Source organism: Streptomyces sp. DvalAA-14 (genome assembly GCF_900091855.1).
Classification (GTDB): domain Bacteria; phylum Actinomycetota; class Actinomycetes; order Streptomycetales; family Streptomycetaceae; genus Actinacidiphila.
In genome coordinates, this window is record NZ_FMCH01000221.1 from 1 (window position 1) to 55,412 (window position 55,412).

Annotated in this window: 53 protein-coding genes, 1 tRNA gene and 5 pseudogenes (1 of these 59 running past the window's edge); 30 read left to right on the forward strand and 29 right to left on the reverse strand. The window is 69.6% G+C overall.

Translation table 11 applies throughout. The features are described from left to right. The first annotated feature begins 260 nt into the window (after positions 1-260). A complete protein-coding gene (locus tag GA0115240_RS11140; protein ID WP_093736514.1) occupies positions 261-968 on the forward strand; it encodes a response regulator in 708 nt (235 codons plus the stop codon). Here the strand turns inward: GA0115240_RS11140 and GA0115240_RS11145 are convergent. Then, a complete protein-coding gene (locus tag GA0115240_RS11145; protein ID WP_237554785.1) occupies positions 862-1,674 on the reverse strand; it encodes a dihydrofolate reductase family protein in 813 nt (270 codons plus the stop codon). The genes GA0115240_RS11140 and GA0115240_RS11145 overlap by 107 nt on opposite strands. A 563-nt stretch (positions 1,675-2,237) precedes the next feature. Here GA0115240_RS11145 and GA0115240_RS11150 point away from each other — a divergent pair. Next, complete coding sequence (locus GA0115240_RS11150) at positions 2,238-4,724, forward strand: DUF7617 domain-containing protein (RefSeq protein ID WP_093736515.1); 2,487 nt, start codon at positions 2,238-2,240, stop codon at positions 4,722-4,724. A gap of 205 nt (positions 4,725-4,929) precedes the next feature. On the opposite strand, the gene GA0115240_RS11155 is transcribed toward GA0115240_RS11150, so the two are convergent. Together GA0115240_RS11155 and GA0115240_RS11160 are read right to left on the reverse strand one after the other, a co-directional pair. Then, complete coding sequence (locus tag GA0115240_RS11155; RefSeq protein ID WP_093736516.1) at positions 4,930-5,319, reverse strand: PPOX class F420-dependent oxidoreductase; 390 nt, start codon at positions 5,317-5,319, stop codon at positions 4,930-4,932. 65 nt (positions 5,320-5,384) lie between these two features. Then, positions 5,385-6,569: a trans-sulfuration enzyme family protein gene (locus GA0115240_RS11160; RefSeq protein ID WP_093736517.1), complete on the reverse strand. Its 1,185-nt coding sequence runs from the start codon at positions 6,567-6,569 to the stop codon at positions 5,385-5,387. 155 nt (positions 6,570-6,724) lie between these two features. On the opposite strand from GA0115240_RS11160, the gene GA0115240_RS11165 reads away from it, so the two are divergent. Continuing rightward, on the forward strand, positions 6,725-7,168 hold the full coding sequence (locus GA0115240_RS11165; RefSeq protein WP_093736518.1) for an Lrp/AsnC family transcriptional regulator: 444 nt from the start codon (positions 6,725-6,727) through the stop codon (positions 7,166-7,168). Positions 7,169-7,201: 33 nt separating this feature from the next. Here GA0115240_RS11165 and GA0115240_RS11170 read toward each other — a convergent pair whose 3' ends face one another. From GA0115240_RS11170 to GA0115240_RS11185, 4 genes are all read right to left on the reverse strand, one after another. After that, positions 7,202-8,047: a PhzF family phenazine biosynthesis protein gene (locus tag GA0115240_RS11170; protein ID WP_093736519.1), complete on the reverse strand. Its 846-nt coding sequence runs from the start codon at positions 8,045-8,047 to the stop codon at positions 7,202-7,204. A 200-nt stretch (positions 8,048-8,247) separates the two neighbouring features. Continuing rightward, positions 8,248-9,183 (reverse strand): aldo/keto reductase, encoded by a 936-nt coding sequence (locus tag GA0115240_RS11175; protein WP_093736520.1) that lies wholly within the window; start codon positions 9,181-9,183, stop codon positions 8,248-8,250. Positions 9,184-9,386: 203 nt separating this feature from the next. After that, on the reverse strand, positions 9,387-9,767 hold the full coding sequence (locus GA0115240_RS11180) for a hypothetical protein (RefSeq protein ID WP_093736521.1): 381 nt from the start codon (positions 9,765-9,767) through the stop codon (positions 9,387-9,389). Between the two features lie 35 nt (positions 9,768-9,802). Continuing rightward, positions 9,803-10,330, reverse strand: coding sequence for a GNAT family N-acetyltransferase (locus tag GA0115240_RS11185; protein ID WP_093736522.1), 528 nt, complete (start codon positions 10,328-10,330; stop codon positions 9,803-9,805). 168 nt (positions 10,331-10,498) lie between these two features. Between GA0115240_RS11185 and GA0115240_RS11190 the strand changes: the two genes are divergently transcribed. Continuing rightward, positions 10,499-10,978: a DinB family protein gene (locus tag GA0115240_RS11190; RefSeq protein ID WP_093736523.1), complete on the forward strand. Its 480-nt coding sequence runs from the start codon at positions 10,499-10,501 to the stop codon at positions 10,976-10,978. Positions 10,979-11,736: 758 nt separating this feature from the next. Then, entirely contained in the window at positions 11,737-13,419 is a 1,683-nt protein-coding gene (locus GA0115240_RS11195) for an amidase family protein (RefSeq protein WP_093736524.1), read from the forward strand. Positions 13,420-13,930: 511 nt separating this feature from the next. On the opposite strand, the gene GA0115240_RS36120 is transcribed toward GA0115240_RS11195, so the two are convergent. Continuing rightward, positions 13,931-14,152, reverse strand: coding sequence for an Imm32 family immunity protein (locus GA0115240_RS36120; RefSeq protein WP_141708801.1), 222 nt, complete (start codon positions 14,150-14,152; stop codon positions 13,931-13,933). A 419-nt stretch (positions 14,153-14,571) separates the two neighbouring features. Here GA0115240_RS36120 and GA0115240_RS11205 point away from each other — a divergent pair, with 419 nt between their 5' ends. After that, positions 14,572-15,039 (forward strand): DIP1984 family protein, encoded by a 468-nt coding sequence (locus tag GA0115240_RS11205; protein ID WP_093736596.1) that lies wholly within the window; start codon positions 14,572-14,574, stop codon positions 15,037-15,039. Positions 15,040-15,426: 387 nt separating this feature from the next. After that, the gene (locus tag GA0115240_RS11210) at positions 15,427-16,230 is read left to right on the forward strand and encodes a hypothetical protein (protein ID WP_093736526.1); all 804 of its coding nucleotides are present in this window, start codon (positions 15,427-15,429) and stop codon (positions 16,228-16,230) included. A 103-nt stretch (positions 16,231-16,333) separates the two neighbouring features. Here GA0115240_RS11210 and GA0115240_RS11215 read toward each other — a convergent pair whose 3' ends face one another. Together GA0115240_RS11215 and GA0115240_RS11220 are read right to left on the reverse strand one after the other, a co-directional pair. Continuing rightward, on the reverse strand, positions 16,334-16,792 hold the full coding sequence (locus tag GA0115240_RS11215) for a type II toxin-antitoxin system VapC family toxin (RefSeq protein WP_093736527.1): 459 nt from the start codon (positions 16,790-16,792) through the stop codon (positions 16,334-16,336). Continuing rightward, complete coding sequence (locus GA0115240_RS11220) at positions 16,782-17,051, reverse strand: type II toxin-antitoxin system Phd/YefM family antitoxin (RefSeq protein WP_093736528.1); 270 nt, start codon at positions 17,049-17,051, stop codon at positions 16,782-16,784. Before GA0115240_RS11220 ends, GA0115240_RS11215 begins: the two co-directional genes overlap by 11 nt. 617 nt (positions 17,052-17,668) lie before the next feature. On the opposite strand from GA0115240_RS11220, the gene GA0115240_RS11225 reads away from it, so the two are divergent. The 3 genes and pseudogenes from GA0115240_RS11225 to GA0115240_RS37995 all read left to right on the forward strand — a co-directional run bounded on the left by GA0115240_RS11225 (position 17,669) and on the right by GA0115240_RS37995 (position 18,922). Then, complete coding sequence (locus GA0115240_RS11225) at positions 17,669-18,178, forward strand: DUF2199 domain-containing protein (protein ID WP_093736529.1); 510 nt, start codon at positions 17,669-17,671, stop codon at positions 18,176-18,178. Positions 18,179-18,230: 52 nt separating this feature from the next. Continuing rightward, positions 18,231-18,350, forward strand: a pseudogene (locus GA0115240_RS35545) (IS5/IS1182 family transposase); the annotation flags it as partial. A 65-nt stretch (positions 18,351-18,415) separates the two neighbouring features. After that, complete coding sequence (locus tag GA0115240_RS37995) at positions 18,416-18,922, forward strand: DUF2283 domain-containing protein (RefSeq protein WP_256069711.1); 507 nt, start codon at positions 18,416-18,418, stop codon at positions 18,920-18,922. Here the strand turns inward: GA0115240_RS37995 and GA0115240_RS11240 are convergent. Beyond that, positions 18,862-19,428: a hypothetical protein gene (locus GA0115240_RS11240; RefSeq protein ID WP_093736531.1), complete on the reverse strand. Its 567-nt coding sequence runs from the start codon at positions 19,426-19,428 to the stop codon at positions 18,862-18,864. The genes GA0115240_RS37995 and GA0115240_RS11240 overlap by 61 nt on opposite strands. Before the next feature lie 978 nt (positions 19,429-20,406). On the opposite strand from GA0115240_RS11240, the gene GA0115240_RS11245 reads away from it, so the two are divergent. From GA0115240_RS11245 to GA0115240_RS11250, 3 genes are read left to right on the forward strand one after another with little or no spacing between them, the layout of a single operon-like run. Then, the gene (locus GA0115240_RS11245) at positions 20,407-21,108 is read left to right on the forward strand and encodes a Crp/Fnr family transcriptional regulator (protein ID WP_093736532.1); all 702 of its coding nucleotides are present in this window, start codon (positions 20,407-20,409) and stop codon (positions 21,106-21,108) included. Positions 21,109-21,166: 58 nt separating this feature from the next. After that, positions 21,167-21,439, forward strand: coding sequence for a hypothetical protein (locus tag GA0115240_RS36125; protein ID WP_141708802.1), 273 nt, complete (start codon positions 21,167-21,169; stop codon positions 21,437-21,439). Beyond that, positions 21,405-21,893: a hypothetical protein gene (locus tag GA0115240_RS11250; RefSeq protein WP_093736533.1), complete on the forward strand. Its 489-nt coding sequence runs from the start codon at positions 21,405-21,407 to the stop codon at positions 21,891-21,893. Before GA0115240_RS36125 ends, GA0115240_RS11250 begins: the two co-directional genes overlap by 35 nt. Positions 21,894-22,049: 156 nt before the next feature. On the opposite strand, the gene GA0115240_RS11255 is transcribed toward GA0115240_RS11250, so the two are convergent. The 3 genes and pseudogenes from GA0115240_RS11255 to GA0115240_RS11265 all read right to left on the reverse strand — a co-directional run. Next, positions 22,050-22,454, reverse strand: a complete 405-nt coding sequence (locus GA0115240_RS11255; protein WP_093736534.1) for a PIN domain-containing protein — start codon at positions 22,452-22,454, stop codon at positions 22,050-22,052. After that, positions 22,447-22,725 (reverse strand): type II toxin-antitoxin system Phd/YefM family antitoxin, encoded by a 279-nt coding sequence (locus GA0115240_RS11260; RefSeq protein ID WP_093736535.1) that lies wholly within the window; start codon positions 22,723-22,725, stop codon positions 22,447-22,449. The genes GA0115240_RS11255 and GA0115240_RS11260 overlap by 8 nt, the downstream gene beginning before the upstream one ends. A 259-nt stretch (positions 22,726-22,984) precedes the next feature. Then, a pseudogene (locus tag GA0115240_RS11265) lies at positions 22,985-24,175 on the reverse strand (MFS transporter); the annotation flags it as partial. A gap of 100 nt (positions 24,176-24,275) precedes the next feature. Here GA0115240_RS11265 and GA0115240_RS11270 point away from each other — a divergent pair. After that, complete coding sequence (locus GA0115240_RS11270; protein ID WP_093736536.1) at positions 24,276-25,361, forward strand: helix-turn-helix domain-containing protein; 1,086 nt, start codon at positions 24,276-24,278, stop codon at positions 25,359-25,361. 278 nt (positions 25,362-25,639) lie between these two features. On the opposite strand, the gene GA0115240_RS11275 is transcribed toward GA0115240_RS11270, so the two are convergent. Together GA0115240_RS11275 and GA0115240_RS11285 are read right to left on the reverse strand one after the other, a co-directional pair. After that, entirely contained in the window at positions 25,640-26,506 is an 867-nt protein-coding gene (locus GA0115240_RS11275; protein WP_093736537.1) for a GNAT family N-acetyltransferase, read from the reverse strand. Between the two features lie 957 nt (positions 26,507-27,463). After that, positions 27,464-27,865, reverse strand: coding sequence for a hypothetical protein (locus tag GA0115240_RS11285; protein ID WP_093736539.1), 402 nt, complete (start codon positions 27,863-27,865; stop codon positions 27,464-27,466). A 67-nt stretch (positions 27,866-27,932) separates the two neighbouring features. On the opposite strand from GA0115240_RS11285, the gene GA0115240_RS11290 reads away from it, so the two are divergent. Beyond that, positions 27,933-28,810 (forward strand): IS5 family transposase gene (locus tag GA0115240_RS11290; RefSeq protein WP_107407132.1). Its coding sequence is split into 2 segments (ribosomal slippage): positions 27,933-28,293 and positions 28,293-28,810, totalling 879 coding nucleotides; the frame shifts between segments, so codons are not numbered across the junction. Here GA0115240_RS11290 and GA0115240_RS11295 read toward each other — a convergent pair. Then, positions 28,811-29,233, reverse strand: coding sequence for a hypothetical protein (locus tag GA0115240_RS11295; RefSeq protein WP_093736540.1), 423 nt, complete (start codon positions 29,231-29,233; stop codon positions 28,811-28,813). It lies immediately after the preceding gene. A gap of 464 nt (positions 29,234-29,697) precedes the next feature. Continuing rightward, positions 29,698-30,663: a DUF1152 domain-containing protein gene (locus tag GA0115240_RS11300; RefSeq protein WP_093736541.1), complete on the reverse strand. Its 966-nt coding sequence runs from the start codon at positions 30,661-30,663 to the stop codon at positions 29,698-29,700. Positions 30,664-30,817: 154 nt separating this feature from the next. On the opposite strand from GA0115240_RS11300, the gene GA0115240_RS38000 reads away from it, so the two are divergent. Both GA0115240_RS38000 and GA0115240_RS11305 read left to right on the forward strand, forming a co-directional pair. Then, positions 30,818-30,940, forward strand: a complete 123-nt coding sequence (locus tag GA0115240_RS38000) for a hypothetical protein (RefSeq protein WP_256069716.1) — start codon at positions 30,818-30,820, stop codon at positions 30,938-30,940. A gap of 138 nt (positions 30,941-31,078) precedes the next feature. Further along, complete coding sequence (locus GA0115240_RS11305) at positions 31,079-32,326, forward strand: transcriptional regulator (RefSeq protein ID WP_093736542.1); 1,248 nt, start codon at positions 31,079-31,081, stop codon at positions 32,324-32,326. 302 nt (positions 32,327-32,628) lie between these two features. On the opposite strand, the gene GA0115240_RS11310 is transcribed toward GA0115240_RS11305, so the two are convergent. Beyond that, positions 32,629-32,702, reverse strand: a tRNA-Gly gene (locus GA0115240_RS11310). Positions 32,703-33,098: 396 nt separating this feature from the next. On the opposite strand from GA0115240_RS11310, the gene dcd reads away from it, so the two are divergent. Next, positions 33,099-33,674 (forward strand): dCTP deaminase, encoded by a 576-nt coding sequence (dcd, locus tag GA0115240_RS11315; protein ID WP_093736543.1) that lies wholly within the window; start codon positions 33,099-33,101, stop codon positions 33,672-33,674. 13 nt (positions 33,675-33,687) lie between these two features. Here the strand turns inward: dcd and GA0115240_RS11320 are convergent, their stop codons facing one another. The 3 genes and pseudogenes from GA0115240_RS11320 to GA0115240_RS11330 form a co-directional block, all read right to left on the reverse strand. Then, on the reverse strand, positions 33,688-34,131 hold the full coding sequence (locus GA0115240_RS11320; protein ID WP_093736597.1) for a DUF2000 domain-containing protein: 444 nt from the start codon (positions 34,129-34,131) through the stop codon (positions 33,688-33,690). Positions 34,132-34,274: 143 nt separating this feature from the next. Beyond that, positions 34,275-35,156 (reverse strand): Yip1 family protein, encoded by an 882-nt coding sequence (locus GA0115240_RS11325; RefSeq protein WP_093736544.1) that lies wholly within the window; start codon positions 35,154-35,156, stop codon positions 34,275-34,277. A 552-nt stretch (positions 35,157-35,708) separates the two neighbouring features. Then, positions 35,709-37,919 (reverse strand): annotated as a pseudogene (locus tag GA0115240_RS11330) ((Fe-S)-binding protein); the annotation flags it as partial. Between the two features lie 302 nt (positions 37,920-38,221). Here GA0115240_RS11330 and GA0115240_RS11335 point away from each other — a divergent pair. From GA0115240_RS11335 to GA0115240_RS11355, 5 genes are all read left to right on the forward strand, one after another. Further along, the gene (locus GA0115240_RS11335) at positions 38,222-39,061 is read left to right on the forward strand and encodes an LCP family protein (protein WP_093736545.1); all 840 of its coding nucleotides are present in this window, start codon (positions 38,222-38,224) and stop codon (positions 39,059-39,061) included. A gap of 91 nt (positions 39,062-39,152) precedes the next feature. Then, positions 39,153-41,036 (forward strand): molecular chaperone DnaK, encoded by a 1,884-nt coding sequence (gene dnaK, locus GA0115240_RS11340; protein ID WP_093736546.1) that lies wholly within the window; start codon positions 39,153-39,155, stop codon positions 41,034-41,036. Continuing rightward, positions 41,033-41,716 (forward strand): nucleotide exchange factor GrpE, encoded by a 684-nt coding sequence (gene grpE / locus GA0115240_RS11345; RefSeq protein ID WP_093736547.1) that lies wholly within the window; start codon positions 41,033-41,035, stop codon positions 41,714-41,716. Before dnaK ends, grpE begins: the two co-directional genes overlap by 4 nt. 99 nt (positions 41,717-41,815) lie before the next feature. Beyond that, positions 41,816-43,009: a molecular chaperone DnaJ gene (gene dnaJ / locus GA0115240_RS11350; protein ID WP_093736548.1), complete on the forward strand. Its 1,194-nt coding sequence runs from the start codon at positions 41,816-41,818 to the stop codon at positions 43,007-43,009. Between the two features lie 4 nt (positions 43,010-43,013). After that, entirely contained in the window at positions 43,014-43,496 is a 483-nt protein-coding gene (locus tag GA0115240_RS11355; protein ID WP_093736549.1) for a heat shock protein transcriptional repressor HspR, read from the forward strand. A gap of 89 nt (positions 43,497-43,585) precedes the next feature. Here GA0115240_RS11355 and GA0115240_RS11360 read toward each other — a convergent pair whose 3' ends face one another. Both GA0115240_RS11360 and GA0115240_RS11365 read right to left on the reverse strand, forming a co-directional pair. Next, positions 43,586-43,993: a pyridoxamine 5'-phosphate oxidase family protein gene (locus GA0115240_RS11360; RefSeq protein ID WP_093736550.1), complete on the reverse strand. Its 408-nt coding sequence runs from the start codon at positions 43,991-43,993 to the stop codon at positions 43,586-43,588. 41 nt (positions 43,994-44,034) lie between these two features. Further along, positions 44,035-44,313: a hypothetical protein gene (locus GA0115240_RS11365; RefSeq protein ID WP_370673317.1), complete on the reverse strand. Its 279-nt coding sequence runs from the start codon at positions 44,311-44,313 to the stop codon at positions 44,035-44,037. A gap of 270 nt (positions 44,314-44,583) precedes the next feature. Here GA0115240_RS11365 and clpB point away from each other — a divergent pair, with 270 nt between their 5' ends. Then, positions 44,584-47,208, forward strand: coding sequence for an ATP-dependent chaperone ClpB (gene clpB, locus GA0115240_RS11370; RefSeq protein ID WP_093736551.1), 2,625 nt, complete (start codon positions 44,584-44,586; stop codon positions 47,206-47,208). A 181-nt stretch (positions 47,209-47,389) separates the two neighbouring features. Next, entirely contained in the window at positions 47,390-47,932 is a 543-nt protein-coding gene (locus tag GA0115240_RS11375; RefSeq protein WP_256069724.1) for a YbjN domain-containing protein, read from the forward strand. 48 nt (positions 47,933-47,980) lie between these two features. Here the strand turns inward: GA0115240_RS11375 and GA0115240_RS11380 are convergent, their stop codons facing one another. After that, a complete protein-coding gene (locus tag GA0115240_RS11380; protein ID WP_237554786.1) occupies positions 47,981-49,222 on the reverse strand; it encodes a hypothetical protein in 1,242 nt (413 codons plus the stop codon). 888 nt (positions 49,223-50,110) lie between these two features. Between GA0115240_RS11380 and GA0115240_RS39185 the strand changes: the two are divergent. Together GA0115240_RS39185 and GA0115240_RS38010 are read left to right on the forward strand one after the other, a co-directional pair. Then, positions 50,111-50,731 (forward strand): annotated as a pseudogene (locus tag GA0115240_RS39185) (right-handed parallel beta-helix repeat-containing protein); the annotation flags it as partial. Positions 50,732-51,061: 330 nt separating this feature from the next. Continuing rightward, positions 51,062-51,892, forward strand: coding sequence for a chitosanase (locus tag GA0115240_RS38010; protein ID WP_237554793.1), 831 nt, complete (start codon positions 51,062-51,064; stop codon positions 51,890-51,892). Between the two features lie 131 nt (positions 51,893-52,023). On the opposite strand, the gene GA0115240_RS11390 is transcribed toward GA0115240_RS38010, so the two are convergent. From GA0115240_RS11390 to GA0115240_RS11400, 3 genes are all read right to left on the reverse strand, one after another. Beyond that, positions 52,024-52,398 carry a VOC family protein gene (locus tag GA0115240_RS11390; protein ID WP_093736554.1) on the reverse strand — a complete coding sequence of 125 codons (375 nt, stop codon included), beginning with the start codon at positions 52,396-52,398 and terminating at the stop codon, positions 52,024-52,026. 159 nt (positions 52,399-52,557) lie between these two features. Next, positions 52,558-53,001, reverse strand: a complete 444-nt coding sequence (locus GA0115240_RS11395) for a PIN domain-containing protein (protein WP_093736555.1) — start codon at positions 52,999-53,001, stop codon at positions 52,558-52,560. Further along, positions 52,998-53,258 (reverse strand): ribbon-helix-helix domain-containing protein, encoded by a 261-nt coding sequence (locus GA0115240_RS11400; protein WP_093736599.1) that lies wholly within the window; start codon positions 53,256-53,258, stop codon positions 52,998-53,000. The genes GA0115240_RS11395 and GA0115240_RS11400 overlap by 4 nt, the downstream gene beginning before the upstream one ends. A 523-nt stretch (positions 53,259-53,781) precedes the next feature. Here GA0115240_RS11400 and GA0115240_RS11405 point away from each other — a divergent pair. After that, entirely contained in the window at positions 53,782-54,330 is a 549-nt protein-coding gene (locus GA0115240_RS11405) for a Uma2 family endonuclease (RefSeq protein WP_093736556.1), read from the forward strand. Positions 54,331-54,470: 140 nt separating this feature from the next. Here GA0115240_RS11405 and GA0115240_RS11410 read toward each other — a convergent pair. Beyond that, positions 54,471-54,914 (reverse strand): annotated as a pseudogene (locus GA0115240_RS11410) (aminotransferase class I/II-fold pyridoxal phosphate-dependent enzyme); the annotation flags it as partial. A gap of 77 nt (positions 54,915-54,991) precedes the next feature. Here GA0115240_RS11410 and GA0115240_RS11415 point away from each other — a divergent pair. Further along, a complete protein-coding gene (locus GA0115240_RS11415) occupies positions 54,992-55,267 on the forward strand; it encodes a hypothetical protein (RefSeq protein ID WP_256069729.1) in 276 nt (91 codons plus the stop codon). Then, positions 55,264-55,412: the start of a type II toxin-antitoxin system VapC family toxin gene (locus tag GA0115240_RS11420; protein WP_093736559.1), read on the forward strand. Its footprint extends 262 nt past the window's final position; only the first 149 of its 411 coding nucleotides appear in the window; it begins with the start codon at positions 55,264-55,266; the stop codon falls past the right edge of the window. Before GA0115240_RS11415 ends, GA0115240_RS11420 begins: the two co-directional genes overlap by 4 nt.

Here is a 55,412-nt window from a genome sequence, read left to right on the forward strand (position 1 = left end):
CCCGGTGGGCGACGGCGGCCCCGGCACCCGCGGCCGATCCCGCGGCCGATCCCGCGGCCGATCCCGCGGCCGGGATCGCAGGCTCGGTGGCCGGCTCGGTGACCGCGCCGGGGGCCTTGCCGGAGGGCCCGGGAGCGGCGCGCGCCGCGGGCGGGAAGATAGGGGCCTGAGCGGCCCGGCTGCCGTCCGAAGCCGAACGGCGAACGCCGGATGTCGGATGGCGGCTGTCGGACGTCGGACGTGCGCGGAAAGGCGGAGGGGTGACGATTCGAGTGCTGGTCGCCGATGACCAGGCGGTGGTGCGCGACGGGCTCGTCCTGCTCCTGTCGTCCGCCGACGACCTCGACGTGGTCGGCGAGGCCGGCGACGGGGGCACCGCCGTCCGGCTGGCATCGGAACTGAGGCCCGACGTCGCCCTCGTCGACCTGCGGATGCCCGTACTGGACGGCGCCGCGGTAACCGCGCAGGTGGTCGCCGCGGGCATCGGGGTCCGGGTGCTGATCCTCACCACCTACGCCGACGACGACGCCGTACTGCCGGCGCTGCGGGCGGGAGCAGTCGGCTACCTGACCAAGGACGCCACCGGCGAGGCGCTGCTGGCCGCGGTCCGCGAGGTGGCCGCCGGACGCACCGTCCTCGACTCGGCGGTCCAGCGGCGGCTGGTCCAGCTGCTCGTCGAGGAGCCGAAAGCCGCCGCCTCACCCGCGACCGGGTCGCCGGCCGCCCCGCCCGAACTGCCGCCCCGGGCCGAGGGCCTCACCCGCCGGGAGATCGACGTCGTCCGGCTCGTCGCCCAGGGCCTCAACAACCGGCAGGTGGCCAGGACCATGGTGGTCAGCGAGGCGACGGTCAAGACCCACCTCAACCACGTCCTGGCCAAGCTGGCGATGGGCGATCGCGCCGCGCTGATCGCCTGGGCCTGGCGGCACGGCCTGGCCGACCACCCCGGCGGGGAACCGACGCCGTGACGTCCTGCCGGCCCGGCGGATCCCCCGCCGCCGACACGGCCCGCCCGGCGCCGGGCGGCCTCAGGCGTCGCGGCCGGCACCGCGATCGGGTGCGCTCACTGTCCCCCGTCCCGGGCGTACCGTCGGCGAGCCCGTAGCGCAGGTACACGATCCCGTTCGGACCGGCCGCCGGCGCGTCGAGCAACGTGACGTTCGTGGGCACCGCGCCCCCGTCGAACACCTTCTTCCCGACGCCGAGCACGATCGGGTGCAGCCACAGGTCGAGACGGTCGAAGAGCTTCTCGCGCAGCAGGGTCTGCACCAGGTTCAGGCTTCCGACGACCTTCACGTGCTCGTGCCGGTCACGGATCTCGCGCACCGCGCCGACCAGATCGGGGCCGAGCTGTGTGGACCCGGCCCACGAGAGGTCGGGCCTGCCGCGCGAGGCCACGTACTTCGGGATGCTGTTGAAGAGGGTGGCGATCTCGTTGCCCGGGCCGCCCTCCTGGTGCGGCCAGTGGGCGGCGAAAATGTCGTAGGTCCGCCGGCCGAGCAGGAGGGCGTCCGTGCCCTCGTACGCGGCGCCGACCTGCGCACCGGAGACCTCGTCCACCAGGGGCGCCTGCCAGCCGCCGAACGGGAACCCGACCGGGTCCTCGCCGGGACCGCCGGGCGCCTGCGCGACGAGATCGAGGGTGGCGAACATTTCGATATGGACGAGGCCCATGCCTGACTCCCAGGGGGTTGATGGTGCTGTTCGGGAGGTAGACCCCCGGGCACCGGCGGACTCATCGCCGCGACCCCAACGAATTTTGTCCTCGTCCCGCGACCGCTGCCAGCGGCCAGGAAAGGTCGGGCTCGCCACCGAACACCGGCCGGCGGTGAACCGGTATTCGACCCGGCCGAATTCGTCGGAATTCGACCGCCGTCGTGGGCGCGTTGGCGGATGAGCCAGTGGATGAGCGCTGGCCCCTCCGCGCGCCGGTCGTACGCCTCGCTCCTTTTTCCGGACCCCTCTTCTCACGCACCATTACGGCCGAAATAAAGCCAGGTATCGGGCAGTTACCGGCACCTGGGCGAAAGTAATCGAAGAGTTGCGCTCAACGCCCCTTTCCCTTCGCCCGTACAGGTGACGACCGGGTTTTTCCTCCCTACTGTTTTCGGCGGCGCGGGCGCTTCCTGGCGCCCGCTGCCGTCCAGACGAAGGTGGGGACATACATGCTCCGACGTTTACGATCCCTTTCCTCATCCGCCAGACCGCGGCCGCTCGCCGGAAGAGCGGCCGTCGCCGTGTCCGCGGCGCTGTTCGCGATAGCCGCCGGCTCCGTACAGCCCGTGCTGGCCGACGGCGCTCCGAGCGGCCCGGCTCCGTCGGCCGACGGCGGGTCCACGCTGGTGAAGACCGCGCAGAACATCTCCAGCCCCGGCCAACTCCCCGTCCAGCACGGGGACACCGTCAACTGGTCGGTCGGCTACCACAACGCGGCCACCGGGGACCCGGCCGCCGCGACCATCACCGACCCGATCACCGGCGCCGGAACCGCGCAGAGCTACCTGCCCGGTTCACTGCACGTGCCGCCCGGCTGGACGCCCTCCTGGTCCACCGACGGCAGCACCTTCACCGGCACCGACCAGGGCGCCGCGACAACCGCCGTCCGCGGCACCGGGCCGGCCACCACCGGCGCCGGGACCGGCGTGCGCAGCGACCTGCTGCCGCCGGTGCAGGCCGCGACCCGCACCACCGGCGGCGACGGCTTCACCCCGATCCTCTACCGCGACCCGTCCGGTGACGTCGAGGCGTGGAACATCTACCACCACACCGGCCCAACGAACCGGCTGGTGGTCTGCAACGACCTGTCCTCGGGCCAGCCGTGCACCGGCGGCCCCTGGCCGCGCCCGCTCAACACCGCGTCGGGGCCACTCGGTTCGGGCGACACCGGGAACATCTTCACGCCGCTGTCCCCGCAGTACGTCCTCGACCCCGCCCGGCCGGGCGTCGTCTACTACCCGGCGACGACCTCCACCGCGGTCGGGGTGGGCTGTCTGGACATGGGCGCCCGCGCCAACTGCGGCTTCGTCCCCCTGGAGACCAGTGGCGGCACTCCCTCCAGCGCCAACGGACTGGCAGGACTGGTCGGTTACAACGGGAAGGCGTACGGCACGGCAAGCACCGGACAGGTGCTGTGCCTGGACATCGCCAGCCGCGCCCCCTGTCCGGGGCAGCCGTTCGCCGCGATCGTGCCGCCCAACCACGACCTGCCGGGCAACACCTACGCCCTCTACCAGGGCGGTATGACGGTCGCCGACGGACGCGTCTACGCCTCGTCGTCCCCGACCACGGGCGGGTCAACGGCCCCCGGCGTCACCGCACTCGGCTGCTTCGACCCGGCCGTCGGCGCGGTGTGCGCCGGCTGGACCACCCCGCACCCGGCGGGCCCGGCCGCCACCGCGTACACCTACGACGCCTTCGTCTCGTACGACACCGCGGGCCGTCCGAACGGCGTGTGCACCACCAACGCCACCGGCGGCGCCCCGTCCACCGGCTGCTACACGCTCGACGGCGGACCACTGGCCGCGCCCGCCACCGGACTTGACGCCCTGCCGGCCGGCACCCTGGTCTTCGCCCCCGAGGTCGTCACCTCCGGCGGTGACACCCGCAGCTACTTCGGCGTATGGGGCGGACCGCTGCCCGGCGACACCGTCTGCTACAGCTGGACGCATGCCCAGCCCTGCGCGGGCTTCCCCTCGGTGGCCGGCCATCCCGCCGTCAACGGCGGTGTCACCCGCGACTACGGCTACGCGTACGACGCGACGACCCGCTGCCTGATCGGCCTCGGCGACGCCGGGGTCCTGTTCTCCATGGACCCGGCGACCGGCGGTTCGCCGTGCCTGCACAGCGGCGCGGCCGTCACCCTCAAGCCCGCGGACTTCTACTGCGACGGCGGCGCCGGGCACGTCGCCGCCTACACCGAGGCCCGGCTGACCGGCCTGGACCTGGCGCACACCGATCCGGCCGGCACGACCGTCTCGGTGACGGACCCCGGCGGCACGGTGCTCGCCACCCCGCCGCTCTCCCCGACCGGAACCGTCGACCTGTCCGGCATCTCGGCCGCCGATCATCCGTCGATCACCGTGACCGTGCAGCTCAGCCTGACCGACACCAGCGACTTCACCGCCACCAACCACCCCGCGCTGACCGCGTCCTTCCAAGGCGACGACCCGCAGATCTGCCTGCGCACCGTCGTCGGCGCGGACTGCGCGACCACCCATGTCGACGACACCGCGACCGGCACCGACGGCACCGGCGAACTGACCTCCAACCCCCTTTCCGTCGCCGTCGCACCCGGCTCGCAGTGCCGGCCGAACATCACGGTGAACAAGGAGATCTGCACCGTCTCCGCGCCGCACGCCTGCGGTCCCGGCGGCGCGGGCCCCTGGGCCAAGTCCAGTCCGGTCGGCCTGCTGCAACTGCTCGGCACGGCCTACTGGCGGATCACCCTCACCAACACCGGGCCGGTGGACGCGTCCGGCGTCACCGTCAACGACGCCATCACGCCCGCCTGTTCGCATGCGGCCGGCACCTTCACGCTGGCGGCAGGCGCGACCAAGCAGGTCTACTGCAACTCCTTCCTGCTGGCGCTGCCGGTCAGGAACACCGCCAGCGCCACCTACTACCCGGCGGGCGCCCCGAACGGCACCCCGTCGGCCACCTCCCCGCCGTCCTCCGCGGTGGCCTGCTCGCTGCTGTGCGTCCTGGCCGCCCCCGACCCGTCCTGACCGCGCACTGACCCACTGACCCGCTGACCCGCTGACCCGCTGACCCGCTGACCCCGGGACCCGCCGCCGCGCCGACGACCGGCGGCGGGTCCCGGCACGCGTCCGGCCGCGGACGGACCCCGGCACCGACCCCGGCACGGGCCCACCGCACCGTGCCGGTGGCGCCGGTGGCGCCGGTGGCGCCGGTGGCGCCCGTACCGCTCGGTCAGCCGAGGGTGATCCGTATGCCGACGGTTCCGTCCTTGCCCCGCCGCAGCAGGCTGCCCAGGAGCGTGAGCCGCCCGAGCAGCCCGTACTTGCGTCCCAGGAGACCGCGGTAGTGCCGGGTCTGCCCACGGTCGAGAATCTCCGCCCGTCCCGGGACCGGCTCGCCCGAGGGGTTGCCCCGTATGTCGCAGGCGGACACCAGGACATCGGCGCGGTTGCGGATCCGCTTGACCTTGCCGGAGGTGGCGACTGTCCAGATACCGAGGGCGTCACCGTCACGGACCACCCACACCGGGGTCGGGACCTCGCTACCGTCCCGGCGGAAGGTGGTGATCAGGACGTACGAGCCCGATGCGAGGCGTTCGAGGTCCGCTCGACCATCTGTCATGGCCGAAGGCTATGCCACCGGCCGGTGCCTGTCCCCGGGGTGTGCGAGGCGGCGCGGGCGGCCGCTCAGGTCGTCGGAGCCGCGGCGAGTGCCGCCTCGGCTGCGGCGAGCGCGTCGGCGACCAGGTCGGCGGTGTCCTCTGTGCCCGCCGCCAGTCTGACCAGGCCGAACGGGACGGATTCCGCGAGCTGGTCGTCGCTGAGCATCCCGCGCCACATGGAAGCCGGGTGCACGGCGAGCGATTCCACGCCGCCGAGGCTCGCCGACCGGCGGGGGTAGCGCAGCCGGCCGAGGAAGGCGTCGGCCATCGCGGATCCACCGGTGAACTCGATCCCGAGCACCCCGCCGAAGCCGCTCATCTGACCGGCGGCCAGCTCGTGCTGCGGGTGGGTCGCCAGACCGGGATAGTGCACCTCGGCCACCGCCGGGTGATCGCTGAGCGCCTGCGCGAGCGCCAGGCCGTTGGCGTTGTGCCGTGGCACCCGCAGCGCCAGGGTGCGCATGCCCCGCAGCAGCAGCCAGGCGTCGATCGGGCCGAGCGTGGCACCGGTGAGCAGGCCGACGTGCCAGATCCGGTCCAGGATCCTCGCCGGCCCGGCCAGAACTCCGGCGGAGACATCCGCATGTCCGTTGAGATACTTGGTCGCGCTGTGCCAGATCAGATCGATGCCGAAGTCCGCCGGCCGCTGGTTCAGCGGCGTGGCGAAGGTGTTGTCCGCCATGGTGAGCACGTCGTGCGCGCGAGCCAGGTCCGCGAGGGCGCGCAGGTCGGTGATCTGCAGCAGCGGATTGCTCGGGGACTCCAGCAGGATCAGGCGTGTCCGCGGCGTCAGTGCCTTCGCGAACGCCTCCGGGTCGGTCTGGTCCACCAGGGTGGTGGAAACCCCCAGGCGCGGAAGCAGGTTCAGCAGCACCGACGCGGTGCCCCCATAGGTGGACTTCTGCCCGATGACGTGATCACCGGCGGACACCACGGCCAGTACGGCGGTGGTCAGCGCGGCCATCCCGGACGCGGTGACCAAGGCCGCCTCGGTGTTCTCCAACGCGGCGACGACGGCGGCGACTTGTGCGTGGTTCGGATTGCCGAAGCGGGTGTAGAAGTCCTTGCCCCGCGGGTCGACGGCAGCCCGCGCGAAGCTGTCCGCGTCGTCGGCCGAGAATGCCGCCGTCTGGTAGATCGGCGGTGCCACCGCGCGGCTGGGATGGACCTCGCGATCGGCGTGAATGGCGATGGTGCTCTTGCCCGGCATGGCTGCTGCCCTTCCCTGGACGGTCGGTGCGACTGCGGGAAGCGTCACCGACCGGCGCCCCGTTGCGGCCGGATCCTGGCAACTTCGGCAGCACATTGCGCGCTGGGCGGGTGCGTGATGGTGGTAGTGGAGTCCTGGGAGCAATAATCTGCCCCATGGATGAGGTGGACCGGTCGATTCTGGCCGTGCTCGAAAAGCACGGACGCATCAGCAACAGCGATCTGGCCGCCCGGGTCGGGCTTTCGCCGTCACCTTGCCTGCGGCGGGTACGTCACCTGGAGGAGTCCGGGGCCATCCGCGGTTACCGGGCGCTGGTCGATCCGGCCGCCGTCGGCCGCGCTCTGCGGGTGTTCGCGGGCGTCCGGCTGAAGCAGCACACCCGCCCGGTCGTGGTCGCCTTCGAGCGCGGGGTCGTCGGGCTGCCCGAGGTGACCGCCTGCCACCACATCACCGGCAACTTCGACTACCTGCTCCAGGTCGAGGTGGCCGACCTGCCCGCCTACGAGGACTTCCACGCCAACCAGCTGGCCACCTTGCCCGGTGTGGCCACGGTGACCAGCTACGTCAGCATGAAGACGCTCTCCGCCGACACCCCATGACGCTGCTGTCCCGGCCCCGCGAAAGGTGGGCCGTCAGAGCGCGATGGTGCCGCGGATGCGGACGGTGGCGGCGCCGCTGACCCAGACGGTGCCGTCCGTGTCGGCCGTGACCCCGATGCTTGCGGCCCGACCCAGCCGAGTGCCCTGCGCGACCCGGTAGGAGGAGGGCACGGCCCCGGTCGAGGTGAGCCACTGGCCGACGCCGGCGTTCATGCTGCCGCACGCGGGGTCCTCGGGCACACCGGCGCCAGGGGCGAAGGTACGCATCTCGAATTGGTGGTGGTGTCCCTGGGGGTGGGCCCCGATCGCGCCGACCATCGCCGCGGGCAGACGGGAGAAGTCGGGTTCCAGGGCGAGGACCTCCTCGGCTGTGCGGAGTTGGACCACGGCCCAGCCGGGACCGTTGTCGACCCACTGGTGGGCCACGACCCGGTCGTGCGTGATGCCCAACGCGGCCTCGATCCGCCCCAGATACTCGTCGTCGAGCGCGCCCGCACGGACACGGGGCGGCGCGGCGAAGGACAACGTCGCATCGTCGGCGGCGCGCACCACGACCGGGCCGGCGGCACACTCCTGCACGATGTGGTCGTCGTGCCGCGGGTTGCCGCCGCCGTCCAGCCAGGCGCGCGCGGAGCCGAGGGTGGGGTGCCCGGCGAACGGCAACTCGCCCTGGGGAGTGAAGATCCGCAACCGGTAGTCGGCCTCCGGGACGGTGGGCGGCAACACGAACGTGGTCTCGGACAGGTTCGCCCAGCGCGCCAGGCGCTGCATCTCCTCGTCCGTCAGGTCCGTCCCGTCCAGCACGACCGCGACCGGGTTGCCGGACCAGGGACCGGTGGAGAACACGTCGACCTGCGCGAACAAGCGGGTACGTGGCATCGTCGTCACAGTCCTTCCGTCGCCGCCGCAGCGGATCGCGCCCGTCCGCCCGTTGGCGGACGGCAGGTCCATCCCTACCGCCTGCCCGAGGGGCCGGAACAGGACCAGTTGCGCAACGGTGGACTGACCGGCACGGCCGGGCGGGCCGCACGCGGATCGCGGTCCGACCGGAACGATCCGGTGCTGCCCCGCATCCGGACTCAGGGAACGAGGTGGCCGCCAGCCCGGAACAGCTCGTACCACTCGGCCCGGGTGAGGCGAAGTTCCGAGCCCTGAGCGGCGCCCGCGACGCGCTCCGGGTTCGTGGTGCCGAGCACGACCTGCATCTGAGCAGGATGGCGGGTGATCCAGGCAGTCGCGATCGCGATGGCCGGGACGTCGTACTGGCCGGCCAGTCGGTCGATGACAGCGTTGAGTTCGGGGTAGTCCGGCGAGCCGAGGAAGACACCCGTGAAGAAACCGGCCTGGAAGGGAGACCACGCCTGGATGGTGATGTCGTGCAGACGGCAGTAGTCGACGATCCCGCCGCCGTCGAGGGTGACCGACTGCCGCTCGGCGAGCATGTTCGCAGCGACCCCTTGAGCGATGATCGGCTCATGCGTGATCGAGAGCTGAAGCTGGTTGGCCACGATGGGCTGGCGCACGTGCTTGCGCAGCAGGTCGATCTGGCGCGGAGTCTGGTTCGAGACACCGAAGGCCCGCACCTTGCCCGAGGATTCGAGCTCGTCGAAGGCCCGGGCGACCTCTTCCGGCTCGACCAGCGCGTCCGGGCGGTGCAGCAGCAGGATGTCGATGCGGTCGGTGCGCAGGGCCGCGAGTGAGCCCTCGACCGATTTGACGATGTGTTCGTAGGAGAAGTCGTAGTACGGCCCGTCCGTCACGATTCCGGCCTTGGTCTGAATCGTGAACTCGTCGCGCTGCGACGGGCTCAGCGCCATCGCGTCGGCGAAGCGGCGTTCACACTCGTGCAGCTCGCCGCCGTAGACATCGGCGTGGTCGACGAAGTCGATACCCGCATCACGTGCGGTGCGGACGAGTTCGCGGATGTCCTCGTCGGTCTTGTCGGCGATACGCATCAGGCCGAGCACGACGTTCGGGGCGACGATGTCGGTGCCGGGCAGGGTGAAGGTCTTCACGACGGTTTTCCTTTCAGACGTTCAGGTCTGCACAGTACAAGCGGAGCCTCTCCGCACCTGAGGGCACGCAGGGCCCGCCGGCCGCGCCCGCGAGGCCAGCGGCAATCAGCGAGCCCGGATACTCCCGGGACGCGATGCACCGCGGATCGGCATCACGGCGGACGGCACGGCCCGGTGCGGATCCCGGCCGGGCGTGTCGGCCCTCACCCGCCTTCCCGGCACCGAGCCCAGCGAGCGATGAGGCCGCCGAGCGCGGGTTTCCCGCCCGTCGGCGGGTTCCACGCACGTCCTTCCCGCTCCAGCGCCTCCAGGATCCACCTCCGGCCGGCGTCGTCGGCGACCGCCCAGGTGTGTTCCATCACGCGGTGACGTCTCCGGGGGAACGGCAGCCGCATGGTCGGTGGCGGGGCGCCCGCCAGACTGTGAACGAGGTCGGCGAGCCATCCGATACAGGCGACGTAATCGTCGCCCATCCATTCGAAGAACGGCTCTCGGCGCCGTGCCATGGCTCGGATCTGGATCACCGCGAGGTACGTCAGAACCCTGGCGGCCTCGCCGTCGTCGATGGGCCTTTTGATGCGCATTCGTCCCCCGCACGTTCACTGCACTGCACCTGGGTTCAGCTGAAGCCGGCGGCCGACGGGGGCTCACGGGTCATCGGCAGAGTCGGCAGTCTCCCTCGCCAGAGGTAGCGCTCACCTGCGACCTCAAAGCCGTGGCGTCGGTAGAACCGGATCGCGCGTTCGTTGTACTCGGTCACCCCCAGGCGGATGCGGGAGGGTCCTGCCCACGTGAGGAACTCGGTCATCATGTGGCCGCCGAGTCCGTGCCCCTGGGCCTGATCGAGCAGATACATCGGTCCGAGGGTGACAGATTCCTCCCGGTGGCCGCAGAGATAGCCGACGATGTCCGTCTCGGACCGGACGACACGGCAGAAGTGCGGGGCGGAGGGCTGGTTCGCCACCTCGATGAACTCCCGCCACTGCGTCACGCCTTCGGCAGTGGCGGATGAACCGCGGTGCTCACGGATCCAGGACTCGTCGATCCCTGCGTCTGGGTTGAGGTAGTTCCGCAGCCAGTTCCGCAAATGCAAGGGCCCCAACGTGGCGGCGTCGTCGGGGTGAGCAGCGGTGATCACGTAGGTCATGTCCGACCATACTGGCGGGCTGGCCACATCGCCGTGCACCCGCCCTGGGAGCTTCAGCCGGCCCCGGTGGGCTCGCCCGCTGAGGCTCGCGTGCTTCCGGTTTTGATGACGGTGCCGTTGAAGATGCCGTTGAAGGTGAGACGGTCAACCGCGTGATGGGAGATTGTGATGGGCTCGTTCGATGTGCCGCTGGCTGACGAACGCACGCAGCTCGATGCGTTCGTGGAGGAGTACCGCAGCGCCCTCGATGGGGCCCTGGACGGTCTTACCGAGGAGCAGGCGCGCCGGCGGCTCGTCTCGTCGGAGACGACGTTGCTCGGGCTGGTCAAGCACGTCACCTGGATGCAGCGGGTGTGGTTCGAGGAGTGCGTCGGGGGCACGTCCCGTGGCGAGCTCGGCCTGGTGGGGATCTCGGACGAGTCCTTCCGGCTCGCCGCCGACGACACCGTGGCCTCCGTCACCGCCGCCCACCGGGAGGCCTGCGCGACGGCCAGGGCGTTGGTCGCCGACCTGCCGCTGGACGCCGTCGTGACCGGCCACCGGACCGGACCGCGCACGCTGCGCTGGGTCTACCTGCAAGTCCTGCGCGAGCTGGCCCACCACTGCGGGCACGCCGACATCCTGCGCGAACAGGTCACCGCTCGCTGACTTCTGAGACCACGTGATCCGTTGGGCCGAGGACTTCGAGCCGGGCGGCGGATCACCGTGGTCAACACCCACGGGCTCGGCGATGCGGCCGGGCGCGGGGCGCGCACGCCACGGCGCAGGGCGGTGTGACCGACTTTCCGCAGCCCAACCCAACCCGGGGCCGCCGATGCCCGGACGGCGCGGCACTGTCCGCGGCGGTTGGCGCCACGGGGATGGCGCTGGGTTACGTTGCGTCGGGCGGAGCCTTCTCGGTGGCCTATGTGTCGCCTCGGGCGCTCGGCAGAACCCCTACCGGACCGGCCAGGCCGGGAACTTCGCAGCCGGTGCCCCGTCGGCGGCCACCGCCACCGCCACCGCCTGCTCCGAGGGCGACCACGACTGGTGCTGCGGCAACGAGATACACCTTCCCGGACATCCGCACGGACCACTGCCCGGGCCGAAGTGGACGTCCGTCGGCCCGGCCGACGTAGTCCTCGGGGCGTCCTTCGCAGCGGCCTGACCGATCGCCCGCGGGAGCACAGCGGAGGGCGGGGCCGCCTCGCCGCCTCACGCCGCACCGCCTCGCCGAGATCGACGCGGCCGGTCGCCGGTCGGCGCGAAGCCGGGCCGCGCGGTGCCGGGCAAAGGGCTGGACGCTCGTCGCCACCAGAAGGGAGGAGTGCGAAACCCAGAAATCCCCTCCGGGAAATGGCGCCGATACGTACCGAGGCTTCCATGGCGGCAGGTGATTTTTGGATCCAATCGCTGAGGAGCCTGAGATGGACACGAAAGAGCCGGTGCGATCCGAGCCCTCACGCCGCCTGCTCCTGGCGGGTGCCCTTCCGGCCGCCGCCGGGGCCCTGGGAGTGGTGGGGCTGACCGCCGGCCCCGCCTCGGCCGAGACCAAGTCCCCTGTCCCCCGTCGCCGTCCCCTGTCCCCGTCCCCGTCCCCGTCCCCGGTGTTGAAGGAGAAGACGAGGGCGAAGTTCCCCGCCGACCTCGAGACCGCGGGTGTCGCCGAGTTGGCCGGGCTGCTCGACTCGGGCCGGATCACGAGTGTTCAGCTCACCCGGGAGTACCTGCGGCGCATCGGGGCCCTCGATGTCCAAGGACCCGGCCTCAACACCGTCCGGAGCCTCAACCCCAACGCCCTCAAGGAGGCCGGGGAGGCCGACGCCCGGCGCAGACGGAGCCGGCACAACAGCCCGCTCCTGGGCATCCCCGTACTGCTCAAGGACAACATCGATGCCGTGGGCATGCCCACCACGGCCGGATCCGTGGCGCTGAAGGACTCCCACCCCGACAAGGACGCCCCTCTGGTCGCACTGCTCCGTTCCGCCGGGGCGGTCATCCTGGGCAAGGCCAACCTCACCGAGTTCGCCAACTACCTCACCAACGGGATGCCGGGCGGCTACAGCTCGCTCGGCGGGCAGGTCCTCAACGTCTACGACGTCAGCCAGACGCCGAGCGGCTCCAGCGCGGGCCCCGGTGCCGCCGCCTCGGTCGGCCTGGCGACGCTCACCATCGGCACCGAGACCTCCGGCTCGATACTGAGCCCCGCCGCCGCCAACTCCGACGTCGGCGTCAAGCCGACCGTCGGCCTGATCAGCCGCACCGGGATCGTGCCCATCGCGGCCAGCCAGGACACCGCCGGACCACTGGTCCGCACCGTCGCGGACGCCGCGGCCCTGCTCACCGTCGTCACTGGCGAGGACCCGGAGGACTCGGCGACCGCCGCCAACCCCCTGGTGGGGCACGACTTCTCCAGGGACCTGTCCCCAACCGCCCTCCGGGGAGCGAGGATCGGCGTGGTCGCCAGCCAAGTGCCTGCCGCGGGCACCGACAACCGCACCTTGTGGGACGCGGCCCTCGCCGTGCTGACCGCGCGCGGCGCCACTCTGGTCAGCGTCACCCTGAGCACCTCCAGCAGCATCCCCGGGGGTTCCTCCGTGCTGAGCTACGAGTTCAAGCGCGATCTCAACACCTACCTCGCGCGGCTGCCGAGGAACGCCCCGGCCAAGACGCTCGCGGATGTCGTCGCCTACAACAACGCCCACAGCGGCCGAGCTCTCAAGTTCGGCCAGGTCCTCGCCACCGCCTCGCAGGCCATGGATCTGAGCCCCGGCAGCGCCGACAGCGCGAAGTACCTCGCCGATCGCGCGCAAGACCTCGCGGACAGCAAGGACCGCATCGACGCGCTGATGGCCGACCAGAATCTGACCACCCTGCTCTTCGCGAACAGCGGAAGCGCCGGCATCGGAGCCAAGGCCGGCTACCCCTCGGTCAGCGTTCCGGCCGGCTACCAGGCAGCCAACCGCCGCCCGTTCAACATCGCCTTCCTGGGCAAGGCGTGGAGCGAGCCCGTGCTGCTGGGGTACGCGTACGACTACGAGCAGGCATCTCAACTGCGCCAGCCGCCATCGGCCCTCAACCCCAGCCTGTTCGACAACGTGGGGCTCTGAGGCCGGTGGTGAGAGTCCCCGGGGCCACTTGAGGCGACCGTTCTCGACGTGCCTCACCGAGAATCCACCGGATCCCGTCTGATCGGATCGGATCGTTCGGCCGGGCGGGATCCGGCGTTCACGCCTTGTCCGGAACCGTCCTCGCCCGCCCGGGGCGCAGGCCTGATCACCGCCGCCGGAGCCGCGACCGCCCCGGCGGCATCCTTGGCGCCAGCCGCCTTGCGTCCCGCGCCCGCGCGGGGTGCACCCGAGATGCCAACCGACGCCGAGCCTTTGCCCCTCCCGCACTGGCAGGCGCACCCCCCGCCTCCCCTTTAGCCCCGTGACGCTGGCATCTGCGGGGAACATCTCACCCGGACGGTTCGCCCCGGGTCTCCGGCACCCTGGGGCCGGCGTTCGAGGTCCGGAGGATGGTTTCGCTGAGCTGCCACCGATCGCCGCCCGGATGGAATCTGTTGTTGCGTTGGCGCGTGACGGCTTCGGAGAGGGCACGCGGTGGTTGGGTCTGCGTTCACTCGGGGTTGGTCTGCACCTTGTCATCCCGCTCCAGGATCAGACTTATCGATCCCTCCTGAAGGTCGATGCCTCCTTCAAGATGCTCGTGGTACCCGTCTCGAAGTTCGGGATCTGCGAGGCCACGCAGGCGATCGGCAAGTTCGTGCAGCCCAGCGGCGTTGGCTGCGATGGTGATTTCGGTGTCAGAGCCGTACACCTTGATCCGAGGTTCATCCATGGCGTCACACTACGGCGAGGTTGGTGACTGCCTTCCCGGGAGAGCCGCGTCGTCACGAGCGGTCCGCGAGCCTCCCGATGAGCCCTGATGCGACTGCGACGCCGACTGAAGGCAATCGGTGGCGTGGAGTTGGGCGGGAGCGGCCACGGAGGTGGTGCGGGGTGACGCGAATCGAGCCCGTTCTCTGACCCTGGGAATCACCGGGGCTTTCGTGAAGTAGGCCTGGGTACGGCGGTCTTCGCGTTGCCCGGCCGCGGTGTCGCCGGCGTCGGTACTGACCGTGGTTGACCGTTCTCCGCACCGCTGGAGCCGGTGCGGACCTGGTGCGGCTCCGGCTGTCGGCGGCGGTTAATGCGGGTGCGGCAGCAGGAGGTGTTCCGCATACTCGGGCGGGATGGGGAGCGATGGAGGTGGGTCGGTTGAAGCTTGCCGAGGCGTTGGCGGAGCGTTCGGATGCCGCGCGGCGGGTGGAGCAGTTGCGTTCGCGGGTCGTGGGCAGCGCGCGGTTCCAGGAGGGTGAGACGCCTGCCGAGGACGCGGCCGTGTTGCTGGCCGAGGCCGGCCGGGTGCTCGACACTCTGGAGTCGTTGATCCGCCGGATCAACCGGACCAACGCCGCAGTGACGATGGGCCAGGACGGCACCGTCACCGACGCGCTCGCCCGAAGGGACGTACTGCGGCTCCGCCACGCAGTGATCACGTCGGCAGCGGAGGCCGCTGCGGGCCGCGACCAGCGGGCGGTCCGCCAACTCCGGTCCGAGCTGACCATGCTGTCCGCGCTTCCCGTCGCGGAACTCCGGTCGCAGGCTGACGCGCTGGCCCGTGAGATCCGTGAGCTCGATCTGCGGATCCAGCGCACCAACTGGGAGGCTGACCTCCTGGACTGAGTACGGCAGGGTGCGACGATGTGGAGCAGGTAGTCGTAGCGGAGGCGTGCACGCACCGAGGGCCGGCGGTTTTCCGGCTCACTCCTGGTGCGTGAGGAGCAGCGCGGGGGTTCGATTCCCCACCGAACAGTGCAGCTCAGCACGACGCACAGGTGACGGTGCACACCGCACAGCACACAACCACGTGCAGATCCGCGACGACGAGGGAGGGAACGGGGAACTCCACATCGCCATCGAAGAGGGCCCGGTGAACCGATGACGTCCAGGACGCGCCTCTTCGTGAGGGAAGCGGCCGGACCGACGCACCTCGGGCGGGTCCTTTTCCGGTGCCGGTTCTGGGAGCGACGGGCGCTTCCTGTCTGATGGTTGACTTTGGACTGACCTTCGATGCTTGAATACGACGTTTCCGATCCGTCGGCGATGTGGCGTGACGCGCTCGCCGAGGTGGATCGGGCCTTCGCCTCACCCCCTCGGCTGGATCGTCCGGTCAGCGGGTGTACGCACTGCTTTCCGGAATCGGAACTGATGGCGCTGGGCGAGGACTCCGCGACCGTGTCGGATGATCTCCTCGGGGAATTCATGCGCAAGGAAGTCGACCATTGGGACGCGGACGAGTACGCCGTTCTGTGGCGTCGCTTTCTGCCCCGTGCGCTGCGTTCATGGGGTCCCGGCGGCGGGTCCGACAGGACGACCCCTGCCTTGGAGTTGGGCCGTCTCGGCAGTTCCGGGGCGCGTCTGCCGCAGTGGCCGACGGTGGAGCGCCTGGCGGTCGAGCGCGCTTTCGGGGTGTTGCTGGCGGTCGGGGTGATCGATGGCCGGCCGGTGGGGGACGTCACCGACCTCATCGAGGGAATCGCCCACGCGACTGGCGGCCTGGAGCGGTGGCTGGCCCATGTGGCCGCGCTACGCGGGCCTGGGTTGGACGCAGGTGTCGTCCGCCTCGTTCTGGGTTGGGCCAAGGACCTGTTGTGGGAGGACCTCGATTTCAGCTGGTGGTCCGACGGCGATCCCCGAGTAATTGCCGCATGGCTGCCGTCCCAGCGCGACCGAGCCGAGGCGTTCGCCGTACGGCATCCGGGCTGCAAGACCGCCGCGGACGCGCTGATCGCCGTCGAACGGCTCCAATCAGGCGAGGGGAGTCCGTGGGTCTATCCGTACGGCGCGGACCCGCGGCTCAAGCTGGCCGCATAGACAGCTCAGCCGCAGAATGAGGTCTGGCCGCCAGCTTCCTCGGCGGGGTCGTGGCGTCAACTGACCGCCACAGGCGGTGCGGCACCGGTGCGGCCGGGAGTTCTTACCGGTCGTGCAGGACGGTGGGCCGGGTGACCGGGACAACGGTGAGCAGCTCGTCGAGCCCCTTGTAGTCGGCGGGGTTGGTGGTGAAGAGGGGCAGCTCTTCGGCGATGGCGATGGCGGCGATCATGAGGTCGGCGACCCGGCGGCGCGGTTTGCGGCCGGTACCGATCACGGCTGCGCAGACCCGGCCGTAGAGGCGGGCTGCCTCCGCGTCGAAGGGGATCGGGTCGAACTCGTTCTCGGCGCGTTGCAGGATGTCGAGGCGACGGGCTCGCTCCGCGTGCTCGTCGTAGTCGTCCTGGTCCTCGTTCCTGCGCACCTCGTGCGGGCCCGCGGAGAGTTCGGCCAGGGTGATGGCGGTGATCGCGACCTCGGCGGGGAGTTCCCCGGGGTCGAGCCACTTGCGCAGGATCACGATGTTGGTGTCGAGCAGGCCCTGCTCGTACTCAGCGGGCATAGGGGTCGTCCGTCCCCTGCTCGGCGGTCGCGTCCTGGTCGGAGCGGAACGCCTCCAGCGAGAGGTCCGACGCGGTGCGGGACATCGCGGCGAACTCCGAGCGCGGCACGAAGCGCCGGCGCCGGCGCAGCGGGATCAGCTCGCCGATCTGATGCCCGTCGCGGGTGACGGTGAAGGACTGCCCGTTCTGGACCGCGTCCATGATTTCTTTCGAGCGGCTGCGCAGATCGCGCTGGGTGATCTCGGGCTGCGCTGTCATTGCTCCACGGTAGCACCAGGTAGCACTAGGTGCCGCAGCACACGCGCGGGCAAGCTGGTCGGGAGCCGGTGGTGCAGCCCGGGGCCCGCGCTCACGCGCCGAGGGGGCCGGTGTTTTCGGGCTGCCGCCCCGCCCGGGTTCCGAACGGCTGAGACCCGGTGAGGTGGCCTTCTGCGGGGTGTCGTAGAGGTGGGCCTCGCCGACGAAGGTGCCGTCGTCGCGGCGTACTCGGTCAACGCGGTAGTAGCCGTGAGCGGTCAGTTCGCGCAGGGCTTTGGCGACCGCGTGGCGGCCGTGCGGGCTGGTGTCCGCCATCCGGCGGCCGTCCTCCGACCAGCCGTCGGGGCGGGCCACACCGTCTGCGACGGGCCGTGGCGTCATCGAGCGAGCCTGGATGAAGAGGGCACGCTGAGGCGACTACCGGGTGCTGGGTGGTCGCCAAGGGCTGTCCCGTAATCCCCGGCGGGCGCGCGACGACAGCTACGGCACCTCGCTGCGTTGTCGGGCCCGTCCGAATACGACCCGGTATGAGGACGACCCACCGCCTTGCGATGCACCGCATCTGACGCCGCACGCTGATCCACCGCGGATTATGGGACAGCCCTTAGGCTCGCGCCATGTCTGACGATCTCGGCTTCACTTGCTCACACTGCGGCGACCGACACGCGAAGCCCCCCATGGGCTACTCGACCATGGCTCCTGATGTCTGGGATCCGAGCTTTGAGACTGATCCGGACAGCATGCTGTCGTCCGACCAGTGCGTGATCAAGAGCTCGCACTTCTTCGTCAGGGGCCTAATCGAGATACCTGTGATCGGCACCGAGGACGTCTTCTCGTGGGGCGTCTGGGTCTCGCTGAGCAAGGACAACTTCGCCCGGGCCCTTGAGGTATGGAACGCGGAGGGCCGCGAGGCCGAGAAGCCGTACTTCGGCTGGCTCAGCACCGAGCTCGCGCTCTACTCCGAGAGCACCACCGATTTGAAGACCAACGCCCATACGCGACCGCTCGGCAGGCGCCCCCTCATCGAATTGGAGCCCACTGACCACCCCCTCGCCATCGAACAGCGTCAGGGCATCACGCCAGACCGCGTGCGTGAGATCGCCACGGCCGTGCTGCATCCGGCATGACCCCGCGTTGGTGACCGGCTGATCTCCCGGTCCTCGGTCGACGATCAGGTCTCAGGGAACTCGCGGCACGGTCCGGGTGCCTTACCGGGGCCGCTGGAGCACGCTCCCAGCCGGGAAGCGGGCAGTGAACTCCTCCCACGCCAGGATCCGAGTTGCCGGCGGGCAGGCCAACGATGCCGTCGAACGCAAGGACGAGGACAACGCCGCCGTCAACGACAGCAAGGGAGCCCACTCACCGTGGCAGACGTCAGGGTCACCTACGACAAGACCGCGAACGCGGCCTACATATACCTGACCGACCCGCAGGTCAGCGTGAGATCAGCACATACCCATCCCTGCGATCCGATCGATGTCGACGGCATGATCAACCTCGACTTCGACGAGCTGGGCCGTCTCATCGGCATCGAGGTCCTAGCCGCCACGTCCAAGCTCCCCGAGTACGTGCTCAAAGCCGCCGAGCGGCTGGATTCCGAGGGAAGTTCAGCCCGGGAGCAGCCCGGCAAGTGCTCCCCGGCACAGCCACCGGCGCAGGTCGAAAAAGGCTCACTGCACCGCTGTGCATGGTGCGGATGTGGTGCAGGGGAAGCTTCTGCGGGGAGGTCTTCCGCGGGTTCACTGCGAACGCCCGGGCCCGGATCTCATGGGCTCCGAGTGGGTGGCGCCCTGAGCCGGGTCCGCCCACGTCAGCCGTTCGGGGCCTCGAACGTATTCACCGCGGTCCTAAAGGCTTCATGCCCGGGCTGAGCGGGGTTGATCAGTACCACGAAGTCCGGCAGGGCTCCCGGAACGGGCCGCCCGGTTTCGTCCTGGCTGCCTGTTTCGGCCTGCCAGTCGATCAGGTGGATGACCACGGCACAGCGGCCTTCGGGCACGGGGCGCTCGATCACGCCACTCGAGGCGGCCCCGCTGACGTATTCGATGCCACCCACGAGCGCGCGACCGCGGGAGACGAAAAGGTAGGGCTGGGAAGCGCCGAGTTGATGGGCTGTCTCCCGCTTGGTCAACGTGGCCGGCGCGGCCGCAGTGCCCGAACGGACCAGAACACCGAACGCGCCGTCTCCGCCGACGTTGAGCGGAACAAGAGAACCCGCCTCGATGTGACCGACGATGTCCTCGTCCTCCAGGAGTTCGTCCTCCCACGTGTCGTAATCGACGACAGCCTTGAACCGCTGGGGATCCCACAAGACGAGCATTCCGGCGTCCGTGGCGACCGTCGCCGAAACCGCACCCAGGGGCTGGTAGGCCGCCACTCGCTCTTCCCATCGTCCCGCCCGCTCTGTTCGCGTCAGCTGAATTCTTTCAGCAAGGGACCACGACCTACGTGTCGGGCCGGGTCACGCCGACCCCTGGGGCCACTTCGGGCCGCCATTATCGGATCCGGCGCCCTCCGGGGCTGCCTCAGCCGTCATAGCCACACCACCGGGCGAGCGCCAATTGACGTCCAGCTGTGGTGCGGGCGCGTAGGACCGAGTTGTGGCTGCGTCGCTTGACGGCAGAGTGATGGCCTCGGCTGGCCTCCTGAGCGTGTGGGTAAGGGGCGGGATTGTGCTCAGCAATGCGGAGCCGGCCGCCAGTGCCGCGCGGGCGGTTGTGAAAAGCACAGCTTCCGCTGCTGCTCGCGCCGCGAGAAGGCATTCCTCGGCAGCTCTGTGGGCAAGGCTGAGGCCGCGCCGCTGGCGGGGGACAGTCGAGAGTTGTGACGGCACTCAGCAGGGGTTGCCAGGCTGTTTCGACGTCGTCGGCACGTCGTTGCGTCGAGCAATCGGAGCAGAGGGCAGCGGGCCAGCTCGTTCCGGCCTTGACGACAGGCCAACTCCGTCCAGTGAGTTCGTCTTCGTCTGCCGGGCCCTGACCATGGTTGGAGACATCGAATGCCGTCCCAACTGTCAAGCGGTCGGCCGTCTCCGAAAAACCGCCGAGCCCGTGGCAGACGTCCGGGTTGGCCGTGCGCAGCGACTGGACGCCAGCCTGCACGGCCGCGCAGGTTTCGCCCTTCTCCGCCACCACATCCGCACCGGTGGCGGCACTCCACCACCACCGAAGACCGACAGACCCCCATGTGGGGATCACGTTTCGGTCCGAGGTCAAGCCGCAGTGGTCGAATCTCATCCGTCGGACGGTCGTCGTGGGGCTGGCTGCCGCTTGGAGACCCAGAGGGCAAGGAGTACGTATAGACGTCGCAGAGGATCCACTTGCGCCTACGAAGGTGTCGTCCTACACTTTCGTACATGTCCAGGGGAACTCGTTGGAAAGAGCATGACCTCAGCGACCACTGCTCCGAGAAAGACCTGGCTGACATGGAAGCCGTCGGGCACCTGCTCGGCCGCGCCCGTCGGGAGCCGTTTTTCAAGGAACACGAGATGAGCGACCATGCACTACTGATCAAGCAGGGCCATGTCATGGTCGTACAGGGCGACCCGGGACGGATCATCGATATCCGAGGGAAAGGCGCGATCGTTGGCGAGGCCGGCGTGTTCAGCGGGAACTCTCGGTCGGCAAGCATCATCGCACTCAACGATGTCAGGGCCGTCTACCTGCCAAAGGGCCCATGGTTGGAGTTCCTTCACGCCCACCCGGACATCCTCATCGCCGTGTCAGCGGCGGCATACAAGCGAACCGAGCGAGCAAATGCCAAGCGCGCTGAATCAGAACTCCCGATTGAGCAGCAGCTCGCCATTGAGCTGACCGAACTGGTCGACTACGGCGTCGGAGAGCGGGTCGCCGAAGATGACGAGGACAGCTCACGAGTACCTATGAGCCAGGCGGAAATCTCGTCCTTGCTCGGCGAGCGCAAGCTCCAATCCGTCAAGAAGGCCATCGGGAAGCTAAGGGATAAGGGTATTATCGGCACCGACCGGCGGCTGGAAATCACGATCCGCAAGCTATCGGCGCTGCGCGTCATCGCCGACGGCCTTGAGCAGGTCAGTTAGGCGTCCAGGTCACGCAAATGACGACGCCATTGCCGCTGCCTGGAGCCCGGGGACCGTCATGATCTACACCGTCGCAACCGCCTGCATTCCCCTCACATTGGCGATCACACGGGTGCTGACCATCTGGGTGAGGGAACGCGCCTACACCATCCGGCTCGGGAGTGCGGTCAAGGACTCCAAGCCGGAGCAGCGAGCGGAGCTCATCCGCGCCTGGGGTGAGGCAGAAAAGCGCCCCGAAAGCAAGCGTGGGCCTGAATCCAGCAGCATCCGGAACGAAGATCGCACCAGGACTGAAAATGCCCAATCTTTCACAGAACGCCCGCCTGCGTGAGCATCCACTCATCCATGATTTTCTCGCCCTGGTCAACGAGTACGACCTGGAGTTGAGCGACATGGTGATCTTTGGCAGCGGGCCCCTCCTAGCAAAAGGGCTGCGAGCGGACATCCATGACCTCGACATCGTCGCCCGCAGCAAGACCTGGTGTCGGGTCAAACGGCACGGTGTCCGATCCATCGGCCAGGCCAACCATGCCCGCATCGCGCAGTTCTGCAATGGCCGTATCCAGTTCTCCGCGGGATGGGTATCCGATGACTGGAAAGCCGCAGAGCTGATCGACCGAGCCGAGACCATCCGAGGCATTCCGTTCGCCCGGATCGAAAACGTCCTCGCCTACAAGCAGTTCCTCAATCGCCCGAAAGACCAGCAAGACATCAAAATATTGCAAGAGCTCGGCGTGGTGCCGGCTCCGGCCACGATGCGGCATGAGCAATGCCCGTCAACTTGATGTCGACCACGCCGAGCAGTTCTACGCCTGCAGGCCCGCTCGGGCCCCTCTTTGCACCGGGGTCGTAGTGGCTTACCGCTTCTACCCCGAGGCGGCCGATTGGTGAGAGCGCCTGTGGGCGGGATGACGTTGCAGGTGGAGCCAAAGCGGGCGCGGTCAGATCGCGAGGACGGTCAGCGTGCTGTCCAACCCTTTGAAGTCGTCGGCGTTGCGGGTGAACAAGGGGAGCCCTCTGGCGGAGGCGATGGCAGCGATCATCAGGTCCAACCTGCGGGGTCGGGGGTCGCGGCGCGCGGCGATCGTGAGGGTGACGAGTGTTCCGTAGCGTGCTGCCGCGTCGTCGTCGAACGGCAGGGCGTCGAAGTCGGCAACGGCCGCGCCGAGCTTCTCCATGCGCGCGGCGCGGGCGGCGGGATCTTTGGCCACGGCTACGCCCTGGTGCAGTTCGGCCAGGGTGATGGCGGTGATTTCCGGGAGTGCCGGCAGGTCTGCGGGGTCGAGCAGGTCCAGATCGATGTAGGTACAGGTGTCGAGTACCCCGGACGGGTGGCGGTCAGCCACGGTCGCGCTCCCAGGGATCGTCATCGCCGATGCGGTCGTCGGTTCCGAAGAAGTCGTCCGCCTCCTGGCGCATGTGCGTGTAGTCCACGCGCGGCAGCCTTCGATGCCGGGCCACCAGTTCCTCGGCGCTTAGATGGCGTCTGCGCGGAATAGGGCGCAGCTCCGCGACCTCGGTACCGTTCCGGGTGATGTGGTAGGTCTCGCCCGCTTCCACCGCGTCCATAACGGCGGCCGAGTGGTTGCGGAACTCACGCTGGGTGATGGTCTTCACCGTTCCACTGTAGCGTGCCGTGTCTCCAGGGGCTACGCGCGCGCGGGCTGCTACTTGGGGCAGTGTTTCGGGCCGTGCTGACCTGAAGACCGCGTTTGAGATCTACCGGAGTGCTAGCCACATGGTGTACCAGTCGCGGAAGTCTGGTCCTGGGGTCATTGCGACCCTTGACCTTCTTGCCCGCGTCGAATCCCCTGCTGGGCGGTAGGAACGGTGTCGGCGGCAGCAACCGCTGAGCCGTGCCTTGATCCTTCACGTGATCCTTCTCGGTGGCGACGGCCGCGGCGGAGAGGAGCGTCGCAGCGGCGAGGCTGCCCCAGAGGGCGGCCGGGCCGTGGGGTGCGAGAGCGGTGATGACTGCCGGGGAGACGGCGAGGCCGAAGCCCGTGGAGAGCTGGAAGCGGGCGAGGGCGCGTCCCAGGACATGCGCCGGGGCGAGGGCGGTGACGAGCGCGGTGGCGCTGCCGGCGTAGATGATCTCGCCGATGGTGCAGATCACGGACACCGTGGCGACGGCGGGGGCGCCCCAGCCGTGTCCCAGTGAGGTGGCCGCGAGGAAGCCGAGGTAGGACGCGGTGAGTACCACGCCGGCGAGAGCCAGCACGGTCCGCCGGGAGTAGCGGGACATCAGGACGGTGACCGGAACCTGCAGCGTGACCACCAGCACCGTGTTCGCAACGAAGATGGCTGCCGACCACACCGGGGACGCGTGCAACTGTGTCACCAGGACCAGGGGGAGCGCGATTTCGGTGATGTTGAGGCAGAAGACGTAGACCACGTTGGCGGCCAGCAGTGCGCGCATCCGCGGTGCTGGCCGGTCGGCCCTGTCCTTGGCCGAAATAGCGGCCGGAGGGGCGTGCAGGTGAACCGACCCCGCCAAGGCCGCCGCAGTGAGATAAGCGAGCCCGGTGACGGCTGCCAGCGCCTGCATCGCGGTGGTGCCGCCCGCCAGGCATGCGGTGGCGAGGAGAGCGCCCGCGCCCATGCCGGCGTTGCGCAGGGCCCGGCCTGCCGCGAGAGCGGTGTCGCGTTCCCGGCCGTGGGCGACCGTGGCCACGAGAGCTGCGTGGGCGGCCGGCCACGCCTGATTGCCGATGCCGAGGAAGAGCGCCGCCGTCGCGAAGAGCCAGACGTGTCCCGCCGGGGCGGCCAGCAGCAGTGCCACGCCCAGCACTCGCACCAGCATCGACGCTGCCACGACCGTGCTGCGCGGGCCCCGGTCCAGCCATCGGCCGACAGCGGGCATGCACACCAGCCCCGCGAAGGCGCCGACCGTCATGGCGATGCCGGTGACCGACGCGGACAGCCTCAGCACCGTCAGCCCGTAGAGCAGCAGAAACGGCCGCAGCATGCCGGTGCCGAGGGCGTCCACGGCCAGGGCGGCGGCATAGCGGGGGCCGCCGGAGGCACGGACGAGGGCGCGGGGCTGGATCTTGGTGGGGGTTGCCATGGCGTCAACGGTGCGTTCGGCCGCCCCGGCTGAGCACGTCGATTGACGGAGAGCGTCAACCGACGCCGTGGCTGGCCGTACGGTCGGTGATGATGAGGGGGTGACGTTGAGGATCGACATCAGCGGCCTGCCGTCCGAACGATTGCGGTTCGCCGCCTCCCCGCTGGCCGAGTTGACCGCGATGCTGCACGTGCTGGCCGAACCCGGGCATCATCCTCGCCTCGCCGGCTGGGCCGGGGATGTCCGGGCCGGGCTGCGGCCGGAGTTGGCCGAGCGGCTGCGGGAGGCGGAGTTCCTCTGGCGTTCCTCACGAGCCGATTTCCTGGTCCCCGCTCGTCCCCGGCCGACCCTCGTCGAGGAACTGGACGACGTGGACCGGATCGACGACGAGACGTATGTGACGTCCGCGCTCGTCACCACCTGCGGCAGCAATCGGGTCCACTTCGCTGCGCCGTCGCCGCTCGCCGACGCGACCGCGCGCGAGCGGGCCCTGAGCCTGGCGCAGGCCCGCGGGCCACTGCAAGAGGCCTTCTCGGAACGGCTGCTCGCAGATCCGGCCGCGGTGCGGGCGCGGGTTCGCCGCACCCTTGAACAGTGCGCCGAGGCATTCTTCGACGCGGCCTGGACCGGCGTCGCCGTGCAACTCGCCACCGACCTGAGCCTGAAGAACGACCTGCTGAAGCGTCAGGGCATCGGGGCGGCACTCGCGTCGGTCTCCGACGCGATCACCCTGGCGCCGGACGGCGACAGCATCATCGTGGACAAGCTGCAGGACAATGCGACCGTCGCCCACGGTACCGAAGTCACCTTCCTCCCCAGCGTCTTCGGCCGCCCGCACCTGGTGGTGGTCCACGCGCCCCGGTGGCAGCCGGTGGTGCACTACCCCGTTGCCGAGGCGGGTCCGGCAGAGCCGGTACCGCTGGAAACGGTCACCCTGCGGCTGGAGGCACTCGCGCATCCGGTACGGCTGCGGCTGCTGCGCACCCTGGCCCGCGGCCCGCACACCACCGGTGAGCTGGCCCACGCCAGGGAACTTTCACCCCCGGAGGTGTCCCGCCACCTCGCTGTCCTGCGCCGCGCCGGGCTGCTCACGGCCCGGCGGCGCGGTCGCTACGTCCACTACACCCTCGACCCGTCCGTGATGACGACGCTGGGCGCCGACCTGCTGGCGGCCGTACTGCGCTGAGTACGCCTGGCGAGGCGGCGAGGCGGCGAGGTCGTCCTGATCGACGGCACCCTCGTCCCCACCGGCGCCGCACCGGGCGGGCCCCGCTCGTCCGGGCGAACCTGGAAGCCGCCGCCGACAGATGAGCTGCCCCCCGGCTGCCGCCTGTGGCCAACAGGGGCACCCAGCAGTTGAATCGCGCCATTCGCGCGTGGCCTGACGTCAGGCGGCACGCGTCCGGTCCCCCATTTCGGCGACCGCCACGAACCCTGGGCCTGCTGCGCCGAACAACGGCAGTGTCAGGCCGTCCGGATCCGGTCCCGCACCTCCGGCCGCGCCTCGAACCCGGCCGCCTTGTACGTGGCGATGCCACCGGCGTTGGAACTCGGCGTGCAAACGCGCACGCTCGACGAGCCCATCTCCCGCAGCGCGGCCGCCCCGGCCACGGTGACCGCCCGGCCGTAGCCGTGACCACGGAAGTCCTCGTGCACGCCCATTGGTTCGACCAGCCCCGGCTTCCCCGGGCCGGCAGACCACACCGTCACGACCGCCGCCACGTTGCCCCGGTCGTCACAGGCGCTCAGACAACGGACATCCGCGGAGAACGGTCCCGCCGACATCGCGTGCCAGTAATCGCGCGTAGGCCTCGAGCTGTTGAACGCCGACCGCAGAACGTCGGCGAAATGCTGCGTCTGCTCCCGGCCTATCGCCCTGATCCGCACGCCAGGGTCCTCCACCGGCTCTGCCAGGCTGCGGAAGAGCGGCGTCCACGGCTCGTCGACGCCCCAGCCCTCCTCGGTCAACAGGTCATGGACCAGCAGGCCCAGCGGCGCCTCGATCGACACCGCTCCTTCCGGCAGCACGCCGCGCTCGGGCAGTGAGAAGTCCTCGACGAGCCGCCGCGCCAAGCCCTCGTCCTGGAAAGCGTCCGGAGCGACCGTCATCCGCACCACCGTCGGCGAGTCCAGCATCCCGACCGCGAGGATCCGTCCGTTCCGGCTCCAGGTCCGGACTGCCGCAGCCGTCTCGGCCGTTCCGAACCGGTAGTTCCACCCGATGTCCCCCGCATGCAATTGCATCGGCGCCCCGTCGTACTGCCATTCCCGCAGCGCGGCCATGGCCTCGCGTACCCCGTCGACTGTCGGCGTTCCCAGCACAATCGTCATGGGAGGGATCCGACACCCCATCCCTAAGGTCCGCAACCGATTAACCGACCGGGTACTGCTCCCGCCGCTTGGGGACTGAGACCCTGCCCTCCGGGCATTAGTGCTGTCGGCGAGACATCGCCGTGGATCTGCTCGCCGATCCGCCGCGTGGAGCGCAACGCCACCTCGAACCCCGTCCCGCACCCCCCGCACGTCCCACCAACTGCTCGGCCGGCTACTCGTGGAAGCGGCGCGGGTTCCTGAATCGGTCCGGACGGCAGCAAACGACCTGGTCGCAGACCTGGGCGTTCTTTATGGAGCGGCTGACGGGAATCGAACCCGCGCTCTGAGCTCGGGAATCACAGGGCCTGGTTCGTATTTGACCAGCTCACGTTGCCGGGGCAGCTCGATGGGGTGAGCCGCTTCGGATCCGCCTTGTCTCTGGTTGGCCCGGGCGTACCCCTACTACTGGTGCGGCAGTGGTGTGGCGGATCTGCGCCCGGGGTGGCCCGACAGCGATCCTCACTCATGGAGGTGGCCGGTGCCCTTAACCTGGTGTGAGACGGCAGCCGACCTGCGACGAAGTGGATAAACATGACCACTGCACCTGGCGGCGTACCGCGCTTGTCCGGTTCTGCGAGCACGGCGCATCCGCTGCGGACCATCCGAGACATCCGCGAGTCCCTTCCGGAGGACCAGGCCCGGCACTTCGACGCGGAACTGGCGGACACGGAGCTTGAGGCGCTGCCGGAGATGCTGAGCCGGTGGGTCCGGCTGGCTACTGACGGCATCGCGGGGCTCCGAACCTTCGATGCCAACGCTGGCCCACGAGATCCGTGACTGCTCAGGAGTGCGACCGGGGCCGTCATTTCGCCTGATTAGCCATGGTTTACCCCCCATAGGGCATGGATCGGGCACGGCGATTGTCTGCATAAGGGATCAACCGTTACTGGATCGCACGCCTCATAGTCCACACGTCTATAGGTCTTCGAAGGCATCTTCGCCGGGCCGCCAGACCATCCAGGAGCGATCTTCGAAACCGTTGAGCATCGCGATCTCCGGACCGATGAGTTCACCCTTGGTGGGGTGCAACTGGATGGAACCGGTGTCGAAGTCGACCTTGATCCCGATGCCGGTCTTCTCGTGGGTGCTGATCACGTTCTGTGGAATGAACCCACGTAGCGCTCCGGCCCAGCCGGCCTCGGTTGGCGAGAGGCTCTGTCCGGCCAGGGTGAGGGTTGGCAGAACGTCGCATGTGAGGACGGGCGTCTCGTTGGTCGGGCCGTCGAACCGCAACTGCACGTAGTCCATGACGAACTGCACTGAATACAACCGGAAGCCGACGAGACGGCCGAGTAGGGAGTTCAGCTCATATGCCACAGCAGGAAGTCTAGGGCGTGTCCGGCGGATCTTGTGACTGTCTGATGGTCGGCTCGTTGTGCTGGGCGTGGGGCGGGGTGATCTGACAAATGCCGAGTGGGCTCAGCTGGAGCCGCATCTGCCAGTGGGCGGTTTGCGTGGCGGCCGCTGGCGTGATCACCGGCGGGTGATCAACGGGATTCTGTTCCGGGTGCGGACCGGTGTTCCGTGGCGGGACCTGCCCAATCGGTACGGGAGTTGGAAGACGGTCTATGAGCGGCATCGCCGCTGGTCTGCGGACGGCACATGGGACGGCAACCTGCACGCGGTCCAGGCTGATGCCGACCTGGCGGGCCGGATGGACAGGAGCATGATCAGCGTCGACTCGACTTCCTGCCGCGCTCACCAGCACGCGGCCGGGGCACGCAAAACGGCACCCCGAGTTCCGAAAAAAGGGCGACGCCCCGGCACCATCGCCCCGATGAGGGACTTGGATGGTCCCGGGGCGGTCTGACCTGCAAGATCCACCTCGCCGGCGAAGGCGGTTGCCGCCCGATGGCTTTGTTGCTCACCCCGGGCCAGTGGGGCGACGCGCCCCAGTTCATCGAGGTGATGGACCGTATCCGCGTTCCCCGACCACTTGGTGGTCGACCGCGTACCCGCCCGGCGCACGTCAGCGGCGACAAGGCCTACAGCTCTCGTCGCAACCGCCGCTACCTGCGAAGACGCCACATCAAACACACCATCCCCGAGCCGAAAGGCCAGCGCAGCAACCGCAAACGCCGCGGCAGCAACGGCGGCCGGCCCACCGGGTTCGACAGGGAGATCTACAAGCGCCGTAATGAGGTCGAGCGGACGATCAATCGGCTGAAAAACTTCCGGGCCGTCGCCACCCGATACGACAAACGCGCCTACGTATTCCACGGCATAGTCACCGTCGCAGCGATCCGGCTGTGGCTACGGTGACTACGTCACGGAGCAGTAGAGGCGGGCTCCTTGGCCCACGGCCGACCGCGCGAGGTCAGCTAGCGCGCCAAGATGAGCGAAGGCTTCTTCTTCATGGATGTCCTCGCCGTCGCCCTGACGCAACTGGGCCCACCCCTGAGCCACACCGGCCAAACTGGCCTCGTCGGCAGTAGCCAGCAATGCCATCACACGGTCGGAGACCACGAAGACATAGCAACCATCGTTGGTGATTTCCGTGATGATGCGTGGCTCACCAGCCTGCATCAACACCTGAGGGCTCGTCCCGGTGAAGAGGCTTTCCCACTCGACGACCGCGTCCGAGGGGTCGTATATACCGCCCGGTACCGCCTCGAAGGCACCACGTGTCCCGAAGCCTTTCACCTGCGCTGCTGCCTCGTCGTCCGGCGCTATGAAGAACTCCACCCAGCAATCCACTGATGCATCATGCCCGGGATCTCACCCTCAAGGCCAACAAGATCCGCCGGACAGTGCCTGGGGTCAGGGCAGGTACCCCCGGATTGTCAGCCTGACGAGTGGGGTTCCCGGAGCCGTCCTGACCCGCCCTCCTCTACAGCTCCCATCCCATCTGCCGTGGCGAGCAGTTCGGTGGAGCGGGCCGGGTTCGCCGCGTCAAGGCGGATCGCATCCGGGATTGGGCCTGCTTTGTCGCTGAGATCGAGGTCAGGGAGCTGCCGCCTCGCAGCGGCCCCTGGTCGCCTGAAGCAAGGCAGTTGCTGCACCACCAGAACAACGAGTCGGCCCTGCTGTGGGTGCGGCTGATCGGGCCTACTGATATCGAAATCGCGGCTCGGGAATTGGTTGCCCGCCCAGCACCGGAGAGCATCGAGTCCAGCGGCGGCTCGTAGCGGCGTACCCGTGTGATCGCTTCAGTGCGGGAAGGTACGCGGTGGACGCTGGCGGGGGAGTTCGTCGCGGAACTCTTCGATGATGGAGCTGATCTGGCGGGTGAGGTGGGTCTGTTCCAGCCGGTCGAGGTAGAGGTTGCGGCGGGCCAGGCCGGGCAGGTCCACGCAGAAATAGAGGGACATGAGTGGGTTGATGAACAGTTCGCTGCCTTGGGTGCGCTCGGTGAACTGAACGTTCCCGAAGTCACCGCGTGCGGCCGCGGCTATGGAGCCGTTGACAATGCTGGGGTGATCCGGGGTCGATGCGTGAGCGTGGGCGACGGCCTCAAGATAGAGGGCGCCTTCGCGGCTGGTGCGGGAGAGGGAGAACGCGCCGAGGTAGGCGCCGTCGCGTTCAAGGGCGGCCAGGTTTTCGAGCACCAGGGCGTGGTTGACGCCGTGGTACGCGTCCACGCCGAAGCCAAGGCAGGCCACGAGGCGGTGGGGGATGTTGTGCAGCCCGTTGACGGCGGCGAGGCTGGCCATATCCTCCTCCGGGGTGCCGAGGCCGTTTTCGTCGCCGAGCATGAGGATGTCGGTGCCGCCGTCGACCAGGATGACGGCGTCGGCGCCGCCGAGGTGGGCGAGCAGGGCCCGGTAGGCGGCGCGCAGGGGTTGTACGCCGGTGCGGTTGAGGGCGTAGACGGTCGACGGGAGTCCGTTGTCATCGAGCCAGCGGGCAAGGGTGCGTTCCGGGAAGTAGTCGCCTCGGGCGGCGGTGTCCGGGCGGATGGCCGCGACGTCGTGGTCCAGCCATACGTCCAGGTCCAGACCGTACAGGTCGCTGAAGGACAGGTTGGCGAGGTGGACCTCCTTGCCGGCGGCGCGCAGGGCGAGGGCCAGTGGGAGCCCGGCGTAGATGTCGAAGCCGCCGCCGGCCCCGGCGACGAGCACACGTTGTGCGTCTCGCAGCCGTGTGAACAGGCCAGGCTCGGTGAGGGAATACATCCGGGGAAGGTAGCAGGCCGTCGCAGCTGCGGATCCGGAGTTTTCGCGGCTCGGATGTCCCCAATACGGCATCGATGGCGGCTGGCGCACTGTTTCGGTGCCCGTCTCTGCGGAGCCATGACCCTGCTTCCACAGCCCTGGGCCGCCGCGTGGGGTGGCGCGGCCACCCATGGGCATCGGCGACTGGTTCAGGCCCTTCAACGAGGGGTGCTTCATCCATCCCTACGCGGCGGACGACTACGGCGAATCAGTCGCCGCGCCGAAGACGGACGAGTAGCTGCAGCCGGTGGCCGTGCCCTGTACGTCGCGGCGGGAACCAGCGTGCTGCGCCTGGTCTTTAACCGGAGACTGATTGCGGCGGCACAACGAAGGGTAGGGCTACGCGACTGTCAAAACGCCGACCGGGGGTGCGCGCGTGGGTGCGGAGACAGGGCTGGGCATCCTGGGAGCAGTGACGGGCGTCGGCGGCGTCTACTTCGGGTGGCGCGCACTGGACAAGGACGCTGTGGAGAAGTCCCAAGCGGCCTTCCGCAAGGGGCGGGAGGACCTTCGCGAGCGCTTCGTGCAGCTCTGCGAGACGGCGGCGGACCTGCACACGGCCGCGAGGCCCGGGTTGGAGCGCATCGGCGGCACCTCGCTTCTGTGGGAACCGGCGATGCATCCGCCTGCTCCGCTCCCGCTGTCGTCGGTGAGGACTGAATGGCAGGCCACCGCTCCGCCGGGCGACGCTGGAATTCGCCGGGCCGCCCGGCAGGGGCTGCCCAGGGAATCGAGGTGGCAGCGGTTCGAGAGTTATTCGTCCGCGCTCGGTGTCCTGGCGCGTCCTGCGCTTTTCGAGAACCGTCCTTCGTTCCGCCTGATGGCCGCCGACTGGCAGGCTGCGGGCGGACCGCTGCTGTCCTTCAGCCGTGCCCCGTATTTCGACCTGGTGGACCAGAAGGAAGCCGTCGCGCATGAACTCGCCCGTGCCACGCGCGCCGCGCCTCACCGGATACCTGCCTGGCGACAGGCCCCTTTGCGGAGGCTGATGGCGGATGACCCGCTGTCCCTCACACGACGCGTCGTTCTGCCTTCTGTGGGGACGCTGACGGTTCGGCGTACCCCGGACGGCAACGGGACGTTCTTCCTTCTCCTTCGCGGGAAAGGACTGGTGGCGACAGGCGAGGGCACCTACGGCCCGCTGCCTGCTGGGATGTTCCAGCCCGCATCGCTGTCACCGTTGGCCCACCGAGAGGACTTGGACCTCTGGCGCACGATCATGCGTGAGTACAACGAGGAATTCCTCGGTGCTCCCGACGCCATAGGCGACTCCGGCAGCCAGGTCGACTACTCCCAGCCCCCCTACAACCGCATGAACGCGGCCCTCGCTGACGGGTCGCTGCGCGTGTGGTGTCTGGGCATGGGCCTGGAGCCGCTGAACTTGGCGGTGTGCATACTTACGGTGGCCGTTTTCGACGCGGACGTTTTCGACACGATCTTTGCGCGGGCCGTGGAACACAACGACGAGGGGAAGGTCGTCGGGGGCCTCCGTTCGCAGGGCACCATTACAGGTCTGCCGCTGACTGCGGAAAGCATCGCCGATCTTCCGAAGGAGCGTATGTCGTCGCCTGCGGCTGGACTGCTCCAACTTGCCGTCCAGCACCGTGCCCTTCTCCTGGCCTAGAGGGCGAGGGAGAACGCCCCCTGTGGCACGGCAATGGCACACCCCCACCGAACCCACTGTTTCGAGCCGGAGACCCTCGACATTACCGGGATCAACAAGGGCAATCCAGGCGGAACTACGTGACACGGCTCACCCGGAATGCGTCTCGCCATTCGAAAGAACGTCGACGATCCGCGGTCAATCACGGTCAGTGTTGCTTCTGCCGCCGGAATTCGGTGGCCTATGACACGCGTATGGCACGCGAGCCTCGAATTGGTTCAGACAACAAACAAGCCCCAAGTCCATGACCTGGGGCTTATCAATGGAGCGGATGACGGGAATCGAACCCGCGCTCTGAGCTTGGGAAGCTCATGTTCTACCATTAAACTACATCCGCGCGTGAAACCCCCTTGGAGGGCGCCTCGGGGACACTCTACCGCATGGGTGGGGGGAGGCGGGGGAGGGGGAAGCGGGGGTAGGTTGGCGGCGCGGTGTGGTGCGGGTGGGGTGGAGGGTGGGATCCCCTAATGTGTGGGTTTGTCTGCCACGCGGAGTTGGGGAAGGGACTTCATGGAGCGCACCGTTGTTCGTTGTGCGGAGGGGCATGTGTTCAGTACGGGGACGTTTCCGATGCAGCAGCTCGGGGCCGACCGGCTGGGGCCGGGGCGGTTGTTGAGGTGTCCGCGGTGTGCGCGGTTGAGGCATGCCGTGCCGGTGTCGGGGGTCGGGGAGAAGTAGGGAAGCCGGGGAGGTGGCGCGGCCCCGGGTGGGGCCGCGCGTTAGTCTCGGGGGCGTGCTTCTCTCAGACAAGGACATCCGGGCCGAAATCGACAGCGGGCGCGTTCGCGTGGACCCGTACGAGGCCTCGATGGTGCAGCCGTCGAGTATCGATGTGCGACTCGACCGGTTCTTCCGGGTGTTCGAGAACCACCGGTACCCGCATATCGATCCGGCGGTCGAACAGGCGGATCTGACGCGGCTGGTGGAGCCCGACGGCGATGACGCGTTCATCCTGCATCCCGGCGAATTCGTGCTGGCGTCCACGTACGAGGTCATCACGCTCGCCGACGACATCGCCTCGCGGCTGGAGGGGAAGTCGAGCCTCGGGCGGCTGGGGCTGCTGACGCACTCGACGGCCGGCTTCATCGACCCGGGGTTCTCCGGGCATGTGACGCTGGAGCTGTCGAATGTGGCGACGCTGCCGATCAAGCTGTGGCCCGGGATGAAAATCGGGCAGCTGTGCCTGTTCCGGCTCAGCTCGCCGGCCGAGTTCCCCTACGGATCGCCGCACTACGGGTCCCGCTACCAGGGGCAGCGCGGGCCGACGGCCTCCCGCTCGTTCCTCAACTTCCACCGCACCAAGGTCTGAGGCCGCCCGCGGCCTACGGGTGCATCCGCGCTCCCTTGAGTACCTTGTCCACCGCGTTGCGCGGCCCGTGGACGGCCAGGCCCACCAGGTCCAACTGGGCGCCGGACACGGCCCGCACCGCTGCCCGGTTGGCCACGTCGTGCCCGGTGGCGAAGAGGTCGGCGGTGAACACCGCACGCGGCAACGCCCGTGACAGCGCCCGGCGGTGCGCGGCGGTGAGGACTTCCTTCGTGCCCTCGAAGATCAGCACCGGCTGGCGGAACATCGGCAGGTACGGCGTGCCGTCCGCGTCCTCGTACGGCTCCCCGATCACGTCGGGGACCTGCGAGCCCAGTCCGCTGACCAGGAACGCGGTCACGTTCAGCCGCTGCCAGGGCTCCAGATCCTCCCGCAGCAGTACGGCGATCTTCGTGTCGAAGCGGACGGGTGGGATGTCCGGGGTGGTCTCGGTGCTCATGGTCACCAAGCCTGGCCCGGCGCACCCCCGCCGGTCTTGTACGTTCCTGGCCGGCGGGGACCGGCCGGTCGGACGGCCGGTCGGACGGCCGGTCGGACGGACGGTCGGTCGGTCGGTCGGTCGGACGGCCAGTCCATGACCGACTAGATCAGCGGCAATTTGAACAGGATCAGCAGCGCCAGCAGCTGGATCGACGCCGCGCCGAGGGCCTTGAGCCACGGCAGGTCGTGCGACTTGCTCACCATCGAGGTCAGCAGCCACGCGCAGCCCAGCCAGGTCAGCCAGCCGAGCAGTTGGACGAAGCCGTTGCCGCCGCCGAGGAAGAGGGCGAAAAGCAGCCGCGGGGCGTCGGTCAGCGAGGTGATGAGCATCGCCAGGCCGATGGTGGGCGCCCAGGCGCCGTCACCGCCGAGTTGGCGGGCCAGCGTGTTGGTGACCGCGCTGAGCGTGAAGCCGCACAGGACCACCGCGATCCCCGTGGTCAGCACCCACGGCACGCTGGTGGACAAGGTGCTGTTGAGGATGTCGCTGCGGGCCGCGTCGAAGCCGAAGACGGCGAGCAGGCCGTAGACGAAGGTGACGATGAGGGCCGGTGCCCAGACCTTGTGGTCCCGCATCTGCCAGAAGGTCCGGCTCGGATGCAGCACGATGCCGCGGAGCAGGTCCTTCCAGTGCAGGCGCGGGCCGACCGGCGGCGTGGTGGACTGGCCCGCACGGTAGGTGGCCACGTGGTCGTCGCCGCCGTAGTACCCGTCCGGGCCGGCCGGGTGCGGGCCACCGAGAGGTGCGTCGCCGCCGAGGGTGAAGGCCCGGGTACCGCCGGGTGCGTCGTCGTAACCGGGGGCGGGGGCGTAGTACTCGGGCTCCCCGGAAGGCGCCTGGCCCTGACTGCGGCCTTGCCCGTACGGCTGACCTGGGCCGTAGCCCTGCGCGCCGTACGATCCGGGCGGCGCCTGCTGTCCGTACTGCGGCGGGTAGCCGCCCCGCTGCCTGCCGTTGCCCTGTCGTCCCTTGAAACCTGCCACGTCTTCGAACGTACCCGGTACGCGCGGCTCTCGTACCGCCGCTGGAACCGGTGCGGCCCTTTGCTGCCAACCTGTGACACGGCCGGTAGCGCTCCGCGCACACAGACGGACGGGTGGGGGCGGGTAAGGCTCGCCCGCCCTTGAACCCGCCCCTTACCGGTGCCTGCTGGTCTGTACTGCCTCTGCCGATTGCACCGCCTGTACCGCTGCTGAGCGGCCCTGGTCAGGCCGAACCGGGGCTCGCCGGAACCTCGGGATCGGCGTCGGTCGCCGGGTCGGTGCTCGCCTCAGTGCCCGAGTCTGCGTCCGCGTCCGCGGCCGCTTCCTCACCCGCGTCCGCGTCCGCGGCCGGAGCCTGAGCCGGATCCGATGCCGGGGCGGGCGTCGCGGCGGGCTCTTCGAGCGCGGAACCAGCGGCGGAGTCCACGTCCGCGCCCGGGTCGCTACCCGCGCCCGAGCTGGCCTCAGCGCCCGTACCGGCTTCCGCGCCCGCGCCGCCCTCCGCGCCCGCACCGACCGCGTCGCCCCCGCCCCCGCCAGCACCGGTACCGGCACCGGCACCCGTACCGAATCCAGCAGCAGCTGCGCCACGTCCACCACCTGGAGCGATTCCTTCGCCGTGCCCTCGTTCTTCTTGCCGTTGACCGAGTCGGACAGCATCACCAGGCAGAACGGGCAGGCGGTGGAGACGATGTCCGGGTTGAGGGAGAGGGCTTCCTCGACGCGCTCGTTGTTGACGCGCTTGCCGATCCGCTCCTCCATCCACATCCGGGCGCCGCCCGCGCCGCAGCAGAAGCCGCGCTCCTTGTGGCGGTGCATCTCCTCGTTGCGCAGTCCCGGCACCTTGGCGATGATCTCGCGCGGCGGCGTGTAGATCTTGTTGTGCCGGCCCAGGTAGCAGGGGTCGTGATAGGTGATCAGGCCCTCGACCGGGGTGACCGGGACGAGCTTGCCGTCGTCCACCAGCTGCTGGAGCAGCTGGGTGTGGTGGATGACCTCGTACTCCCCGCCGAGCTGCGGGTATTCGTTGGCGATGGTGTTGAAGCAGTGCGGGCAGGTGGCGACGATCTTCTTCGAGGCCTTGGGCTTGACGGTGGCGGGGTCGTCCTCGTCCTGGCCGAAGGCCATGTTGAGCATGGCCACGTTCTCCATGCCGAGCTGCTGGAAGAGGAATTCATTGCCGAGCCGGCGGGCGGAGTCACCGGTGCAGTTCTCCTCGCCGCCCATGATCGCGAACTTCACGCCCGCGGTGTGCAGGAGTTCGGCGAACGCCTTGGTGGTCTTCTTGGCGCGGTCCTCCAGCGAGCCGGCGCAGCCGACCCAGTACAGGTACTCGACCTCGGTGAGGTCTTCGATGTCCTCGCCGACGATCGGCACCTCGAAGTCGACTTCCTTGACCCAGGCCAGGCGCTGCTTCTTGGGCAGGCCCCACGGGTTGCCCTTCTTCTCCAGGTTCTTCAGCATCGTGCCGGCCTCGGAGGGGAAGGCCGACTCGATCATGACCTGGTAGCGGCGCATGTCCACGATGTGGTCGACGTGCTCGATGTCCACCGGGCACTGCTCGACGCAGGCGCCGCAGGTGGTGCAGGACCACAGGACGTCCGGGTCGATGACGCCGTTCTCCTCGGCGGTGCCGATCAGCGGGCGCTCCGCCTCGGCCAGCGCCGCGGCCGGGACGCCGGCGAGCTGCTCGGCCGTCGCCTTTTCCTCGCCCTCGGCGGTCTTGCCGCCGCCGGCCAGCAGGTAGGGCGCCTTGGCGTGCGCGTGGTCCCGCAGCGACATGATCAGCAGCTTCGGGGACAGCGGCTTGCCGGTGTTCCAGGCCGGGCACTGCGACTGGCAGCGTCCGCATTCGGTGCAGGTGGAGAAGTCGAGGATGCCCTTCCAGGAGAACTGCTCGACCTGGGAGACGCCGAAGACGTCGTCCTCGCCCGGGTCCTCGAAGTCGATCGGGACGCCGGCCGAGGTCATCGGCTGGAGCGCGCCGAGTGCGACGCGGCCGTCCGCGTTCCGCTTGAACCAGATGTTGAAGAAGGCCAGGAAACGGTGCCAGGCCACGCCCATGTCGGTGTTCAGGCCGACGGTGATCGCCCAGGCCATGGTGACACCGAGCTTGATCATCGCGGTGAGGTAGACCAGCGTCTGCAGCGTGCCGGTGCTCAGGCCGCGAAAGCCCGCCACCAGCGGATACGAGACCCAGTACGAGGCTTCGTAGTGGTCCACCCCGTGCAGGGCGCCCTCGAGGCCGCGCAGGGTGAGGATGGCCAGGCCGATCACCAGGATGACGTATTCGACGAAGTACGCCTGCCAGGCCGTCGAGCCGGCGAACCGCGACTTGCGGCCGGCGCGGGCGGGCAGGTCCAGCTGCCGGATCGCGATGAGCACCAGGATGCCCAGGGTGGTGAAGAGGGCGATGAACTCGACATACACCTCGTAGGGCGGCCAGGTGCCGATCACCGGGAGGATCCAGTCGGCCTTGAAGAGCTGGCCGTAGGCGTTGACGATGGTCAGCGCCAGCGTCAGGAAGCCGACCGCCACGAACCAGTGCGCGACGCCGACGACGCCCCACTTGTTCATCCGGGTGTGGCCGACGAACTCCTTGGCCAGCGTCCTGGTGCGCGCCGCCGGGTCGTTGCTGCGGCTGCCGGCCGGGACCGGGGCGCCGAGCCGGACGAACCGGTAGATCTGGCCGAAGGCGAGGCTGATCAGAGCGACGCCGACCGCGGTGAGGACCATCGTCACGATGATCGCGGCGAGTTGCATGAGGGCTCCCTCGGCCTGCGCGAGCTGGAACGTACTACCGGAACGTACTGGACGTACCGAACGTACTAAGCGGTAACTTACTCCGGTCTCGGCTGAGGTTACCCGGGAAATCCGGGCCCATAAAGCTTCCTCCTGGTGATCTGTGTCGCGGGCGCCGCCTGCTGTCGCGGGCCGCCGCCCGCGCGCCCACCTGCCCGTCTCCCGCCGCCCTGCGGTTGAACCTTTTCGAATCGTGACAAATATGGAGTCAGTGGACGACGCCGTGTGAGGACCGGGCATGGGACCACCTGAGGAGGCCCCGGATGCGTGCCGTACTGCGCTGGCTGGCGATCGGCGCCGGCCTCGCCCTGGTGCTGGCGGCCGGCCTGGGCATGGCGGCCTACCGCAAGTTCAGCGACAACATCCACACCGACCGGACCGCCGAGCAGGCCCTGGCCCGCTACGCCGGGGAGCGGCCGCCGGTCCTGGTGCCGGGGGCCCGCAACATCCTGGTGATGGGCACCGCCTCCGCGTCGGAGGGCGGCGACGGCGAACCCGAGGCGGCCGTCCTGCTGCACCTGTCCGCCGACCGGCAGCGCGCCGCGGCCGTCGGCGTACCCCGCGACCTGATGGTGGCCGCGCCCCCGTGCGCCCGGCCGGGCGGCGGGGTCAGCCCGGCCGCGTACGAGCCGTTCGCCGCCACCTACCGCGCCGGCGGCGCCGCCTGCTCGATCCGCGCCTTCGAACGGCTCAGCGGCATCCGGGTGGACCACCACCTGGTGGTCGACGTGGCGGGCTTCCAGAAAATCGCCGGCGCCGTCGGCGGCCGTACGCTGGACCGCAGGGGCGATCTGCTCGGAGCGCTGGCTCGGGAGGCGCGCGGCGGTGAGGGCGGCCTGAGCCACCCCGCCCGGCTGTACGGCTTCCTGGACACCGCCACCTCCTCGATCACCGCCGACCCGGGGCTCAGTTCGCTGCCCGCGCTGTACGACCTGGCCGCGAGTCTGCGCCGGCTGCCGAGCGGCGGCCTGGTTTTCCGGACTGTCCCGGTGGCCGGTCCGGGTGCCCCCAGGGAGCCGGAGGCGGGGCGGCTTTTCCAGGCGGTACGGGCCGACCGTCCGCTGCGATGCGCCGCCTGCGCCCTTCCCACGCCGCTAAGTTGAGCCGACTCGACTCATGTCTGTTGACAGAAGATCCGGCGTCAGGCACTCTTGAGCCTGTTCCACTCAAGTGCTGTCAGCTGGAGGATTCACCATGGCACGTGCGGTCGGCATCGACCTGGGCACGACTAATTCCGTCGTCAGCGTTCTCGAAGGCGGCGAGCCCACCGTCATCACCAACGCAGAGGGCGCCAGGACCACGCCGTCCGTCGTCGCCTTCGCCAAGAACGGCGAGGTGCTCGTCGGCGAGGTCGCCAAGCGCCAGGCTGTCACCAACGTCGACAGGACGGTCCGCTCGGTCAAGCGCCACATGGGCACCGACTGGCGGATCAACCTCGACGGCAAGGACTTCAACCCGCAGCAGATGAGCGCGTTCATCCTGCAGAAGCTGAAGCGGGACGCGGAGTCGTACCTGGGCGAGAAGGTCACCGACGCGGTGATCACCGTCCCCGCGTACTTCAACGACTCCGAGCGGCAGGCCACCAAGGAGGCCGGCGAGATCGCCGGCCTGAACGTGCTGCGGATCGTGAACGAGCCGACCGCGGCCGCCCTGGCCTACGGCCTGGACAAGGACGACCAGACGATCCTGGTCTTCGACCTCGGCGGCGGCACCTTCGACGTGTCGCTGCTGGAGATCGGCGACGGCGTGGTCGAGGTCAAGGCCACCAACGGCGACAACCACCTCGGTGGTGACGACTGGGACCAGCGGGTGGTGGACTACCTGGTCAAGCAGTTCCAGTCCGGCCACGGCGTGGACCTGGGCCGCGACAAGATGGCGCTGCAGCGGCTGCGCGAGGCCGCGGAGAAGGCCAAGATCGAGCTGTCCTCGTCCACCGAGACCTCGATCAACCTGCCCTACATCACCGCGTCCGCCGAGGGCCCGCTGCACCTGGACGAGAAGCTCACCCGCGCCCAGTTCCAGCAGCTGACCGCGGACCTGCTGGAGCGCTGCAAGACCCCGTTCCACAACGTCATCAAGGACGCCGGCATCCAGCTGTCCGAGATCGACCACGTGGTCCTGGTCGGCGGTTCCACCCGGATGCCCGCCGTCGCCGAGCTGGTGCGCGAGCTGACCGGCGGCAAGGACGCCAACAAGGGCGTCAACCCGGACGAGGTCGTCGCCATCGGCGCGTCCCTGCAGGCCGGCGTGCTCAAGGGCGAGGTCAAGGACGTCCTGCTGCTCGACGTCACCCCGCTGTCCCTCGGTATCGAGACCAAGGGCGGCATCATGACCAAGCTGATCGAGCGCAACACCACGATCCCGACCAAGCGCTCGGAGATCTTCACCACCGCCGAGGACAACCAGCCGTCGGTGCAGATCCAGGTCTACCAGGGCGAGCGCGAGATCGCCGCGTACAACAAGAAGCTCGGGATGTTCGAGCTGACCGGCCTGCCGCCGGCCCCGCGCGGGATGCCCCAGATCGAGGTCACCTTCGACATCGACGCCAACGGCATCATGCACGTCGGCGCCAAGGACCTGGGCACCGGCAAGGAGCAGCGGATGACCGTCACCGGCGGCTCCTCGCTGCCCAAGGACGAGGTCGACCGGATGCGCCAGGAGGCCGAGCAGTACGCGGACGAGGACCACAAGCGCCGCGAGGCCGCCGAGACCCGCAACCAGGGCGAGCAGCTCGTCTACCAGACCGAGAAGTTCATCGCGGACAACAAGGACAAGCTCCCCGAGGACGTCCAGTCCGAGGTCGAGACCGCGATCGCGGACCTCAAGGAGAAGCTGAAGAACGAGTCCTCGGACGACAGCAACACCGCGTCCATCCGCGAGGCCACCGAGCGGGTCGCGGCCGTCAGCCAGAAGCTCGGCCAGGCGCTCTACGCCAACGCGGGCGCCGAGGGTGCCGGCGCGGCGGCCGGTGGCGCCGCCGGCGGCCCGGCCGGTGAGCAGGGCCAGGCGGACGACGACGTGGTGGACGCCGAGATCGTCGACGACGAGAACGGCAACAAGAGGGACGGTGCCGCGTGACGGAGGAGTCGAAGGGCTTCGAAGAGCCCGACGTCCCCTCCGAGGCCACCGAGAAGGCCACAGCCGCCAAGGACGCCGGGACCGCCGAGGAGGCGGGCCCGGCGGCCCCGGGCGGGGACGCCAAGGAACTGACGGCCCTGCGGGCACAGCTGGACCAGGTGCGGACCGCGCTCACCGAGCGCACCGCGGACCTGCAGCGCCTGCAGGCCGAGTACCAGAACTACCGCCGGCGGGTGGAGCGCGACCGGGTCGCCGTCAAGGAGGTCGCGGTCGCCAGCCTGCTGACCGAACTGCTCCCGGTGCTCGACGACATCGGCCGGGCGCGGGAGCACGGCGAGCTGGTGGGCGGCTTCAAGTCGGTCGCCGAGTCGCTGGAGACGGTCGCCGCCAAGCTGGGGCTGCAGCAGTTCGGCAAGGAGGGCGAGCCCTTCGACCCGCTGGTGCACGAGGCACTGATGCACAGTTACTCGCCGGATGTCACGCAGACCACATGCGTGCAGATCCTCCAGCCGGGGTACCGCATCGGGGAGCGCAATCTGCGGCCCGCCAGGGTCGCGGTCGCCGAACCGCAGCCGGGCGCCCACGGCAAAGAGGAGTCCGGCGGCGCCGAGCTGGGCAAGAGCAACGACGACGCCGACGATGCCTACGGTGAGGAGCCCGGTGGCCCGGACGAGGGCTGATCGGGCGACAGCCGTGGCACCGGCGCCGGCAGGACCGGTGGCGGGACGGATGAAGGACCGAGTGGCAGCGGTCGGGGACGGAGAGGAGGGACGTCGGGGATGAGCATCAGTAGAGACCTGTTGGAAAAGGACCTGTACAAGGTCCTCGGCGTCCCCAAGGACGCCACCGACGCGGAGATCAAGAAGGCGTACCGGAAGCTCGCCCGCGAGTTCCACCCGGACGCCAACAAGGGCGACGCGAAGGCCGAGGAGCGCTTCAAGGAGATCTCCGAGGCCAACGACGTACTGTCCGACACCAAGCGCCGCAAGGAGTACGACGAGGGCCGCGCGCTGTTCGGCAACGGCGGTTTCCGCCCGCAGCCGGGCGCGGGCGGCACCGGCGGCTTCAACTTCGACCTGGGCGACCTCTTCGGCGGAGGCGCCCAGGCCCCCGGCAGCCCCGGCACCGGCCAGGGCGGCGGTTTCGGCGGCGGCCTGGGGGACGTGTTCGGCGGTCTGTTCAACCGCGGCGGCGGCACCCGGGTGCAGCCGCGCCGCGGCCAGGACATCGAGTCCGAGGTGACGCTCAGCTTCACCGAGGCGGTGGACGGGGCCACCGTCCCGCTGCGGATGTCCTCGCAGGCCCCTTGCAAGGCGTGTTCGGGCACCGGCGACAAGAACGGCACGCCCCGGGTGTGCCCGACCTGCGTCGGCACCGGGCAGGTCTCGCGCGGCGGTGGCGGCGGCTTCTCGCTCACCGACCCGTGCGTGGACTGCAAGGGCCGCGGCCTGATCGCGGAGAACCCCTGCGAGGTCTGCCACGGCAGCGGCCGCGCGAAGAGCTCGCGCACCATGCAGGTGCGGATCCCGGCCGGCGTCACCGACGCGCAGCGCATCAGGCTGCGCGGCAAGGGCGCCCCCGGCGAGCGCGGCGGCCCGGCGGGCGATCTGTACGTGGTCGTGCACGTCGGCAAGCACCCGGTGTTCGGCCGCAAGGACGCCAACCTCACGGTGACGGTGCCGGTCAGCTTCGTCGAGGCGGCGCTCGGCGGGGAGATCAAGGTGCCCACCCTCGGCGGGCCCCCGGTCACCTTGAAGCTGCCGCCCGGCACCCCCAACGGCCGTACCCTGCGCGCCCGCGGCAAGGGCGCGCTGCGCAAGGACGGCTCCCGGGGCGATCTGCTCGTCACCATCGAGGTGGCGGTGCCGGACAAGACCGAGGGCAAGGCCCTCGACGCGCTGGAGTCCTACCGGGATGCCACCGTGGACAGTGATCCGCGGGCGGAGCTGTTCAAGGCCGCAAAGGGAGCGTGAAGCAATGACCATCGACGGAGGCGGTGTCCGCGGCCCCCGCGGTCCGATCGGCCGTAATCCTTACCAGCTGACCGAGGAGTCCCCGGTCTACGTCATCTCGGTGGCGGCCGAACTGTCCGGACTCCACCCGCAGACGCTGCGCCAGTACGACCGCCTCGGCCTGGTCTGCCCGGACCGTACGGCCGGGCGCGGCCGCCGCTACTCGGCCCGGGACATCGAGCTGCTCCGCGAGGTCCAGCGCCTGTCGCAGGACGAGGGCATCAATCTGGCCGGCATCAAGAGGATCATCGAGCTGGAGAACCAGGTGACGGCCCTGCAGAGCCGTGTCGCCGAACTCAGCGCCGCCGTCGAGGGCGCCGCCGCCGTCATCCAGCAGCGCGAGGCCGCCGTGCACGCCTCCTACCGCCGGGACCTGGTCCCGTATCAGGATGTGCAGCACACCAGCGCGCTGGTGGTGTGGCGGCCGGCCAAGCGGCCGACGGACTGACCCGCACGCGGGCGACGCGCGCCGGCCGACGCGCCCGGACAAGCCTCCACGAACCCAGCCGGCGCGCCCGGGGCTCCCCCGGGCGGGCGTCAGGCGTTGCCCATCGCCCGGGTCAGGGTGATCTCGATGGCGATCCGCTCCGGGTTGGGCGCGGGCACCCGGCCGTAGCGCTCGGCGTAGCGGGCCACCGCGTCCGCGATCCGCACCGGGTCCTCGGAGATGGTGGCCCGTCCCTCCAAGGTGGCCCACGTGCCGCGCTCGACCTGGCAGACCGCGACCCGCGCCCCGGCCGGGCCCGCCGCCCGGACATGGCCGGCCTTGGCGCTGCCGCGGCCGGTGATGACCCGGGCCAGCCCGGCCTCCGGGTCGTAGGTGACCCCCACCGGTACGACATGCGGGCTGCCGTCCGGCCGGAGCGTGGTCAAGGTGCACAGGTGGTAGGCGCGCCAGAAGGCCAGGAATCCGGGCTCCGGGGAGCGGGGGTCGACAACTGCCATGGGGAGAAGCTAGTGCCCCGCGCACCCTCCGGTCATTCCGGTCATTCCAGTCGTACCGGCAGCTTCGCCACGCTGTTGCCGATGAAACCGTCCAGCGGCGGCAGCGACGCGTCCGGCACGGCCAGGCTTAGCCCTGGGTGGGCCGCGTACAGCTCGCGCAGCGCCGTCACCGCCTCCAGGCGGGCCAGCGGCGCGCCCAGGCGGTAGTGGGCGCCGTGGCCGAAGGACAGGTGCCGGCCGGCGGGCCGGGTGATGTCGAACCGGTCGGCGTCCGCGTGGCGGGCGGCGCCGGACGGGTCCATGGAGTGCGCAGTGGCCATGCGAATCCTCCGTCATGGGCAACTCCCCCTGCCTGCGGCGAAGTTGTGGTCGCATTGTCGCACCGGAGCGGTGTCCGCCGCAGGGCCGCCGCCGCGCCCGGTGCGCCCGCCGCGCCCGCCGCGTGCGATACGTCCGGAGTCGCGCCCCGTACGTCCGGCTGCCGCGCCCGCTGCCGCCAACTTCCCCCGAAAATGCCTTGAGTGGCATAGACTCAACTTACTGTATGTTGTACCTGGCAGGTTTACCGTACGAGGGAGGACGCCGTACCCGTGGACGCCGAGCTGACCAACAAGAGCCGGGAAGCGCTGAACGCCGCCAACACCCGGGCCGTCGCCGAGGGGAACCCGGATCTGACGCCCGCGCATCTGCTGCTCGCCCTGTTGAGCGGCGCGGACAACGAGAACGTCCTGGACCTGCTGACCGCCGTGGGCGCCGACCCGGCGGTCCTGCGCACCGGCGCCGAGCGCCTGGTGGCGGCGCTGCCGAAGGTGCAGGGCTCCACGGTCGCGCCCCCGCAGGCCAACCGCGACCTGCTGGCCGTCATCGCCGACGCGGCCCAGCGCGCCAAGGAACTCGGCGACGCGTACCTTTCGACCGAGCACCTGCTGATCGGGACCGCCGTCAAGGGCGGCCCCGCCGGGGAGCTGCTGGCCGGACAGGGCGCCAAGGCCAAGGCGCTGCTGACAGCCTTCGAGACCGCCAGGGGAGGCCAGCGCGTGACCAGCCAGGATCCGGAAGGCACGTACAAGGCGCTGGAGAAGTACGGCACCGACTTCACCGCCGCCGCCCGCGAGGGCAAGCTCGACCCGGTGATCGGCCGCGACCAGGAGATCCGCCGGGTCGTCCAGGTGCTGTCCCGCCGTACCAAGAACAACCCGGTGCTGATCGGTGAGCCCGGCGTCGGCAAGACCGCCGTCGTGGAGGGCCTGGCCCAGCGGATCGTCAAGGGCGACGTGCCGGAGAGCCTGCGCAACAAGCGGCTGGTGTCGCTGGACCTCGGCGCGATGGTGGCCGGGGCGAAGTACCGCGGTGAGTTCGAGGAGCGGCTGAAGTCCGTACTCGCCGAGATCAAGGACAGCGGCGGTCAGATCATCACCTTCATCGACGAGCTGCACACGGTCGTCGGCGCGGGCGCCGGCGGCGACTCCGCGATGGACGCCGGCAACATGCTCAAGCCGATGCTGGCCCGCGGCGAGCTGCGGATGGTCGGCGCCACCACGCTCGACGAGTACCGCGAGCGGATCGAGAAGGACCCGGCGCTGGAGCGGCGCTTCCAGCAGGTGCTGGTCGCCGAGCCGAGCGTCGAGGACACCGTGGCGATCCTGCGCGGTCTCAAGGGCCGCTACGAAGCCCACCACAAGGTGCAGATCGCGGACTCGGCCCTGGTCGCCGCGGCCACCTTGTCCGACCGCTACATCACCTCCCGCTTCCTGCCCGACAAGGCCATCGACCTGGTGGACGAGGCCGCGTCGCGGCTCCGGATGGAGATCGACTCCTCGCCGGTCGAGATCGACGAGCTGCAGCGCGCGGTGGACCGGCTGCGGATGGAGGAGATGGCGCTCAAGAACGAGACCGACCCCGGCTCCGTCCAGCGGCTGGACAAGCTCCGCAAGGACCTCGCCGACCGCGAGGAGGAGCTGCGCGGCCTGACCGCCCGCTGGGAGAAGGAGAAACAGGGCCTGAACCGGGTCGGCGAGCTCAAGGAGCGCCTCGACGACATCGACACCCGGATCGAGCGGGCCCAGCGCGACGGCGACTTCGAGACCGCCTCCAAGCTGCTCTACGCCGAGAAGCCCCGGCTGGAGGAGGAGCTGGAGGAGGCCACCCGCGAGGAGCAGGAGGCCAAGTCCCAGTCCCCGCAGGCCGCCGCGGCGAAAATGGTCAAGGAGGAAGTCGGCCCGGACGACGTGGCCGACGTGGTCGCCGCCTGGACGGGCATCCCGGCCGGCCGGCTGCTGGAGGGCGAGACGCAGAAGCTGCTGCGGATGGAGGAGGAGCTGGGCAAGCGGCTGATCGGCCAGACCGAGGCCGTCCGGTCCGTGTCCGACGCGGTCCGCCGCGCCCGCTCCGGTATCGCCGACCCCGACCGCCCGACCGGCTCCTTCCTCTTCCTCGGCCCGACCGGCGTCGGCAAGACCGAGCTGGCCAAGGCGCTGGCCGACTTCCTCTTCGACGACGAGCGCGCCATGGTCCGCATCGACATGAGCGAGTACGGCGAGAAGCACTCGGTGGCCCGGCTGGTCGGCGCCCCGCCCGGATACGTCGGCTACGAGGAGGGCGGCCAGCTCACCGAGGCGGTCCGGCGCCGCCCGTACAGCGTGGTGCTGCTCGACGAGGTGGAAAAGGCCCACCCGGAGGTCTTCGACGTCCTGCTGCAGGTGCTGGACGACGGCCGTCTCACCGACGGGCAGGGCCGTACCGTCGACTTCCGCAACGTCATCTTGATCCTCACCTCCAACCTGGGCAGCCAGTACCTGGTGGACCTCACGCTCGGCGAGGAGCAGAAGAAGCAGAGCGTGCTGGAGACGGTGCGGGCCTCCTTCAAGCCGGAGTTCCTGAACCGGCTGGACGACATCGTGGTCTTCTCGGCCCTCAACAAGGACGAGCTGCGCCGCATCGCCCGGCTCCAGACCGACCGCCTCGCCGCTCGGCTGCGCGACCGCCGCCTCACGCTGGACGTGACCGACCCCGCGCTGGACTGGCTGGCCGTGGAAGGCAACGACCCGGCGTACGGCGCCCGCCCGCTGCGCCGGCTGATCCAGACCGCCATCGGCGATCCGCTGGCCCGCGCCATCTTGTCCGGCGAGATCCTCGACGGCCAGACCGTCCGGGTCGACCAGGCCCTCGACGGACTGATCGTGGGGGCCGTGACGGGGCCGGATCTGACGAAGTAGCCCCCTCGCGCGATGCCGCCGAGCGGGCCGTATGGTCCTGCCCGGCGGGCACCCGGCAGGACCGCCGACCGGGCCGGGCCACGAACCCCCGCCGATACGCCGGGCGCGTACCGGCGGGGGTTGTCACTTGCGGGGTCGCATGGGGGAGGATGGAGCGGAAACGTCACGAAGGGACTTCACGGTGAGCATCGATCCGTCCTCGATTCCTGATTTCGGGGGCCAGTCGGACCCCGAGCCGACCGGAGCCGCCCCCAGCGTGCTCATTCCGGACCAGGAGCTGGTCAAGCAGTTGCTGGACCAGATGGAGCTGAAGTACCTCGTCGATGAGGAAGGCGACCTCGCGGCGCCCTGGGAGGAGTTCCGCACCTACTTCATGTTCCGCGGCGAGGGGGACCAGGCGGTCTTCGCCGTCCGGACCTTCTACGAGCGCCCGTACAGCGTCGACGACAAGCCGCATCTGCACGAGGTCATCGACGACTGGAACCGCCGCACCCTGTGGCCCAAGGTCTACACGCACACCCATGACGACGGTAGCGTCCGCCTCATCGGCGAGGCGCAGACCGTGATCGGCATGGGCGTCAGCCTGGAGCACTTCGTGTCCAGCACAGTGAGCTGGGTGCGGGCGTCGATCGAGTTCGACAAGTGGGTCGGCGAGACGCTCGGCCTGGAGAAGGACGCGGACAGCCCCATCGAGGGTGACGGCGACGGCGAGACCAACTCCTGACCGGTGCCGCTGCGCCGGGTACGCGCGGCCGGCGCACCGGCCGCCGCGTCACAGCGGCACGGTGACGACGGTCAGCACATAGGCCCCGAAGCCGAGTGAGATCCCGGCCAGCGCGACCACCGCCACGGCGGCGGCGCGCGGCCGGGCCCTGACCAGTGCCGTCGCCAGCGGCACCAGCAGCGGGAAGGCCGGCAGCAGGAAACGCGGCTTGCAGGAGAAGAAGTTGGCGCCGCCGAGCGCGATCGCAACCAGCGCCACCGAGTAGACCAGCAGCGGCAGCGGCATCCGGTCCAGCAGCGCCAGCACCACCAGCGCGACGGCGGCCGCGCACAACGCGGCGGCCAGGTAGGCGGTCAGCGCCTCGGGGAAGAGCACCAGGCGCTTGACGTAGCGCATCGCGTACAGCCCGAAGTCGTACTGCGAACCCCAGCCGCGCTGCACCGCGAAGTAGCCGCCCAGCACGCCCCCCGGCCCGCCGGCGGTCACCCAGCCGACCCAGGCGACGTAGCCGAACCAGCCCAGCGGGGCGAGCAGCGCGGCCAGCCAGGCCCGCGGCAGTTGGGGCAGGCCGATCCGGCGGCGGCGCCAGGCGTCGGCGATCACGGCGGCGATCACGGCTGCCGCCACCGCGGCGGCGTTCGGCCGGCTGAGTCCGGCGAGCAGGCTCAGCAGCCCGGCGGTCAGCCAGCGCCGGGTGACGGTGGCGTACAGCGCCCAGGCGGCCAGCGCACACATCATCGGCTCGGTGTACGCCATGGTCAGCACGATCGCGTGCGGCAGCAGCCCCCACACCAGGACCAGCGCGGTGCCGACCCGGCGGCCGTAGCAGTGGTCGACGACCGCGAACACCCCCCACGCGGCCAGGCCGGCCGACAGCCAGGCGATCAGCAGCGCGCAGACCACCGAGCCGACCGGCAGCACCGCGTCCACCGTGCGGACCGTCATGGGGTAGAGCGGGAAGAAGGCCAGGTCGCTGTAGCGCAGACCCGGCTTCTCCCAGCCCGGGACGAAGGTGCCGTATCCCCAGTCGGCGATCCGGTGGTACCACAGCCCGTCCCAGCCCAGGCCCAGCACGTTGCGGGGGTGCGCGCCGCGCCGGTGCGCCCACAACGCGACCACGGCCAGCCCGGCCACCCTGGCCACCGCGAAGCCGAGCAGCGCCCGCCGCGCCGCCCGCCACGAAGCCGCCAGGCCCCGGCCGGCGCTCCGCTCCGGAGCGGGGAAGCGGGCGTGCCGTCCCGTTGCCGGTGCGGAGACGGGCTCCTCGGAGACCGGGCCGGCGATGGACAAGCGCGGGCTCCTCGGGGGGTGCGGATCCCGGGCGGTGGGCCGGGGGTGGGATCGGGGGGTGAGGCGGGGGTGAGGGCTGGGGACGGGCGCGAGGAGGGTCTGGTCGTACGGTCTGTTCTCGTGACAAAACGACTATCGGCTACGGGGTCGGTCCGCTTCCGGAGACACGCGCGGGCGGCGGCGCATCGCCGCGCGGAGTCGCCCGAAGGGGGGCGCGGCCCGCTTCGGCCCGGCCGGCTTCGGCCCGGCCGGCTTCGGCCCGGCCGGCTTCGGCCCGGCCCACGCGATCGCGACAAACTGCCGGGCATCCTCGCCGCACGCTGAGCCTCCCGCGCCGGGGCGAGGCTTAAGCCCGCCTTAAGGCGGCCGTAAGTCGGATTAGGGATGGGCCGCCCCGTTCATCGCGGCGGCAACGGGCTGACAGGATCGGCGTGTTCGAGCGTCCGGGCAGGGGCGGGAAAGTCCCTGGTCAAGGGCGCCCGAGCGGATCGGGACGGTGCTCGGCCGAGGCGGCGGGCCGGGTGCCGCGGGGGCGGCCGGGCGGGTCCACCGAGGTTGACGGCCTCCGGCGGGACCGCCAGGATCTCCGATCACACGTTAGGAAAGTTTACTAATCGCAGAGGTCCGCTCCCCGCGTCGACTCCTGCGCCAGGAATCCGGCCGACCGGCCGGACCACCGAACCGCTCACCGTCGAGGCGCCGGCGCGGCCCCGGTGCCGTGCGTGCAGGCACCGGCGGCTCCCGTCCGCCCCGGAACCCCCACAGGAGACCACCCTCATGGCCCCTCGTGCACACGGCCACCGGCGTCGTGGCGTCAAACACCCCGCGGTGATCACCGGAGCCGCGCTCCTCGGCGCCGGCGCGCTCGCCTTCACCGGCATCCAGGCGATGGCGTCGACCTCCGCCCCGAAGACCGCGACGACCAGCGTGACCAGCTCCGCGCAGCTGCGGTCCGCGCTGGCCGCGGCGAAGCCCGGCACCACCATCAAACTGGCCAACGGCACCTACTCCGGCCAGTTCACGATCACCAACCCCGGCACCGCCGCCGCCCCGATCACCCTGACCGGCGGCGCCGGCGCCGTCCTCACCTCCAGCGGCGGCAACGGCTACGGCCTGTGGCTCAAGGGCGCGCCGTACTGGAACCTCACCGGCTTCACCGTGGACGACGCGAAGAAGGGCATCGTCATGGATGCCTCCTCGCACGTCACCATCGACACCGTGACCGTCCACGACATCGCCTACGAGGGCGTGCACTTCCGCTCGGGCAGCTCGTACGGCGTGATCCGCAACTCCTTCGTGCACGACACCGGCACCTCCTTCCCGCAGTACGGCGAAGGCGTCTACATAGGCTCGGCCAACAGCAACTGGAGCCAGTTCGCCGGGCCGACCGGCGTGGACGCCTCCGACCACGTCCAGGTCCTGAACAACCGGATCGGCCCGAACGTCGCCGCCGAGGGCATCGACGTCAAGGAGGGCACCAAGGCCGGCACGATCAGCGGCAACACCCTCGACGGCACCGGCGAGAAGAACCAGAACTCCGGCGACTCCACGATCGACGTCAAGGGCGACGGCTACACCGTCTCCGGGAACACCGTCACCCACCCGTACACCGACGGCTTCCAGGTCCACAACGCGTACGGCGCCTACGGCTGCGGCAACACCTTCACCGGCAATACCTTCAGCCTGGCCGGCGCCCGCGGCTACGGCATCGACGTCACCGACAACGGCACGTGCGCCACCAAGAACACGGTGACCACCTCGAACACCGCCAGCGGCGGGAAGGGCCTGACGAACATCGCCACCGTCAAGCCCCCGGTGTCCACCCCGACCCCTTCCGCGATGCCGACCGCCAAGCCCACCCCCACCGCGTCGGCCACCCCCGAGCCGACCGCGACGGCCACGCCGACGCACACCGCGACGCCGACCGCCGCCCCCACCACCGCGGCCCCCGGTGCCGGGACCGGTCTGGACGACCCGCACGAGAAGGAGATCGCGATGGAGCTGGTCAGCTCCGCCGAGAACTCCTCGCTGGACTGGAAGGCCCAGTACGCGTACATCGAGGACATCGGTGACGGCCGCGGCTACACGGCCGGCATCATCGGCTTCTGCTCCGGCACCGGCGACATGCTGGAACTCGTCCAGGCGTACACCGCCGCCGAGCCCGGCAACCCGCTCGCGAAGTACCTGCCCGCCCTGCAGAAGGTCAACGGCACCGACTCGCACACAGGCCTGGGCACCGCCTTCGTCAACGACTGGAAGACCGCCGCCAAGGACACCGTCTTCCAGACCGCGCAGAACAACGAGCGCGACCGGGTCTACTTCGACCCGTCCGTCAACCAGGCAAAGGCGGACGGCCTGCGCGCACTGGGCCAGTTCATCTACTACGACGCCATCGTGATGCACGGCCCCGGCGACGACCCGGTGAGCTTCGGCGGCATCCGCAAGGCCGCCATGAAGAAGGCCAAGACCCCCGCCCAGGGCGGCGACGAGACCACCTACCTCAACGCCTTCCTCGACGCCCGCAAGGCCGCGATGCTCACCGAGGCCGCGCACGACGACACCAGCCGCGTCGACACCGAGCAGCGCGTCTTCCTCGACAACGGCAATCTGGACCTCACGCCGCCGCTGACCTGGAAGACCTACGGCGACTCGTACACCATCAAGAACTGACTGGCCCCTTCCCCGCCGCCGGTGCCCCCGTGCCCCCGTGTCTCCCGCACGGGGGCACCGGCGTTTTGCGCCCGATCGGCGCCACCGGGCCGCGGCCCGGCCGCCTACGGACCGCCGGACCGCTGGACCGCTTACGCTGGCGTTTGCAGCACGGAGAGCACATTCCCGGCGGGATCGGTGAACCACGCGATCAGCGGGCCGCCGCCGCGGAAGATCCCCTTGTCGTCCGGCTCGACGTGGTCGTAGCGCTCGAAGCGCACGCCCCGCCCCTTCAGCTCCTCGACCGCCGCCTCGATGTCGGGGACCGGGAAGTTGAGAATCGTGTACGTCGCCGGGGTGTGGTCGGCCTTGGGATAGACCAGGATGTCGCGCCCACCCGCGACATGCAGGGTCAGCATGCCGTCCTGCTCGGACACCCGCAGCCCGAGCGTCTCGCCGTAGAACGCCTTCGCCGCGCCGATGTCGTCCACCGAGAATCCACTGAACGCCTTCGTCGAACCGAACATGATCGCCTCCTGTTTGCGGTTGCCGGCTGTGTAGACGTCAACGCGACCGGAAACTCATCGGTCGCGCGAGATCCAAGACCTGGACGGCCGCGGGAACCGGCCCATGAGGTTCACATGGGGCGGCGAGGTGGACGGCAAGCAGACGGCGGAGGCGTTCTGTCACAGGGGCAAGTCGTCGGGCAGAAGGCGAAAGGACTTGTGACGGCCGAGCGGGCGGACCGCGCGGAAGTCGCGGCGGTCGAGGGTGAGGACGGCATCCGTGTCGTATTCGGCGGCGAGGGCCACATTCACGGCGCCGGCAAGGTCGAGGTTGAGCGCGGCATACCTGGCTCGCAAGGTCTGTGCGGCGGAGAGGTGGGCCTCGGTGATTTCCGGTACGACGATCCGGCCCGCTCGCATCCACCGCCGGATGTCGTCGATCGCGCTGACAGCTGCTTCCCGTCCCAGTTCGCGGGTCGCGACGTGGTCGATCTCAGCGAGCAGCAAGGGCGACATCACCAAAAGGCCGGCGGCCATGATCGCCTCGTTGGCTCCATGGTGCTCCGGGTGCCGGGAGTCGAGCGCGGCCAGCAGGCCCGAGGTGTCGGCCACAACGACGATCACGCTGTGGTCCGTGAGCCGCCCTGGCCCTGGACGGCGTCAGCCACCGCGTTGCGGACGTCCTCCTTGGAGGGAGTACGCCCCGGACCTTCGAAGGTCCGGGAGAAGAGCGGTTCGTCCCAGACCCGGTTCGCCATGGCCGCGAGATGGATGCCTTGCCGGATGATCTCGGCCTCACTGATACCGCGGCGAGCGGCGGCCTCCTTGATGATCGCGAGATCCTCGGGGTCCGCGTAGACGTTTGTGCGCTTCATGGACATGTACCAATGGTAGTCCATGTACCAGGTGTGGTGCACGTGATCACTGCTGCTGCCGGCGCACTGCGGCATCACCAGTCACGACGCAAGCGGACCCGCACCGCCGCGGTCACCGCCGACGGGCTGAATCGAGATACCGGATGATCCGGTCGGCGTCGCTAGAAGTCAGACGGTTCTCGTCGATCGGCTCGGCATCGAGCGCGAGCAGTTGCGCGGATCGCTGGCTGCTCTCACACGGCATATCCACGCGCACTACGGCCGCGGGAACTGGCCCATGAGGTTCACATGGGGTGGGGAGGTGGACGGCAAGCAGACGGCGGAGGCGTTCTACTCTGTGGATGAGACCTCCGCGGCACGCTGGCTTGAAGCACGTACAGCCCGCTGATCATGGACGCATCCGAGGAGCGTCCATCGGTACACGACGGTCGGCATGCACCGGGTGCGATCGACCTCGTTTCCGACTTATCGAGTCCGGTGACGCCGGACTGTCCGTCGTATTCTGACCACACACGGGAAGGAGCCGTCCATGAGCGTCGACGCGATTGTGCACACCGAGTTCCCCGAGGGGTACACGGTCCTGTTCGGGGCCGACGGAAAGGTGATCATGACCCCGCAGAGTGAAGAGCACTCCAGCACCATCAGGTCGATGCAGATCGACTCGGCTCTCGCTCTCGGCCGCCACGCGAAAGTCACCTCTGACGTCTACATTGACTTCCCTGCCGACGAGAACTCAGCTCCCGATCTGGCGATCCTTCGCGAGGATGCTCGTCGGGGAGGCAAGCGCTACAGCTTCGAAGACGTCCTGCTGATCTCGGAGGTCGTCTCGACGTCCTCGGCACGCAAGGACTACGACGACTGCACCGCGAAGTACGGCCGGTACGGCATTCCCGCCTACCTTGTAGTGGACCCGTACACCCAGGAAGTTGTCCTCCATACCCAGCCGACCGCCACCGGTTACATTGCTGCGCACACCCACAAGTACGGCACTGGCAAGCTCTCCATTCCCCTTGCCGATGGCCGCACCTTCACCTTGGACCTCGACGAACTCCCGCGCCCCGAGGCAGACGCCCACTGACGAAGGTCCACCGCCCGAGGCCCGGCTCAGCAACCGTGGCTCGGCCGCGAAGCCCGATCATATGGGCGCAATCATATGGTTGCCGCGGCGAAGGCCACCCGTGATGCGCGCATCAGCGCGGCCCTATGAATGGGCGGAGCTCAGCCGTTGAAGGCTTTGCGGAGGCGGGAGGCTGCTTCGGTGAGGACGGTTTCGCGTTTGCAGAAGGCGAAGCGGACTTGGGTGCGGCCGGCGGTGGGGTGGTCGTAGAAGACGGAGTTGGGGACGGCGACGACGCCGCAGCGTTCGGGGAGTGCGCGGCAGAAGGTCAATGCGTCCAAGCCTGGGGCGAGTTCGGCGATGTCGGTGGTGATGAAGTACGTGCCCTGCGGGACGTAGACCTGGAAGCCTGCGTCGGTGAGGCCGGCGGCCAGGAGATCGCGTTTCGCGAGGAGGTCGTCGCGGAAGTCGGCGTAGTACGCGTCGGGCAGGGCGAGGGCCTCGGCGACGGCGTACTGGAACGGGCCCGAGGCCACGTACGTCAGGAACTGCTTGGCGGTGCGGACGGCCGCCACGAGCGGAGCCGCCCCCGTCACCCAGGTCACTCCTCGTTCACACACCCATTCGGGTGAACGCTCGCTGTGCCGTTCCCTGAGGCAGGTGGCAGATCTAAACTGTGCACGTGAGCGCTGCATTCGACTACGAGGACATGCACCACTTGGTGGACCGGCTCACGCCGGGCCAGGTCCGGCGCCTGCGCCTGCTCGTCACCCAGGACGAGGAGCTGTCGCAGGTGGCCCTCGCGCTGCCCGCTGTCGAGGGAGCCGAGACCGAAGAGTCCGTCCCGGCCGGGCTGCTCGCCCTGATCGGCAGTGTCAACGGCCCTGAGGACTTGGCCGAAGAGCACGACGACTACATCCGCGAGCGCATGCGCGAGCGCTTTGGCGATTCCGCGTGATCGCGACAGTCCTGGACACCGGCCCGCTGGCGGCCGCGTTCAATGCCGCAGACCGGCGGCATCCCGAGTGCGCCGCGCTTCTCGGGTCGCTGACCGGCCGCCGCTTGCTGCCGAGCCCGGTCCTGACCGAAGTCTGCTGGCTTCT

What these genes read in the sequence shown, in the direction of transcription:
- GA0115240_RS36120 (WP_141708801.1), bottom strand. Translation starts at nt 14,152, where the DNA reads ATGGATGAACCTCGGATCAAGGTGTACGGCTCTGACACCGAAATCACC.
- dnaJ (WP_093736548.1), top strand. Translation starts at nt 41,816, where the DNA reads ATGAGCATCAGTAGAGACCTGTTGGAAAAGGACCTGTACAAGGTCCTC.
- GA0115240_RS11155 (WP_093736516.1), bottom strand. Translation starts at nt 5,319, where the DNA reads ATGACAGATGGTCGAGCGGACCTCGAACGCCTCGCATCGGGCTCGTAC.
- GA0115240_RS11300 (WP_093736541.1), bottom strand. Translation starts at nt 30,663, where the DNA reads ATGTATTCCCTCACCGAGCCTGGCCTGTTCACACGGCTGCGAGACGCA.
- GA0115240_RS11185 (WP_093736522.1), bottom strand. Translation starts at nt 10,330, where the DNA reads ATGACCTACGTGATCACCGCTGCTCACCCCGACGACGCCGCCACGTTG.
- GA0115240_RS11405 (WP_093736556.1), top strand. Translation starts at nt 53,782, where the DNA reads ATGAGCGTCGACGCGATTGTGCACACCGAGTTCCCCGAGGGGTACACG.
- GA0115240_RS38010 (WP_237554793.1), top strand. Translation starts at nt 51,062, where the DNA reads ATGCCGACCGCCAAGCCCACCCCCACCGCGTCGGCCACCCCCGAGCCG.
- GA0115240_RS11360 (WP_093736550.1), bottom strand. Translation starts at nt 43,993, where the DNA reads ATGGCAGTTGTCGACCCCCGCTCCCCGGAGCCCGGATTCCTGGCCTTC.
- GA0115240_RS11390 (WP_093736554.1), bottom strand. Translation starts at nt 52,398, where the DNA reads ATGTTCGGTTCGACGAAGGCGTTCAGTGGATTCTCGGTGGACGACATC.
- GA0115240_RS11335 (WP_093736545.1), top strand. Translation starts at nt 38,222, where the DNA reads ATGCGTGCCGTACTGCGCTGGCTGGCGATCGGCGCCGGCCTCGCCCTG.
- GA0115240_RS11320 (WP_093736597.1), bottom strand. Translation starts at nt 34,131, where the DNA reads ATGAGCACCGAGACCACCCCGGACATCCCACCCGTCCGCTTCGACACG.
- GA0115240_RS11225 (WP_093736529.1), top strand. Translation starts at nt 17,669, where the DNA reads ATGTCTGACGATCTCGGCTTCACTTGCTCACACTGCGGCGACCGACAC.
- GA0115240_RS11365 (WP_370673317.1), bottom strand. Translation starts at nt 44,313, where the DNA reads ATGGCCACTGCGCACTCCATGGACCCGTCCGGCGCCGCCCGCCACGCG.
- GA0115240_RS11160 (WP_093736517.1), bottom strand. Translation starts at nt 6,569, where the DNA reads ATGCCGGGCAAGAGCACCATCGCCATTCACGCCGATCGCGAGGTCCAT.
- GA0115240_RS11245 (WP_093736532.1), top strand. Translation starts at nt 20,407, where the DNA reads ATGTCCAGGGGAACTCGTTGGAAAGAGCATGACCTCAGCGACCACTGC.
- GA0115240_RS11355 (WP_093736549.1), top strand. Translation starts at nt 43,014, where the DNA reads ATGACCATCGACGGAGGCGGTGTCCGCGGCCCCCGCGGTCCGATCGGC.
- dnaK (WP_093736546.1), top strand. Translation starts at nt 39,153, where the DNA reads ATGGCACGTGCGGTCGGCATCGACCTGGGCACGACTAATTCCGTCGTC.
- GA0115240_RS36125 (WP_141708802.1), top strand. Translation starts at nt 21,167, where the DNA reads ATGATCTACACCGTCGCAACCGCCTGCATTCCCCTCACATTGGCGATC.
- GA0115240_RS11145 (WP_237554785.1), bottom strand. Translation starts at nt 1,674, where the DNA reads ATGGGCCTCGTCCATATCGAAATGTTCGCCACCCTCGATCTCGTCGCG.
- GA0115240_RS11250 (WP_093736533.1), top strand. Translation starts at nt 21,405, where the DNA reads ATGCCCAATCTTTCACAGAACGCCCGCCTGCGTGAGCATCCACTCATC.
- GA0115240_RS11195 (WP_093736524.1), top strand. Translation starts at nt 11,737, where the DNA reads ATGGACACGAAAGAGCCGGTGCGATCCGAGCCCTCACGCCGCCTGCTC.
- GA0115240_RS11190 (WP_093736523.1), top strand. Translation starts at nt 10,499, where the DNA reads ATGGGCTCGTTCGATGTGCCGCTGGCTGACGAACGCACGCAGCTCGAT.
- GA0115240_RS11215 (WP_093736527.1), bottom strand. Translation starts at nt 16,792, where the DNA reads ATGCCCGCTGAGTACGAGCAGGGCCTGCTCGACACCAACATCGTGATC.
- GA0115240_RS11220 (WP_093736528.1), bottom strand. Translation starts at nt 17,051, where the DNA reads ATGACAGCGCAGCCCGAGATCACCCAGCGCGATCTGCGCAGCCGCTCG.
- GA0115240_RS11400 (WP_093736599.1), bottom strand. Translation starts at nt 53,258, where the DNA reads ATGTCCATGAAGCGCACAAACGTCTACGCGGACCCCGAGGATCTCGCG.
- GA0115240_RS11165 (WP_093736518.1), top strand. Translation starts at nt 6,725, where the DNA reads ATGGATGAGGTGGACCGGTCGATTCTGGCCGTGCTCGAAAAGCACGGA.
- GA0115240_RS11275 (WP_093736537.1), bottom strand. Translation starts at nt 26,506, where the DNA reads ATGACGATTGTGCTGGGAACGCCGACAGTCGACGGGGTACGCGAGGCC.
- GA0115240_RS11170 (WP_093736519.1), bottom strand. Translation starts at nt 8,047, where the DNA reads ATGCCACGTACCCGCTTGTTCGCGCAGGTCGACGTGTTCTCCACCGGT.
- GA0115240_RS11210 (WP_093736526.1), top strand. Translation starts at nt 15,427, where the DNA reads ATGCTTGAATACGACGTTTCCGATCCGTCGGCGATGTGGCGTGACGCG.
- GA0115240_RS11180 (WP_093736521.1), bottom strand. Translation starts at nt 9,767, where the DNA reads ATGCGCATCAAAAGGCCCATCGACGACGGCGAGGCCGCCAGGGTTCTG.